The following is a 57,671-nucleotide window of genomic DNA, read 5'->3' on the forward strand; positions in this document are numbered from 1 at the left end:
ATTTACTACAGATGGTCCAATTATCTATTTTGAACGTATATTGAATCCAGGATTATTAACGTTGACAGTCGATGAGGAACGTTTGTCAACACATTATGTTCGCGACATGAAACCAGGAGTGTTTTCATTATCCTTTACGAATGATTTTACAAAGCGTTTAGGTAAACGTAACATAACTGTTCAAATTCATTGCGCACAGACAGGCTTTATATCCGAATTTAAATTTACGATTGAAGTTTTAAAGGAAGAAGCGAAGAAGCAAAAATCTAGTAATAAGCTTGGGTTACCTGAAATAATTGAAATTGGTCTCGATGATCGCTGGGATGGAGTAAGGGCGGAAACAGCTGCTCTATGGGATGGTGAACGTGTGGTTATTAATAAAGATAACAAGTATCTGCTAGCACACATTCGTAATTTATCAGAAGAAAGCGATATTAATTATGCAAAAGGCCTCTATCGCTATTCAATGTTATTTAGTGCCATTTCATCTAGAGCTTCATATCTAGAGGCACATCCCTCTGTTAATGAAACTGAATCAAATGACAAGTTTCTAAGTCTAGAAGAAACGGTGACTCAAGATACAAAGGCTGTTGCGCGTACCTTATTTGTAAATGAGAATTTAGCATTATCAATCCGTAAAGGCATGTAAACGAGCGGAAATGAAGAAAATTTCTAAAATCAAAGAAAATACAAAAAAGCCTAGTTCTTTGAACTAGGCTTTTTTCTTATATACACAAGCACCTCAATTGAGTAGTTATATGTAAAGCAAATTAGCCAGAAGATACTTACTTTATATTTAATTAATTTTATTCAGGACATCTACTATAGATAGGCCCACAGCTTTAGCTAGGTTTACAGGAACAGCATTACCAATTTGTTTATAAGCATTGGACATGGAACAATCAAAAGTCCATGTGTCCGGAAAACTCTGAATTCTAGCATACTCGCTAACAGTAAAAGGTCTCGTTTCATCAGGATGACATCTTTCAGTTTGCTTTTGTGCAGGTGAACAGGTTAATGTAAGTGATGGTTCATCCCATGAAAGTCTTCTGGCCATGCCAGTTCTTCCTCCTCCTGAGTAGTAACTTTTACCCATATAATCTTTGGCGATTTCTTGATCAATATCTCTCCAATATCCACCAGCAGGTACAAGATCTAAAACCTTCTTTTTAGATTCAGGATATTTAGCGCCAGCTGATTCTGGAACATTTTTTAAGATATCTCTTAACGTCAGTGTATATCCATATGGGTTTGGTAGTTGATAGGAAAGATCGTGCATTTTGGCAAGGTCATTTCTAATTCCGACAATTACAATTCTTTCTCTCTTTTGAGCTACATCATAATCTAGAGCTTTTAAAACTTTCCATTGAACTTTGTAGCCGATATCTGAGAAAACTTTTATCATAGTTGCTAAAGTTCTGCCATTATCATGATTAACAAGGCCTTTAACGTTCTCAGCTAAAAACATTTTGGGTAACATTTGCTCAAGAACTTTAGCATAGTAATAAAACATTGTTCCTCTTGCATCAGATAAACCCATCTTTTTGCCCGCATAACTAAATGTTTGGCAAGGAAATCCGCCTGATAACAAATCAACTTCACCGATGGGGGCATCAATAAAGTTTCTAATGCCCATCTCAGCTACCTCGATAATGTCTTTCTCAATTACATTCCAGTTTGGTCTATTAAACCTGAGGGTTTGACAAGCATACTTATCTAATTCAACTAAGCCTAATGTGTCAAAACCTGCCTCTTCAAGACCAAGAGCTAATCCACCTGCTCCAGCAAAAAGCTCAACAGCAGTATATTGTTTATTAGGTACTACATCCCTAATATCAACAAACTTATTACCCTCAAAGTCAGAAACATTTATAGATTCTTCGTCTTGTGAATGTTCTACTATATTTTCAATATCCTCTAAATCCATTGAATATTGTTCGTAATCTAATATTTCTTCTAGTTTAATATCTAGCACAGAACATAATTTAAGAACATTAGACTTAATAGGATTAAATTTTGAGGAGAGTAGCATAGATAGTTGGTTTTTACTTATCTCCAATTTATCAGCTAATTCTTGTTGGGTAGAAATGTCATTATTTTTCATATGCTCTCGTACTTTTTCTTTACTTATTGTATACATATCTTAACCCTCCCCGAAAGTTAAAGTATTTATTTAACTTGATAGGGTTATTGTAAATTAAATTGTACATTGGAGTCAACCAGCATTTACCTTAGAATTGAAGGGTAACAGGAGAATTAGGGTTGTATGAAAATACAAAGTTATTCTCACATCTTGTTATAACGTTTTATGATTTGTATCAAGGTATGTAGACTTAGTGAAGCTTAAGAAATATTTTAAAGCATTACTATACATTCTATTTCCTCGTAAATCTTTCTCCGAAAATTCTGGGACAGCTAAATATTTTATAGTTAAAGACTCTAGCAAGATGGGATCGTCAATATAATATAAACTTTTATTAACTAAATCATATTTCATTAAACCCTTGGAAATTGTACTAATCGCACTAGAGTATTTCCCTGTAGTACTTATAGAAAGATTAGTGTTTTTTAAAAGCCAATTAGTAAAATCAATTTTTTTTTGCATAATAACATCCTCTGTTTCAATTTTTAATTAGTAAATCTTGAGTGAAAAAATTAAGTGGATTTATTCAAATCATCACTTGAAATATATTTTTTTAGTACTAATAAGTCATCTTGAATAAAAAATTCGATGGAACTATTATTGTTAATACAAAGTAATGATCTTATTTCTAATGGCAAATTAATCCTTCCTACTACATCAACTTTTCTTGTTATAATTTTGTTATTAGATTCAGTGGATTTTTTAATCGTTTTTTTCTGAAATAGAATAATAATCACTCCCTAAAGTTATTATACATTTACAATAGGCAGGTGGCTGTCATAAATGTATAATTTTCCATAATATTAGAAGGGAGTTCTCAAAATGATCTATACAACATGTATTAAAGATATAACAAAAGATCAATTGAATGGATTTTTTGTTGGGTGGCCAAATCCGCCATCGTCTGAAGTCCATCTTAAATTACTGAAAAAAAGCTCACATGTGGTATTGGCAATTTATGAGAAATCCAATCAAGTCATCGGGTTCATCACAGCGAACAGTGATGATGTATTGTCTGCTTATATACCGTTTTTGGAAGTTTTGCCAGCTTATCAAGGACAAGGTATTGGTAAACAACTTGTCAAAGAAATGTTTAACGTATTGAGTGATATTTATATGATTGATCTGATGTGTGATGAAGACTTGATGGGATACTATGAAAAATTAGGAATGCAACAAGCACACGGAATGATACGAAGAAATTATTCAAAACAATCTGGTTTGTAAGGGGAGAACCTAATGGAGTTCGATACGTTGAAGTGGGTGCTATTAGGCATTTGCGCATTGTTGTTTGCGATTAAGTTCTATGTAAAACGAGAGTCACTTCTTTGGGGCCTGATTTTTTATGTAGGTGTGTTTGCATCAATGTCCTATTATGTATATTTCAATGACTGGGGACAGGGGTGGAAGATTGGGTTTTTGTTAATCGCATCATTTGTTTTCTGGCAACTTCTATTTAAAGAAATTGCTCAGTTCCGTCGTTTACGAACAGTCCGAACCCAAAAATGAATGAAGCAGGAATCGGCCGAAATTGCATCTTCGGCCGATTATTTTATTTAAAGAGAGTGTCGAGTCTTTAGTTACCCAAACGAACAACTACGTTAACTTTTAACCCCCATGTCCAGGACACATGGGGGTTTGTGATGTGTTTTAAAAAATAATTAGAAAATTGCAACATTTTTCCTGTCCATCGCGTCATAAATACTATAGAGATAGGGGGTAGTCGAAGATGAGGAAGAGGATTTTATTCATACTACTTTCCAGCTTGTTGGTTTTATTAGCTGCGTGTAGCGGGGGCGAGGAGAAAGCTGAAAGTTCCGAGGACAAAGCGCTTGCACCGCAGTCAGATTCCAATGAAGTAGCTACGGAAGAGTCTGAGGAATTAGCTAACAATTCAAGTTCAGGTGAAGCCAAGAAAACAGCACCTACTGTTGCAGTGGAAAGAATGATCATTCATAAGGCGATATTAAGTGTGAACGTCAAAGAATTGGATAAAGCACAAAGTAATATTCAGAAGAAAGTCGAGCAATATGGTGGATACATCGTGGAGTCTAACGTCTACCAAGAAGACGAACAAACGAGCGGCGGCAAAATGATTGTAAGGGTCCCAGAAGAGTACTTTGAAAAGTTTCTATTAGAAGCTGAAGGAGAAGCGGCAAAAGTGTTGGAACGCAATGTGACGGGTCAGGATGTCACAGAGCAATACGTGGACCTCGAATCACGAGTGAAATCAAAACGAGCGGTTGAAGAACGCTTACTGGATTTCATGAGCAAAGCACAAAAAACCGAAGACTTGCTGAAAATTTCTGCAGATTTAGCACAAGTTCAAGAAGAGATTGAAGTGATGGTCGGTAAGATGAAGTATCTTGAAAACCAGACGTCGTTCTCGACGATTGAAATCACAATGTATGAAAAGCGTGTGGTTGTTCCTGAGATAGATAGCAAAGAGTTAAATACATGGGAAAAAACAAAAAAACAATTCGAGACAAGCATGAATTCCTTACTTTCGGCATTCTCTGCATTGATTGTATTCTTCGTTGGTAACTTACCAGTTCTCGTTATTTTGACAGCCATTGGATTATTKGTCTATTTCGTCATTAAAAGAAGGCTTCGGAATGAACAGAAAAAGGTCTGAAGGTAAGGGGAGTAGTTCATGAGGAATAAGATTCTTGTGACAATGATGTTAGGTGTCGTTTTTAGTTTGATCAGCTTGTCCATCGTTCCGACAACCAGCTACGCATGTTCATGTGCTCAGCCTCCATCAGTAGAAGATGAGTTGGAACGCTCACAAGCCGTTTTTTCAGGTAAAGTACTTGAAGTGAAAGAACAAAAAAACTTTAAGGGGTATGTGAAGAAAAGAGTATTAATTGAGGTAGCAGAAACCTGGAAAGGTGTATCGGAGTCTCAAGTAATTATTACCACCGGAAGTGGTGGGGGTGATTGCGGCTATGAATTCCAGGTGGGTCAGGAATATTTAGTGTATGCGACTGAGTCTACGATGTATGGAGATAAAGCAGAGCTCGTAACAGTCATCTGTGATCGAACAACAGGGTTAAGTGCTGCACAGGAAGACTTGACCGTTCTCGGAGAAGGAAAAGAACCGACTGAACAAGTGGATTTAGTTGCAGAACAAGCGGGAATTGCCGAATCGAATGCAATGATTGCTGTTATTATTGCTGTCGGCATTGTTCTTTTAAGTTTCATCGTTTGGAAGAGGTTTAAGAAACGGTAATTCAACAAGAACCTCGTGAAAATCATACGCATATTAAAATGAACTTGGAAATTTTTCTATGCTTTATTTTTGATATAACACAGATGAAAAAAAGGGTTTTTGACCACAACTGTCAAAAACTCTTTTCCTTTTTCAACTGTATATCTTTTAACAGCGAGATGATTGCCTTGTTTTGTTCAACCTGCACGTCCGTATTGTTTTTGATGAGTCTAATCCATCGGACGACAAGGGCTCCAATGACAAGTAGGAATCCATACATAACCAACCACTCCAAATTATCCATTAGTCTACCTCCATCACTTAATTATGCAATCCCTAAAAATTGTTCCCAAAAAGACCGGAAGTCATTATTCATATTGGTTCACCTCGTTTTATCTTTGTCTAGTGGTTGGTCACTTTTGTCCATTCGTCTTCAATGGCCGCCATGATTTTATACGCACCAGACGACTTATTTGAACAAACCACAACAATGCGGGAATCATCCGGGTAATATGCCGAGTGAAAACTTACGCCTGGGTCATAGCCCATAACATGATACTTGGATACGATCTCGTCTTTTTTATTAATCCAAATCCCATAACCATAGTAGCTGCCTTCTTTTACTTGAACATGTGCCGTAAGCAGGTGATCAGTCATTTCCTTGCTAAGAATTTGATGATTCATAAGAGATTCCCAGAGAAGAGCCATATCGGTAACGGTGACATAGGCGCCGCCATCCGACCCACCTTTTGCAGGCAGTGAGTACATATTGGTTTTCCACGTTCCATCAGAATGATCGATGTATCCCCATGCCGTTCTCTCAGGTAGGGAGTCAAAAGAAAAGTAGCCCGAATCGACCATCTCAGCTTTTTTGAAAATGTATTCTTCCACATAGTCAGTGAAGGGAAATCCACTTGCCTGTTCCACAATCAACCCTAGCAAAATATAGCCGGAGTTATTGTAACTGAAACTCTCACCTGGTGGATTTTTCATCGGTTCATTTTGGAAAAGAGGAAGGAAATCCTTCAAGGTCCTGATATGGTACATTGGCGTTTTGATCCACAACTCCTCAAAATCATCCATGACTTCTTCGTCAAAATAATCAGGAACGCCCGATGTGTGGGTAAGCAAGTGATGGACAGTGACGTTGTCATCAAAATGAGGAAACTTTACATCCAGACAGTCTTTCAATTTGGAGTCGAAGGAAAGTTTTTTCTCCTCCACGAGTTTGCAGATGGCGATCGCGGTGAAGAGTTTGCATCCTGAAGCAATTCCATACCTGGTTCCAGACTGATTGTTTATTGCTTCTGCCCGATTGGCATATCCAAAGCTACGATCAATAAGAGCATTCTCGCTTTCTTTTACCAAAACGGTTCCAGAAAAATCATTTTCGCTTTGAAGGGAAACAATTCGATCCATAATCGTGTTTTTCATGTGAGATTCCTCCATTTCTTTAACTACCATTTACATTAAATTATTGCTAGTCTGCCACTCCTTAATCGCAAGGGAGCAAACAAGAATTAAGAGAGCCACCGATCTATATTTACCATGTTTCGTAAAAGTGAATGATGTATCTACTATTTATTATTCGCCAACCACCTAGTCTCTTCCTTTTTCTTTATAAGAAACTAACTAAAACGAGGGATTTCGAGGAATGGAAATGAATAGGTATGTATAGATGGGCAAGAAAAATGAAATGAGGAAACGCAATGTTGGAACAAGAGGGACCTGCATTTGTTATGTTTTCGACGGCACATCAGATCGTAATTGTGGGATTGGTTCTATTAATTGTTTTGTTATTTGCTTTCAAAAATAGATGGACGCTTCAACCTCGCAAAGCGCAACAAATAGAACGTCTTTTTGCCCTGTCCTTACTGGGCATGGATATCGCGTATTATATTTGGCTCTTTCAAACCGGAAGATGGAACTGGAGTAGTTCGTTGCCACTCGAATTGTGTAGCATCAGTTTAGCGTTGACCATGGTTCTGTTGTGGACCGGGAATAAGCATGTCTATGATTTTGTTTTCTATGCAGGAATAGGCGGTGCACTTCAAGCAATTTCAACACCAGTATTGGATTTAAGCTTCCCGCATTTCAGGTACTTCCACTTCTTTTTCACGCATTCGGGAATTGTCCTTGTAGCGCTATATTTTACATGGGTGAAAGGGTGCCGCCCTACTTTTAAAGGAATCCTCAAAACGATGCTCGCATTGAACGTATTGCTGCCAATCGTGTTTGTCATCAATGTTTTAGTTAACGGAAACTATATGTTTTTACGGACAAAACCACTGAACGGCAGTCTGCTTGATTACCTGGGACCATATCCATGGTACATCGTATCTCTTGAATTGGTGGCTTTCTTCATTTTCGTATGTTTATGGTTGGTTTTCAGAAAAAGGCGTTCAGGATAGGGGGAACTATTATTAAAAGCAAAAGAACAGGGACGCAATCGTCACGTGGTCAAGAATGGTGAGCGATCATCAGTTTATGCATAAGCCGAATCTCCTCGATATTGTTGAGGAGATTTTTTTATGTTCAATTGTAGATGAAAACAGCTGAATCCTCCTCTACGAAACTTATGTTCGCCATCATCTTTACCCCGCTCCAATATCATTGACTTTGCATAGTTTACCCCCTAAACTACTATTATTGGTTTAGGGGGTAAACTATTATGGATGAAAGAATAAAAGAAGCGGTATCACTCTTTGAAGAGGTACTCATATATGGGACTGAACGCGTCATTCGAAGTGTGGATGACCCAATATGGAAAGAATATTCACCTGAACAAATTCAAGTATTGAAACTGATTTACAAAGAAGGGGAAATAACATCAAGTCGACTCGCCATTTTGCAAGGCGTACATAAAAGCGCCATATCCAATCGTATAAAAAAACTGATGGAAAAAGAGTTGATTGACACAAAGCCTTCAGGAGATAAGCGAGAGAAGATTCTTGTGCTGACGAGTTTAGGGGAAGATGTCATCAATGAATCAGACCGAGTATTGCATGAATATATTGGAAAATTGATGTCCAATCAAGTGGATGATCGGGAAATTGACCAATTTTTAGTGACGTTCCGCAAGTTAAGAGAAATTTTGAAAATGAATGGAGTCTGACGAATGAAAACGATATTAAAATGGAAATGGCCAATCACCATCGGTTTACTCGCCATCACGATTCTCTTATTTATCATCGCCCCAAATTTGACGAAACAAGCGGAAGAAGCGGGCTCAATCCAGCTGTCTGGAGAGGCGTCGTCACAAAAAGCCGCCAAAATGTTGGCGGATGCAGGCGAAAGTGACCAAACGATTTCCGTTGTTGTGGAACTTGATAAAGCACTGAGGGATGTTGACCGTGAACAATTGGGCAATATGGCGAAGAAAATCTCAGCACTTTCAGAAACGGTGACCAGTGTCTTAAATCCCGTTGAAAGTGAAGAGCTCGAGAGTCAACTCGTTTCGGAAGATAAAAAAACAGTACTTATTCCCATTACAGTGGATGGGTCTGATGAAGAAGTTAATGAGGTTGCACAAGAAATTCGCGATTCGATCATTCCTTCAGACATGACAGCTTACGTGACAGGCGAAGCCATCATCAACAATGATGTTAATAAAAGTGCGCAAGAAGGCTTAAAGCGGACAGAGCTTATTACAGTTGTGTTGATTTTTGGTTTGTTGCTTGCTGTTTTCCGTTCGATTGTCACGCCATTCATTCCTTTGGTGGCAGTGGGTCTTACGTATTTATTGAGCCAATCACTTGTGGCATTTTTCATCGATTGGTTTGGTTTCCCGGTTTCTAACTATACCCAGATTTTCTTGGTGGCGATATTGTTCGGGATTGGAACGGACTACTGTATTTTACTGCTGAGCCGTTACAAGGAAGAATTATCTGCAGGTCACTCGGTAGAAGAAGCCATTGTAAACACCTACAAAACTGCCGGCCGTACGTTACTGATCAGTGGTCTTGCTGTATTTATTGGGTTCTTCGCGATAGGTTTTGCGGATTTCCCAATATTTAAATCGGCCGTTGCCGTTGCGGTAGGGATAGCGGTTCTATTGCTCGTATTGTTTACGATTGTGCCAGTGTTTATGTTGGTATTGAAAGAAAAACTATTCTGGCCTTCGAAAAAATCGGCAGCGCACCACGACAGCGGCTTATGGGGATGGATGAGCAAGCTTTCCGTCAATCGCCCGGTTCTATCTATGCTGGTTGTCGCAATTATTACGGTTCCTTTGTTGCTGACATACGATAACTCCTTGTCATTTAACACAGTGGATGAAATCGGCAGTAACTATGAATCGGTTAAAGGCTTACGCGCCATAGAAAATGGCTTTGGCAAAGGGGACTCGTTGCCAGTTCAAGTCATTATTGAATCGGATGAGAAGCTAGCAAACGAAGAAATGATTCCGTATGTGGAGAGTTTAAGTCAACGCTTTGAACAAATCGAAGGTGTTGAGAAGATTAGAACAGTCACCCGACCTACTGGGGAAATGATCGAAGACTTATATGTCGATCATCAACTTGGTTTGATGGCGGATGGATTAACGGAAGCTCGCGAAGGACTCACTGAAATTGGAGCGGGTCTTGAGCAAATTCAAAGCGGATTGGCTGGAGCTGGCAATAGTGGTGGACTTGGAGAAGTTGCGGCAGGACTTGGTCAGCTAAACGACCAGTTGGCACTGACAACACAAGGGTTACAACAGACCGGTAATGTGCAACAAACAGTCGGTGCTTTGACGGCCATCAGTGGTCAACTTGGTCAAATTCAGCAAGGCCTTGCCGGAGCAAGTGGCGGCGGTAAAGGATTATCTAAGGTAACTGAGGGGCTTGCAGCTTCCAATAAGGGTCTAACACAAATTGCAGACGGACTTACGGAAGTCAGCGACATGATGAAGGCGATGAGTGAAAGTGATAGTGTGCGTGATACTGGACTGTATATTCCTGCAGGTACACTTGAAAGTGAAGAATTTTCTCAAGTATTGGACAGATATACATTCGCTGATGGCAAAGGGATAAAAATGGAAGTAGTCCTTTCGGATGACCCATATTCTCCTGAAGCCATTAAAACTGTGCAACGCTTGAAAGACGCAGTGGCATCAGAAGTAAAAGGAACACCGTTTGAAGATGCAAGCATTGCTTTTGGTGGTATATCGAGCGTAAATAGTGATTTAGCGGATATCTCTTCAAGCGATTTTTCAAGCACTGTCATGATTATGTTGATTAGTTTGTTTGTCGTCTTGACGATCTTATTCCGTTCCATGATCATGCCATTGTTCATGATCGGTTCGTTATTGCTGACGTACTTTACGTCAATTGCCATTGCTGAACTGATTTTCGAGAATCTACTTGGATATGACGGCATCAGCTGGGCTGTTCCATTCTTCGGTTTCGTCATGCTGATTGCACTTGGAGTCGATTATTCCATTTTCCTTCTCGACCGGTTCCGAGAAGAGGCGGAAAGTGGTTTGTCTGTTCGAGAAGCTATGCGTATTTCGATGGCCAAAATGGGAACGGTCATCATCACGGCAGCCATTATATTAGCAGGTACATTTGGTGCCATGATGCCTTCAGGGGTTCTGAGCCTGATGCAAATCGCGTCCATCGTGGTTATTGGATTATTGCTGTACGGTTTGATTGTCTTGCCATTACTCATACCGGCCATTACCGTATCGTTTGATCGTGGTGTATGGTGGCCGTTCGGCATTAAAAAGAAAAAATAGCTGTAAGAAAAGCCCTTCGAATTATTCTCGAAGGGCTTTTTGATTTACTATGACATTGTTTATCGTACATTTGCGCGAGCCGCATGTTCCGCATGAGCCAACAAGTATGAAAACCAAATACTTGTGTGTCTCACGCTTCAAAAGTGCTGCTCCTGCGGTTACTCGTCGCAAAGAATCGGTCCAAATCAAAACCTTTGGCCCGCTTCTTTCCTGCGGAATAACGGGCAGGCAAGAACCCGCAACGAGGACAAAGGAGCGAAGGCTAAGAACGCCACCTCGTGTGGCAACGCCTTCGTGACCAACATCCTGTTGGCCCGAGCCGATTCATTTCTCTATTTAAAAGAGAATAAATTTACAACCCAATCGGCAATTGAAAGAGCAGGAAATTGCCTGTCCATTGTTGACTTTCAATGAATACTTTTTCATTGCCCTTTTCAAACAAATAGCTGGAGCCGTTCTGTTCGACAAATTCCCATCCATTCTTTTTCATTCGCTGCTTGAGGGAATTAAGTGCCACATCGAGGGAATCATCCGTTACAAGCCAAACAAAGCCGTCTTGCTGTGCCACTTTAGAAAGCGGCAATTCCGATGAGACAGCAAGTTTTGCGACTTCCTGCTTGGTTTTATTAGAAAATGGAAGCTCGGGATAATGAAATTTAGTTGACAGAGCAGCATATACCGCAAGAAGGAACAGTATGACAAACAGAAGTATCCACTTTTTCATCTCAAAACCCATCCCATCCATCACGAAATTAATAGTTACTTATTAGACTCTAAAACCCACTCAAAAGTTCCAACATTTCACTAAATTACCAAACAAATTAACTGAAACTTCATCTTTGGAATTTCGTATAGTAGCTAAGGGAGTGATGGGCTATGTGGTCAACGTTTCAACAAAGACAATCGGAGCTAAAACTATTAATCAATGAACAAGAACGCTTGCAAAAGAAATTAGCTTCTCTTCAAACGGAAATCCTGGAACACACACACAAACGAAATGAACTCGAAAGTAAGCTGACAAAAGAACAACGGGATGTCGCAAAATTGGATGAGTTTTCATTTTCCAACGTGATGAGAAAGTGGAAAGGGACGCAGGAAGATGTCCGTGATCAAGAAATGGCTGAAGCAGCTTCAATAGAATTGAAGTGGAACGAAGCGGTGAAGGTGGTTCGAGACCTGGAAGTAGAATCAGCTATCATTCGTCAAGCATTAGCAGATGTACAGTTCCAAGACCTTCATGCGAACTGGCAACAGTTAATGATTGAAAAAGAGCGATGGTTGCGAGTCAATTCCCCGCAAGATAAAGCGGTGATGGAAGAACTGTATGACCGCAAAACAGTTGTCCAAACGATGCTTCGTGAAATCGAAGAAGCACGGGATGCAGGAAGTAGAGCAAATGTACTTTTATCCAAAGCAATTAGTCAGCTCGAATCTGCCCGCAACTATTCAACATGGGATACGTTTTTGGGTGGCGGAATGATTGTGACTGCGATGAAGCATAGTGCAATCGATGACTCAGAAGATATGATTCATAAAGCACAAATGGCTCTCCATCGCTTCAGAACGGAAGTCAAAGATGTGCAGGCACTTGAAGCCAATTCTTTTATCGTGGAACGCGGAGAGTTTATCAAAATGGCCGATTACTTTTTTGATGATATTTTCAGTGAGTGGACCATTCATTCACGAATATCCAGATCTCAAGGGAACTTGCAAAATACGGTAAAAGAAATCATGAAAGTCATGAACTCATTAGCCGGCAAAAAGCATGTATTGGATGCTGAACTGGTTGACATTGAAGAGAGAAGAAAACAATTAATCGAAGCGTAAGGAAGGTATTTTGACTATTGTCACGAAAGATACTTAAGAGGAAAGAAATCTTAAGGAGGAAAATTATGTATCATACAATTGATGAGTTTTTAACTGAATGGACTTACGAGAGTGACTCTACCCAACAAATACTGGACTTGTTTAACGATGATTCGTTAGGAACAAGAGTCAAAGAAGGAGAGCGTTCGTTAGGTTTCCTTGCTTGGCATACGATCGTTTCTATCAATGAAATGATGTCACGTGTCGGACTGAAGTTTGAAGCACCACATCACGATGCACCAATGCCGGAATCAGCAGCAGAAATTGCTGCTGGATACAAACAGGCGAACATGGCATTCAAAGAAGCCATTCGTTCACAATGGACGGATGCCAATCTTTCTGAAGAACACGACATGTATGGAGAAATGTGGACGAATGCTACTACACTGAACGTTATCGTTAAGCACCAAATCCACCACCGCGGCCAAATGACAATGTTGATGCGCCTGGCAGGACTGCCGATGATCGGAGTGTATGGTCCATCCCGTGAAGAATGGACATCCTATGGGGGCGACGTTCCAAAATAAGGTAAACAAAAGCAACTTCGAAAATGGAGTTGCTTTTTTGTATGCGAAAATCGATGTTCGCCTCATCTATTGAATGACTTTCCAACCTAACGTGGTCATAACCACTTGGCATGCCATATACCTAAAGTAAGTCAATTTTGGGAGATGGAATTATGGTGGTTTGGATTGATGTAAATGTAAGTAAACGCCAACTGAAACTTTACGATGCCAGTAGATTGCTGAAAACATATCCGATAGCAGTCGGGAAAATGTTAACACCTACACCAAGAGGAAATTATATTGTTGTGAACAAAGAGTATGACCCAGGTGGCCCATATGGGGTGTTATGGATGGGTTTATCTAAACCACATTACGGAATACACGGCACAAATAATCCCTCGTCCATTGGCAAGAAAGTTTCGCACGGGTGTATTCGGATGTATAACGATGACGTAACGGAGCTCTCATCCTTCGTGCCAATCGGAACAAATGTCTATATACATGCTTGAAGAAGAACAAAAAAAGCCCTCACAAGGGGCTTTTTTGATGTCTATATATGATTGATGGAAATTAAACGGGTACGTTTGCTTCTTTCTTAAAGACAGTTATTTTTCCGTTATCCGTAGAAAGTTGAACCGTATTCGTGCCACTTCCGAAAGTCGTGCGGGAATTCTTCTCCCCAAACACATCAATTTTTCCATGGTCAACCCTTGCACGAATCGAAACATCTGTCGGATTATTTTCAGTCGCAACCGATATGCTGCCATTGTCCGTTTCCAAATCAATCATGCGGTCAAGGCTCGTTGTTAAAAGTGAAATCTGTCCGTTATCCGTTCTTCCGGTAATATTTCCGTTCACATATTCCATGATGATTCGTCCGTTATCTGTTTCTGTGTGAACCTGTTCGGCATCTACATTCCGCATTTCAATTCTGCCATTGTCCGTCTCGGTAGTTAGTTTGTCGACTTGAACGTTATCGATTGCTATACGGCCATTATCTGTTTCAACGTCCAGAACCATTGCTGCAATTTCTTTTATTTCAATGCTTCCATTGTCAGAAGTTGCTTTCACTGTTTTTCCAAGAACTTTTATCGCTACAATGCCTCCATTATCTGTCTTCATGGAAATAGCTGTATATAGTTTTTTGGGGAGAGCCACATTGACCTTTACGCCTTTGAAGATCTGAAGAAATCCAAAGAATACAAATTTAGGGGCTTTTAGGTCAATCGATAATGTGTCTCCAATGACGTCTGCTGTTAATGCTAATTTTTCATGCGGGTTTACTAGCTCAATAGTGGTGACATCTGAATCAGATGGATATACATGTAAAGAGCCAATTTTGATGTTCATGGCAACTTTTGTGAAGTTATCATTCGTTATAAGAATCTTTTTCGCGTCTGTATTTGTATCAATTTTCTCGGGCACATAATTGGCAAGAAGCTCTTCAGCAATTTCTTTTGGAGAGCCAAGGGACGCGGCAATTTCGCTATCAGATTTACCATCTACACGTCCATCCGTAAAATACTCTTTAATATCCTGGAAAATATCGTTTCTTTCATCGGAAGGAAGTTTAGTCAAAGCCATTTCAAGTTCATTTAGAAATTGTTGTTCCGTCATCTTTTACACTCTCCTCAATTAAAGTATTCACGCCGTTTGTGAAGCTTTTCCATTCATTTAACTGTTCCTGTAAATATGTTCTGCCTAAATCGGTCAGTTTGTAATATTTACGGGAAGGACCTTCTGTAGACTCTTGTAAATAAGTAGTGAAATAACCTTCCTTGGTCAGACGTCGCAATAACGGATATACAGATCCCTCGGAAATTGAGATTTGGTCCGAGATTTTTTGTACAAGTTCATACCCATATCGATCTTTTTGATCCAATAACACAAGGACGCAAAGATTAAGTACGCCTTTCTTGAATTGAATATTCACCTTAAACCCCCTCCTTCCACTACTAGACAATATGCAGTACTGTTAAGAACAATATATCATGCAGTATTATTCTATGCAAGGTACTGAAAAATAATTATTTTTTTGTGAAAGGGTCTTTGAGATTTTTCAAAAGTTCTTGCTTATGAAGAGAGCAGACATGACAATGTACGTATATTCTTTACCTGTACCTAAAGTGTTTATGGGCACTTTTTATAGATGTTTGTGCGAATGATAAGTAATGGAAGAAGGGGGTTTCTTTATGCATGTATACGTTCTGACGAAGGACTCACTAGAAGCACAAGGAATAAAATGGATGATTTCTTCGCAGTTGCGAGATGTTTTTGTGGAATTGGGGGACTCAGTCACTACTCTACAAAAAGATATGGTTTCCAGGGAATTTGATATTTATATTATTGATATGGACTTATGGTCTGCCTCGGAAGAAAGTATCCTGCCTTCAGGAGCGAGGTGGCTAGGGGTATCCTCAGATCGAACGTTTCAAACTGCATACCGTGCACTTAAACATAAAGCGGAAGATTTATTGTTCCGTCCTTTCCAGCCCGAACATCTGATTAAGCATATCCAGCAAACGCGTTTTCGTGTGCGCAACGAAAAGAAAGGGATTCCTCAACTGGATGCATATCAAGAATCGAATTTTACATATGAAGATTTATTGTTGGCGAAAACGTACCCAAGGACTTCTGTACTCTTAAGTGCAATTGTTCCTGCGAGCCGGGAAGAGGGAACGCAATTGGTGAAATCGCTGGAAGAGTTCGCATTCCCCTCGCATTTTGAACTATTTCCGTTTACTGATTTTATTGTTGTTGTACACCGACTACCTGAACTTGAAAGCATGCAGGAAGCCTATCTGGCGTTTTATGCGTCTTGGAAACGCCAATCCAATACACTATTGTCCATTTACTTATACGAATCACCTGGCGACCAAGATATTCGTTCACTTTATCAAAAAATGCGTCGCTTCCAAGAACGTGTTTTTTATGATGGCTATGATATTTTATCCGTTGAAGCTGAAGATTTATCGTGGTGTGAAATGGATCCGTTTTTGTCTCCCATAGAGCAACGCATGTGGATTGAAATGCTAGGAAAACAGGACGTTAAAGCAATTCGTCAATGGTTGGAGCAAGATTTTCTAACCCTTGAAGCACCTTACCCGGATCCTGAAATGGTGCGAATCCGTTTGACTAGTGTTCTTGCGCAAATCAGAAGATATATGTCGGCCAATTCGATTCAAAATCCCCCCCTTGAAAAACAGTACCATCAACTATTTCAAGACATCATCCGCGAGCCGGTTATGTATCACATCATTCAAAGCTTTGGTGACTTCACAGCGGATTTGATGAAAGTAACAAGTTTAGTGGAATCAGGGACGTCTAATTTCTCAGATAGAGTAAGAATGATGATGGAATCAAATTATTGGGATTCGAATTGGAACTTGGCGGCTTGTGCAGATGCTTTGCAAATGAATAAAAGCACATTAAGTCGAAGGTTTTCGAAAAGTACAGGCAAGAATTTCAGGGAAACGCTACAAGAAATTCGCCTTGGAGAAGCAAAACGATTATTAAAAGAAACAAACGCAACTTTAGAAGAAGTATCGAGATTGGCGGGTTTCACACATCAATCTTATTTCAATGCGAAGTTCAGAGCATCAACTGGGAAAACCCCAACCCAGTATCGATTTAATTGGGGAAGATGAATCGAGTTTTTCGATTATAAATTAGTTTCTCTGGTTATATCATTAGTTGTCTATTTGGAGAAAAAAGTATTTTACAAGGCCGATTATCCAATCGGTCTTTTTTGTATGTAAAAATGATTGAAACGGGAATAAATTATAAAAATCTTTTCAAATCAAAGAAATAATTCAATAAAACATAAATAATAAACTAAATTATAAATAAATTATCAGAACTTTCACGATACAATGAAACTATTAATAAGGGGGCGAATGAAAATGAAAGCGAATACAACTGAACGAGTTATCCAATATAGAGGAACAGAATTGAACACGAAAGGCTGGCAACAAGAAGCCGCACTTCGTATGTTAAACAACAATTTACACCCAGACGTGGCAGAGCATCCTGAAGATTTAGTGGTATACGGAGGAATCGGTAAAGCTGCGCGTAACTGGGAAAGTTACGACGCTATTGTGCGCTCATTAAAAGAGTTGGAGAACGATGAAACCTTGCTGGTTCAATCCGGAAAACCGGTAGCGATTTTCAAAACTCATACAGATGCACCACGTGTGTTGATTGCCAATTCGAATATTGTGCCAGCGTACGCAAACTGGGAAACGTTCCATGAGCTAGATAAAAAAGGCTTGATGATGTACGGCCAAATGACAGCAGGTAGCTGGATTTATATCGGATCACAAGGGATTGTCCAAGGAACATATGAAACATTTGCTGAACTGGCAAAACAACATTTCGGAGAATCTTTGAAAGGTACCATTACATTGACAGCTGGTCTTGGTGGAATGGGCGGTGCTCAACCATTAGCAGTAACAATGGCTGGCGGAGTTTGTATCGGTATTGAAGTAGACGAGACGCGTATCGATCGACGTATTGAAACGCGCTATACTGACGTAAAAACAGATTCGTTGGATGAAGCAATCCGTTTAGCGGAAGAGGCAAAAGCGGAAGGAAAAGCGTTATCGATTGGGTTGCTTGGCAATGCCGCAGACGTCTTACCGGAAATGATCGCACGTGGCTTTATTCCGGATGTGTTAACGGATCAAACTTCTGCACATGATCCATTGAACGGCTATATCCCATCAAAAATGTCATTGGAAGAAGCAGCGAAGCTCCGTTCAGAAAACCCGACGGAGTACGTCAAGCTTTCTAAAGCATCGATGGCGAAGCATGTTTCTTCAATGGTAGAGATGATGGACAAAGGCGCCATTACATTTGATTACGGCAACAACATCCGTCAAGTGGCAAAAGATGAAGGGGTTGAACGTGCGTTTGACTTCCCAGGATTCGTTCCAGCTTACATTCGACCACAGTTCTGTGAAGGTAAAGGGCCATTCCGTTGGGTAGCACTTTCTGGTGACCCGGAAGATATCCGCAAAACAGACGAAGTGATTTTACGCGAATTTAGCTACAACAAGCATTTATGTAACTGGATTAAAATGGCTCAGGAGAAAATTCAGTTCCAAGGCCTTCCTTCACGCATTTGTTGGTTGGGATACGGCGAACGTGCACGTTTCGGGAAAATCATTAACGATATGGTAGCAAGCGGCGAATTGAGTGCGCCAATCGTTATCGGACGTGACCATTTGGACTCAGGATCAGTAGCTTCACCGAATCGTGAAACCGAAGCAATGAAAGACGGCTCGGACGTTGTTGCGGATTGGCCGATTTTGAACGCGATGGTCAATGCAGTGGGCGGCGCGACATGGGTATCCGTTCACCATGGCGGTGGTGTAGGCATGGGCTATTCCATTCATGCCGGAATGGTCATTTTAGCGGACGGTACAAAAGAAGCAGAAGTTCGTCTGGAACGTGTATTAACAACTGATCCAGGAATGGGTATCGTCCGTCACGTCGATGCAGGCTATGATTTGGCGATTGAGACTGCGCGTGAAAAAGGCGTCAACATTCCGATGCTAAAGGGGTCTGAAGCATGATTCCGGTTTGGATAAAAAATGCAGCACAACTTGTAACGGTAGCCGGTGAAAACGGCCCCCGAGTTCGAGAAGGAATGTCTGACCTCGGGTTGATCGCAGATGGCAGTGTGTGGATGGAAAATGGAAAAGTAGTGGCGGTGGGCACGACGTCTGAGCTTGAAGCTTTATATGGCACACGTGCCCATGAAGCGGATATTATCGATGCAACAGGGCGTTTGGTGACACCGGGTCTGGTCGATCCGCATACGCACATATCATATGGAGGAAGCCGCGAACGTGAATTCGAAATGCGTCTCGAAGGTGCAACGTACATGGAAATCATGAATGCTGGTGGCGGTATTCATGCGACAACACGTATGACACGAGATGCGTCAGAAGACGAACTGGTGGAACAAACAACGCGCCGCCTAGACTCGTTCCTTGAGCATGGCGTGACAACCGTGGAAGGCAAAAGTGGCTATGGACTAGATTTGGAAACGGAATTGAAACAACTGAGAGTGATGAAACGATTGAATGAAAGTCATCCGATTGACTTGGTTCCAACGTTTATGGGCGCTCATGCAGTCCCTCAGGAATATAAAGGACAAGAAGACGAGTACATCGATCTTTTGGTAAATGACATGTTGCCGAAAGTTGCGGAAGAAAAATTAGCTGTTTTTAACGATGTTTTTTGTGAAGTCGGAGTATTCACACCGGAACAGTCCGAACGAATTTTAGAAGCAGGCAAAAAACTCGGCTTGATTCCCAAAATTCATGCTGATGAAATTGAGTCTTACGGTGGCGCGGAACTGGCTGCCAAAGTTGGTGCAATTTCAGCGGAACATCTATTGAAAGCATCTGATGAAGGTGTGCGTTTAATGGCTGAAGCAGGCGTCATTGCCTGTCTTTTGCCAGCGACCGCTCTGTATTTACGTGAAGAAGCAGCAAAAGGCCGTGCGATGATTGATGCAGGTGTAGCCGTAGCCATCTCAACAGACTGCAATCCTGGTTCGTCACCAACGACTTCGATGCCTTTGGTCATGAATTTGGCCTGCATCTCTATGCGTCTAACTCCTGCAGAAGCATTGGTTGCCGCAACGATGAACGCTGCGTGTGCCATTGGCATGCAAGAGAATGTCGGTTCATTGGAAGCGGGCAAACAAGCGGATGTCGTAATGTGGAATGTATCCAATTACCAGGAGCTGCAATATCTTTTCGGCGTGAATCACGTTGGTTCGGTGTGGAAAAAAGGTGTACAGGTGGTGGGTTAAATGAAACATTTACAACTGCCTGAATGGTCATGGCGCGATGCTTCCGGAGATTTCGTACATCAGTGGGTAAAACCGCTTGCTGAACAGTCTCCGGACATGGTGATTTATGGCGCGCCCATTTCCCGCTCTTCAATCAGTGTTTCCGGCGCTTCCTTATATCCAATGGAATTCCGCAAATTGTGGAAAGGGTTCTCCACGTATAACTTAGATGAGGACTTGGATTTATCTAGCTACATCGTTCGTGATGCGGGAGATGTCGTTATGCATACGACCGATATTTTAATGTCACATGAACGCATTGAAGACACTACATATGAATTAGTCCGCACATTTGAACAATCAACTACATGTTTAATTGGTGGCGATCATTCTGTAACTGCATGTGCGGTAAGAGGTCTTAAGAAGGCCTACCCAGACGAGCGGATTGGCATTTTACAACTAGATACACATTTAGATGTGCGCGACCCGGCCGATTTGGGACCTGCAAATGGTACACCCATTCGTCAACTGATTGATGGGGGCACTGTCTACGGGGAAGATGTCGTCAATATTGGTCTTCACGGGTACTTCAACGCAGCACCATTGGTGGCTTATGCGAAGGAACACGGTATTCGAATGATTACTTTACGTAAAGCACGTGAGCTAGGGGTGGCTCAGTGCGTCGAAGAACAATTAAAGGAATTAGCACAACGAGTGGACCGTGTTTATGTAACTGTCGATATGGATGTGTTGGACATTGCAGTCGCACCGGGTGTTCCCGCTTCTACACCAGGAGGCATGACGGCGGAAGAGTTATTCCAAAGTTTAGTGCGGATCGGCCAACAGGATGCGGTTCGACATATCGATTTTGTCTGTCTGGATCCAACACGAGATGTACCGACAAGTGCCACGGTCAAAACAGGAGTGTATGCATGGTTGGAATTTATCACGGGGAGAGTTCTATCACAAAGGGGGATTTAATATGCAACAAGTGGGAGAACGTTCAAAAATACGTTCAAGTACGGGAATGTGGAAGTTTTTTGTATACAGTTTTATTGGTGCGTTCATGTTTTTCGTGCCGGTCACAATTGGTGAAAAAAATTCAATCATGCTTGACCACATCGTGTCATGGATTCAAGCAAATGCAACTGGGGTTTTACCATATTACTCATTAATACTTATTCTAGCTGGTGCATTATACCCGTTTTACTCGGGGACTTGGAAAAAATCGACCGTCAACATGGTGTTTTCATTCTTTAAAATCATAGGTTTAGTCGTTGGGATTATGATTGTTTTTGGATTTGGTCCGGCGTGGTTATTTGCTCCTGATATGGGACCATTCTTGTTCGATAAATTAGTCATTTCCGTAGGTTTATTAGTCCCAATCGGGGCGGTATTTTTAGCATTATTAGTAGGTTATGGATTACTTGAATTTATTGGGGTTCTCATGCAACCGATTATGCGACCAATTTGGCGAACACCAGGTCGATCTGCAATTGATGCAGTAGCTTCTTTCGTTGGTTCATATTCATTGGGCTTGCTAATAACGAATCGTGTTTATAAAGAAGGGAAATACACAGCACGAGAAGCAGCAATTATTGCAACGGGCTTCTCGACTGTATCTGCTACGTTCATGGTTATCGTTGCGAAAACACTTGGCTTAATGGATATGTGGAATTTGTACTTTTGGGTAACACTAATCGTCACGTTCATCGTGACGGCAATTACAACTCGCATCTGGCCGCTGAATCGTATTAAAGACGATTATTATGAAGGCAGTGTGCCACAGCCAGAGGTGAAACCTGAAGGAAGTCGCTTGACAGCCGCTTGGAATGAAGCGCAGGAAACCGTTAAACAATCACCTAGTTTACTTGCGAACATATGGGAGAACTTGCGAGACGGTTTATTAATGGCTATGGCGATTTTACCATCAATTTTATCAATTGGATTACTTGGTTTAGTGTTAGCAGAATTCACGCCGATATTTGACTGGATCGGTTACATCTTCTATCCGTTCACCTACATTTTGCAGCTTCCTGAACCGATGCTAGTCGCAAAAGCAAGTGCACTTGGAATAGCTGAAATGTTCCTACCTGCATTGCTGGTTGTGAAATCGGGGATGATTGTAAAATTCGTAATTGCGGTTGTATCTATATCGTCCATCATTTTCTTCTCTGCAGTTGTTCCTTGCATCGTGGCAACAGAAATTCCGATTTCAATACCGAAATTAATCGTTATCTGGGTTCAACGTGTCATTCTGACTTTAATCATTGTTACGCCGATTGCTTTCATGCTGTTTTAATAGAAGTGCCATCCTTGCATAAAAGGATGGTACTTTTTTGTGTAACAGGAGCGTAGCGGAAATAAAAACCATTAATCATGTCTCTAAAAGTAACTAGGATGTGAGACGTGTTTGAGCGATAATCTTGCTCGTTTGATTGATAAATTTTCACAAACTCAAAGTAGGCGGTGAAATCGTCACACTATCCAAGTATACTAGTCAATAAGATTAATAATATCTGAATATTCTTGCTATAATTTTCACTTAAGAAATAGCTTTTTATTTTAGAAAAAACGGAACGAAAGCATATGAATTGCACACTTCCTATCTCCCCTTATATAATAAAGTCAAAGTTAGTCAAAGTCAGGTACATGGTGCATCCTATTGGGATGCCCACGTGAAATATAGCCACTAACCTTAATCGCACTCAGAGTTAATTGATCAGGAGGTGATTGCATGCGGAATATATCAGATATTATTGAAGGGTATTTAAAGAAAGTTATCGAATTAGATGAAAAAGGGCATGTTGAGATAAAGCGCAGTGAGATTGCGGAGCAGTTTCAATGTGTGCCTTCACAAATTAATTATGTGATTAATACGCGCTTCACCGCTGACCGTGGTTACCTCGTTGAAAGTAAGCGGGGGGGCGGGGGGTATATTCGAATAGTTCGGGTACGCGCTCATACGAAGGCTGATTTAATTGAAACCATTCTGGCAAGTTTAGAGCGTGGAGCTTCTCAAACGATGACGGAAGATATTATCTTTCGTTTAATCGATGAGAATGTAGTGACGAAGCGTGAGGCGAAAATGATGCTCGCGGCACTCGATCGTACAACCCTCAATACCCCATTGCCGCATCGAGATGAATTGCGTTCACGCATATTGCAAGCGATGCTTATGACATTCAAGTATGAACAGTTAAAGTGAGGCGAGCGCGAGATGATTTGTGAGAATTGTAAACATCGTCCGGCAAAAGTTACCGTGACGCAAATACAAAATGGAGAACAGGTGCAACGACATTATTGTGAGGTCTGCGCAAAAAATTTCCATCCGTTTCATTTGGATTTTCAGCAGGATCCACTTTCGCTACATCAGTTATTGTCCAATTGGTTTGGCGTCCCGGAAAGCAAACAAGTGCAACAAAAACCTCAACCAGAAGCTAAGACATGCAGTTCATGTGGATGGACATTCCGACAGTTTTTAAACCAAGGGAAGTTTGGGTGTGCACATTGTTATGAAAGTTTTCACGAACAATTACCGGACGTCTTCAAAAAATTGCACAACGGCAATGTGAAACATGTGGGAAAAGCGCCAGGTACATTTGGCCAAACACTGCAATTAAAAAAACAAATTGAAGCAATTCGCACGTCCATGCGCACGGCGATTGAGATTGAAAATTTTGAAGAGGCGGCACGACTTCGGGATGAAGCTCGCTCGTTAGAGGAACAGCTGAAAAGCGGAGGTGAAAACCGCGATGTCCATTGAACGTTTTCTAAATAATTCCGTTACAAGTTGGATGGCCGGCGAGGGAGAGCATGCAGATATCGTGATGAGCACGAGAATCCGGCTCGCCCGAAATTTAACAGGTTACCGATTTCCACTTTCTTTTACGGAAAATGAAGCGCTGCAAGTAGATCAAGCGATTTCTTCAGTTTTACTTGATGCAGAAGCGGAACTTGAGTCGACCTTTTCGTATATAGATATAAAAGAGCTATCTGCGCTCAATCGGCAAGTGCTGGTTGAAAAGCATTTAATCAGTCCGAAATTGGCTCACTCGGAAATAGCAGGGTCCGTTTTATTATCAGATGATGAAGCGGTCAGTGTGATGGTCAATGAAGAAGATCATATTCGCATACAATGTATTTTCCCGGGAATGCAGTTAAACGAAGCATGGCGTCAGGCAAACCATATAGATGACGTCCTTGAAAAAGAACTGCCCTATGCATTTGATGAACAGTTTGGCTATTTAACGAGTTGTCCGACGAATACGGGCACTGGCCTACGGGCATCGGTGATGATGCATTTACCAGCACTCACGATGACAAAGCAAATGGATCGTATTGTAACGGCGATTACACGTCTCGGGATGGTCGTACGCGGCATCTACGGAGAAGGTAGTGAAGCCCTCGGCAATGTGTATCAAGTATCAAATCAAACAACTCTCGGGAAATCAGAAGAAGATATCTTAACTGATTTGCAAAGCATCACTGAACAAATTATTCAAAAAGAACGTGAAGCAAGAGCGGCTCTCTTACATACGAGACCGAATGTATTGGAAGATCGTCTGTATCGTTCACTTGGTGTTTTGACGTATGCACGGCTTTTAACAACAGAAGAAGCGGGACGCTGTTTATCAGACGTGCGTCTTGGCATCGATCTAGGTTTGATTAAAGGTGTCGATGTTTCAATTTTGAATGAATGCATGGTTTTCATGCAACCAGGTTTTTTACAGAAGTATGCAGATACGTCCCTGCAACCCGAAGAACGCGATGTGTTTCGGGCAAAGTTGTTTAGGGAACGGTTGCAAGTAGACAATAATTTAGACAATGAAGGAGAGGAACCTCATGATGTTTAATCGATTTACACAACGCGCACAAAAAGTACTCCAATTAGCTCAAGAAGAAGCCATTCGTATGAAGCACGAGTCAATTGGTACTGAACATATATTATTAGGCTTAATTCGAGAGGGTGGCGGAATTGCTGCAAAAGCAATGGAAGCAATCGAAGTCAGCCCGCAAATGATTGAAGAAGGCATTGAAGAACTGGTAGGAATGGGAACTGGTGACGTAGGTCCAATCGTTCATTACACACCACGTGCGAAGAAAGTCATTGAGTTATCAGTAGACGAATCGCGTAAACTGGGCCATTCATACATCGGCACAGAGCATTTATTGCTGGCATTGATTCGCGAAGGTGAAGGTGTAGCGGCTCGTGTGCTTAACAATTCAGGTGTCAGCTTGAATAAAGCACGTCAACAAGTGCTGCAATTACTGGGTAGCAACGATCATGTTCAAGCGAACAGCGGAAACAATCCTGCTGCGAGCACACCAACGCTTGATAGCTTGGCTCGTGATTTAACACAAATTGCACGCGAAGGAAGCTTGGATCCAGTCATTGGACGTAGCAAAGAAATCACGCGTGTCATTGAAGTGCTATCACGTCGTACGAAAAACAACCCTGTTCTTATTGGGGAACCGGGTGTCGGTAAAACAGCCATCGCTGAAGGTTTGGCACAACAAATCGTGCAAAATGAAGTACCGGAAATTCTGCGTGACAAACGCGTCATGACATTGGATATGGGTACAGTTGTTGCGGGTACAAAATACCGTGGTGAGTTTGAAGATCGCTTGAAAAAAGTGATGGATGAAATTCGCCAAGCGGGTAACGTCATTCTATTTATCGATGAGCTCCACACATTGATTGGTGCCGGTGGTGCAGAAGGCGCTATTGATGCTTCAAATATCTTGAAACCGTCACTTGCTCGTGGCGAACTTCAATGTATTGGTGCAACAACGCTTGATGAATACCGTAAATATATTGAAAAAGATGCTGCTTTGGAGCGTCGTTTCCAACCGATTCAAGTGGATGAACCTTCAGTTGAAGAGTCTATTCAAATCATCAAAGGACTTCGTGATCGTTATGAAGCCCATCACCGTGTGAAAATTACGGATGCAGCGATTACTGCAGCAGCTAAAATGTCAGACCGTTACATTTCAGACCGTTTCTTACCGGACAAAGCAATTGATTTAATTGATGAAGCCGGTTCGAAAGTGCGTTTGCGTTCATACACGACACCGCCGAATTTGAAAGAACTGGAAACTCGTTTAGAAGCAATCCGTTCGGAGAAAAACGCGGCTGTTCAAAGCCAGGAGTTTGAAAAAGCAGCATCATTCCGTGATACGGAACAAAAGCTGAAAGAAGAACTCGAAAGCACGAAGAAGTCTTGGAAAGAAGAACAAGGCAGAGCCGAATCTGAAGTAACTGTGGAAGATATCGCGGCAGTTGTTTCCATGTGGACGGGAATTCCGGTTTCAAAACTGGCACAAACCGAGTCTGAGAAATTATTGAAATTAGAAGATACATTGCACCAACGTGTTATCGGTCAAGCGGAAGCAGTTACAGCGATTTCTCGCGCAGTACGCCGAGCACGCGCTGGATTGAAAGATCCAAAACGTCCAATTGGTTCATTCATTTTCCTTGGGCCAACTGGTGTCGGTAAAACAGAACTTGCCCGTGCACTTGCAGAGAGCATGTTTGGCGACGAAGATGCAATGATTCGCGTCGACATGTCCGAGTACATGGAAAAACACTCGACTTCTCGACTTGTCGGTTCACCTCCTGGTTACGTTGGATTTGAAGATGGCGGTCAATTGACAGAAAAAGTTCGTCGCAAACCGTATTCTGTTATTCTTTTAGATGAAATCGAGAAAGCACATCCAGATGTCTTCAATATCTTGTTGCAAGTGTTGGAAGATGGTCGCCTAACTGATTCTAAAGGACGCACAGTCGACTTCCGAAACACGGTTGTTATTATGACATCCAACGTCGGCGCGGAAGCGTTGAAGAAAAACAAATACGTCGGCTTCAATTTGCAAGACGGCGAACAGAAATACAAAGACATGAAAGGCAAAATGCTCGAAGAGTTGAAAAAAGCCTTCCGTCCTGAATTCTTAAACCGTGTCGATGAAATGATTGTGTTCCATTCTTTAGAAAAAGAACACTTGAAAGAAATCGTGACATTAATGACTGCTCAATTAACGAAACGCTTGAAAGAGCAGGAAATTGAGCTTGTGTTAACAGAAGCGGCTCAAGAAAAAATCACAAAAGAAGGGTACGACCCAGAGTACGGTGCACGTCCGCTCCGTCGTGCACTTCAAAAACACGTGGAAGATCGCTTGTCTGAAGAACTATTAAAAGGTACGGTGTTGACAGGAAACAATATTGTGTTCGATGTTGAAAACGATGAATTTATCGTTCGTACAAAAGAAGCAGTAACAGAATAAAACTATTGGAGCATTCCGGCGAGGCTGTTCGGAATGCTCTTTTTTACATAATGCTCTATGTAAACGATGTTGTTGATAGTAGTAAAGGAATCTGCGAAAGTAGGAGGTACTATGGCTAAACGTAAAACAAAATTCTTGTGTAAYTCATGTGGCTATGAATCTGCTAAATGGATGGGACGCTGCCCTGGTTGTGGCGCATGGAACACCATGGTGGAAGAAGTGGAAGTGGTCGTAAAAGGACCCCGCCGCACGTTCCAGCATTCTGAAAAAATCGCACAAAAAGCGACCCCGATTACAGCTGTTGAAACGGTTGATGAACCACGCGTAGATACGGATCTTGCTGAATTGAACCGTGTACTTGGAGGCGGAATTGTACCTGGGTCACTTATTTTGATTGGTGGAGACCCCGGTATCGGTAAATCCACACTGTTGCTGCAAGTTTCCTCATTACTGGCGAACAAAGGGCAACGCGTATTGTATATGTCTGGGGAAGAGTCCATCCGACAAACGAAACTTCGTGCAGAACGTTTGGGTGTGGCATCTTCTGAGCTCTATATTTATTCAGAAACCAACTTGGAACTAGTGAATGAGGCAATCGATCAAGTCGAACCAAAGTTTGTCGTAATTGACTCCATTCAAACAGTTCACCATCCTGAAGTTACGTCTGCCCCAGGTAGCGTTTCACAAGTGCGGGAATGTACAGCGGAATTGATGCGCATTGCCAAAACGAAAAACATTGCGATTTTCCTTGTGGGTCATGTAACGAAGGAAGGTCAGATTGCCGGACCGCGTTTACTTGAACATATGGTGGATACAGTTCTGTACTTCGAAGGCGAACGTCACCATACGTATCGCATTTTGCGTTCACAGAAAAACCGTTTTGGTTCAACCAACGAGATTGCTATTTTTGAAATGTTACAAGGTGGATTAAAAGAAGTATTGAACCCTTCTGAATTGTTCTTGCAAGAACGTTCACAAGGAGCGGCAGGTTCAACCGTTGTCGCTTCTATGGAAGGGACACGACCGATTCTGGTTGAAATTCAGGCTTTGATTACGCCGACGAGTTTCAACTATCCGAAGCGTATGGCAAGCGGGATTGATCAAAACCGGATTTCTTTACTGATGGCCGTATTAGAGAAACGGGTCGGAATGCTACTGCAAACGCAAGATGCCTACATTAAAGTAGCCGGTGGCGTGAAGCTAGACGAGCCAGCCATCGATTTGGCTGTCTTGACGACCATCGTTTCCAGTTTCCGTGATGTCGCGGCGAGTGCACATGACTGCTTTATTGGAGAAGTGGGGTTAACAGGTGAAGTGCGTCGTGTGTCCCGAGTGGAACAACGCGTGCAGGAAGCGGCGAAACTTGGATTCAAGCGTGCAATTATTCCAGCGTCGAATCTTGGCGGCTGGGACTATCCGAAAGGTATTCAAGTGGTTGGCGTTGAAACCGTAAATCAGGCATTAAAAGAAGCTTTCCCGAACGCTTAGGCGTTTTGGGAAAGCTTTTTCTCTAGTATCTCGAAGGAGGAGATTCCGCTGGGAGAATCTAGGTGGAACCGATCCGTTCGGATTAAAACCTTTGCCACGCCGATTAACTTCCCTACACCATAAATTCCAGGTGACTGACGCTTGTCATAAGAAACTTTACGATTGCCTTCTTCGTCAAGTAGGTGTTTCCGTTTGAAAACGTGTATAATCAAAAACAGGAGGTGGGCTAGTGTTAAAGTGGATTATTCGAATTACATTTATCTTGATTGGTGGAACGCTCGGGTTACTTTTTTTACCGCAATTATACGATCTTATACATTTATCTTCTAACCCGTGGCTGAACAATCCGTATGTGTCTGTGCTAATAGGAGCCATTCTTTTGTTTGTACTTGCTTTACTGTTAACCGACTATTTGATCGAGTTTTTAAGTTGGATGGAAGATCGATTGCTGAAAGCGCCAATCGGTGATTTGTTGTTTGGTACACTCGGTCTGATTATTGGGCTTAGTGTCGCATTTCTTTTGAATTTTGCGGTGGATTCTATACAGCTTCCTGTCATTGATGCGGTACTTCCCATATTGCTGACCATCACTTTAGGATATCTTGGTTTCCAGGTAGGCTTCAAGAAGCGCGATGAAATTGTTCAAATGTTTGCTGCTAACAAAACGGTTGTACAAAAGAAAAAGTTCGATGAAAACAACCCTCAGGCATTGCAACAAGCATCATATAAATTACTCGATACAAGTGTCATTATCGATGGTCGGATTTCTGATATTTCTGCAACGGGTTTCCTTGAAGGGGTGCTTGTCGTACCTCAGTTTGTATTGACTGAACTTCAGCATATTGCCGATTCTTCGGATACATTGAAACGTACACGAGGTCGACGTGGTCTTGATATCTTGAAACAACTTCAGTCCGAGCGAGCTTCAGCTGTTTTGATTACAGAAGAAGATTTTGATGATGTGGCAGAAGTTGATTTGAAACTGATGCGTCTTGCGAAGAAAATGGACGGCATGGTAGTGACCAATGATTTCAACTTGAATAAAGTGTGTGAATTGCATCAAGTGCCTGTTCTGAATATCAATGATCTTGCGAATGCGGTCAAACCAGTCGTGATTCCCGGTGAAGAAATGCATATCGTGGTCATCAAAGATGGCAAAGAACAAAATCAAGGTGTAGCATATCTAGACGACGGAACGATGATCGTCGTGGAAGATGGCAAGTCGTATATCGGCCAAGCAATTAACGTCATTGTTACAAGTGTTCTTCAAACTTCGGCTGGGCGAATGATTTTTGCTAAAACGAAATAAACAATTACACCTAAAATAAGAGGCTGCCCTTTCTGTCAACAACACCAGACAGCTAAGGCGGCCTCCTTTTCCATCAAGAAAGAGGAGAATACTTGAAATGAAATATATCGTTGTATTACCGGCTGCGGGTAGCGGGAAACGGATGAAGGCTGGCCGTAATAAATTATTTCTTACATTGCGCGATAAGCCAATTCTCATCCATACACTTGAGGTCTTTGAACAAGATACAAATTGCGTTGGGATCTGGCTCGCAGTGAAGCCTGAAGAGCGTGTGACGATTCAGGAGATGTTGAACGAGCATAACATTGCGAAAGTGAAAGGGATGCCTGAAGGTGGCGAGGAACGTCAATACAGTGTGTATGCCTGCATCCAAGCAGCTGAGCATGAGGCTGACTTGATTCTCGTGCACGATGCGGCAAGGCCTTTCATCGAACCAGCCGTGATTTCCCAAATGGTTCAAAAAGCTCGTGAGACCGGTGCTGCCATCGCTGGTGTGAAAGCGAAAGACACCATGAAACGTGTACGCAATCACATTATTGAAGAAACGGTGGACCGTGATCAATTGTGGATGATCCAGACTCCACAAGCTTTCCGTAAGGACATTTTGATGAAGGCACAACAGCAAGCAGAACAAGATGGGTTTCTCGGGACAGATGAATCCATGTTAGTCGAACGACTGAATATCCCTGTGTACGTGGTAGAGAGTACGTATGATAATGTAAAAATGACGACACAAGAAGATTTATTGATAGGCGAAGCCATCTTACAAAAACGACAGCAGGAGGAAAACTAAATGTTTCGAGTTGGACAAGGGTTTGATGTACATGAATTTGCAGAGAATAGACCGCTTATTTTAGGTGGCGTGACGATTCCATACGAAAAAGGTTTAATCGGGCATTCAGATGCCGATGTTTTATTACATACAGTAACGGATGCGGCACTGGGCGCAATTGGTGAAGGGGATATTGGACGTCATTTTCCCGATACGGACCCTGAATTTAAAGATGCAGATTCCGCAAAATTACTTGCATACATTTGGAACATCGTTGAAGAAAAAGGCTATAAATTAGGCAATGTGGATTGCACGATTATTGCACAGGCACCAAAGATGGCACCTTACATTAATCAAATGCGTGACCGCATCGCACAACTGCTAAATGCCGAACCATCGCAAGTGAATGTCAAAGCGACAACAACCGAAAAGCTGGGCTTTACAGGACGTGGAGAAGGCATCGCGGCACAGGCGACGATATTACTCATTCAAAAATAAGTATGACCTGTGTTAAACTGGACAAAGTTTAGCACGTATTCGAGGAGGACACAGACATGACACAAGAAGTTCGCGTACGCTACGCACCAAGCCCAACAGGAAATTTACATATTGGTGGAGCCMGCACTGCCTTATTCAACTATTTATTTGCACGCCATCACGGCGGTAAATTCATTGTTCGTATTGAAGATACGGATATTGAACGTAACATTGAAGGTGGCGAATTATCGCAACTGGAAAACTTGAAATGGCTTGGCATGGAATATGATGAGTCTGTTGATATCGGTGGACCATATGCTCCTTACCGTCAAATGGAACGTTTGGACATTTACCAAAAGCATGCAGAAGAAATGCTTGAAAATGGTCATGCGTATAAATGTTTCTGCACAACGGAAGAGTTGGAAGTTGAGCGTGAAGAGCAAAAAGCAAAAGGTGTCGCTGCACCAATGTACAAAGGTACATGCCGTAACTTAACGAAAGAACAAGTGGCAGAAAAAGAGGCGGTAGGTCTTGCACATACCATTCGCATGCGTGTACCTGCAGATGTAACGTATACATTTGAAGACTTGGTGCGCGGTTCGGTTTCATTTGAATCGAAAGATGTTGGTGACTGGGTGCTTGTTAAAGCAAATGGTATTCCGACTTATAACTATGCAGTTGTTTTGGATGATTATTTCATGAAGATTTCTCACGTATTCCGTGGGGAAGAACATTTATCAAATACACCAAAACAAATGATGGTATTTGACGCATTTGGTTGGAAAGCGCCTGAATACGGTCATATGACATTAATCATCAACGAAAGCCGTAAAAAACTTTCAAAACGTGACGAATCGATTATTCAATTCGTTGCTCAGTATAAAGATCTTGGTTATATCCCAGAAGCAATGTTCAATTTCTTTGCACTTCTTGGCTGGTCTCCTGAAGGGGAAGAAGAAATCTTCACGAAAGAAGAATTTATTCGCCAATTTGACGTCAATCGTTTATCTAAATCGCCATCGATGTTCGATAAGCAAAAACTAACGTGGATGAATAATCAATATGTGAAGCAACTGTCACTTGAAGAAGTAGTTGAACTTGCATTGCCTCATTTACAAAAAGCTGGTCGCTTGCCTGAAACATTGACAGAAGAAGAAAAACAATGGGCAACGGGCGTGATCGCGCTTTACCATGAACAAATGAGTTTCGGTGCTGAAATTACTGAGCTAACTGACCTATTCTTTAAGGATGAACTTGCATATGATGAAGAAGCTACTGCTGTTTTAGCTGGCGAACAAGTGCCGGAAGTTATGGCATCTTTCAAAACGCAACTTGAGCAACTGGAAGTGTTTGAAGCAGATGCTGTCAAAGCAGCAATCAAAGCCGTGCAAAAAGAAACGGGACATAAAGGCAAGAACTTGTTCATGCCAATCCGTGTTGTGACGACTGGTCAAACACACGGTCCGGAATTGCCTAACGCAATCGCGTTAATCGGCAAAGAAAAGGTACTTGCACGTGTGGAGAAATTCGCAAAACAATAAGTTTGACTTTCATGCATGATGGTGTGAAAATGAAGCTATCTTTAACCAAAACATCAAAACGCTTTGATGAGGAGAAGTACATAAGGCACGCTCTTTAGAGAGGACCACCACCGGCTGAAAGTGGTCTGAGCTTTGGCACTATGGAAATGCACCTCTGAGCGCTCAGCTGAACCATTTAGTAAGCGAGCCGTACCGTCTACGTTACAAGACGCCAAGTGGGAAGGACCGCAAAACATCCTTCCAATCAGAGTGGAACCGCGCTATTACAGCGTCTCTGTCAGTCAATGACAGGGGCGCTTTTTATTTTGGTCAAAAAACTGTGAGGTTGTCTCGTAAAGTAAACTTGGAGATGAGACCCGTTTGAGTGATAAATCATTCCGTTTGATCGACAGACATGCCAGTTTGAGCGTTAAATTATTCACAAGCCAAATATAGGGCTACCGATCGAATCAAAATCAAACAAAACATTTAACAAAAACTAACACAGGAGGAACGATGATGTTCAGTCGAATGAAAGAAGATGTTGAAGTCGTCTTCGAGCAAGATCCAGCTGCCAGACGTGTGCTGGAAGTTGTGCTGACGTATGCCGGGTTACATGCGGTTTGGGCACACCGTGTCGCACATGCGCTCTTTAAGCGGAAATTCTTTTTCCTAGCGAGAGTCGTATCGCAAGTGAGTCGATTTTTCACCGGAATTGAAATCCATCCGGGTGCCAAAATTGGTCGCCGCTTTTTCATAGACCACGGAATGGGTGTAGTCATAGGGGAAACGTGTGAAATTGGCAATAATGTAACGATCTTCCAAGGAGTGACACTTGGTGGTACAGGTAAAGAACGAGGGAAACGACATCCCACGTTACACGATAATGTATTGGTAGCAACAGGAGCAAAAGTACTTGGGTCGATTACGATCGGTGAAAACAGTAAAGTCGGTGCAGGCTCGGTTGTATTGAAAAATGTTCCGCCAAATTCAACGGTTGTAGGTATTCCTGGTACAGTCGTCGTACAAGATGGAATCAAAGTGAAACGTGACTTGGATCACCAGGACTTGCCGGATCCAGTAGCGGATAAATGCAATATGTTAGAAGAAAAAATTGCCGTCTTGCGCGAACAAGTCGCGCTTGTCAGTGAACAATTCGAAAAGGAGCGAAACGTTAAATGAGCATTCATATTTACAACACATTGACGCGTCAAAAAGAACCATTTGTGCCGCTTGAAGAAGGCAAGGTGAAAATGTACGTATGTGGACCGACAGTATATAACTACATCCACATCGGGAACTCCCGTCCGGTAATCGTCTACGATACCGTACGTCGCTACTTGAAGTACCGTGGATATGAAGTGAATTTCGTTTCTAACTTTACGGATGTTGACGATAAAATCATCAAAACGGCAAATGAACTGGGTGAAGAAGTATCCGAATTAACCGAACGTTTTATCGCCGCTTATTTTGAAGATGTGGTTGCACTTGGTTGCCAGAAAGCGGATGCTCACCCACGTGTCACGGAACATATGGACTCTATCATCGAATTCATCGAAGTCTTAATCGAAAAAGGCTATGCTTACGAGTCGCAAGGTGACGTTTATTACCGCACACGCAAGTTTGAAGGGTACGGCAAATTGTCCCAACAATCGGTTGATGATTTAAAAATCGGCGCACGCATTGAAGCGGGCGAAAAGAAAGAAGATGCACTTGATTTTGCATTGTGGAAAGATGCGAAGCCGGGTGAAATTTTCTGGAAGAGTCCTTGGGGCAATGGTCGTCCGGGATGGCATATTGAATGTTCCGTTATGGCTCGTGAAATTTTGGGAGACACGATTGACATTCACGCAGGTGGACAGGATTTGACATTCCCGCATCATGAAAACGAAATTGCACAGTCTGAAGCATATACAGGTAAGCAATTTGCGCGCTACTGGATGCATAATGGATATATCAATATTGACAACGAAAAAATGTCGAAGTCCCTTGGTAACTTTGTATTGGTGAACGACATTCGTAAACAAATCGATCCTCAAGTGTTGAGATTCTTTATGTTGTCGGTTCATTACCGTCACCCAATCAATTTCTCGCAAGAGCTTGTGGAAAATGCGGAAAATGGGCTGGCGCGCATTCGAACATCATATTCGAATTTGGCGCATCGTCTTGAAGCATCTCCTGAACTAGGGGATCACAAGGATATCTGGTTAAACAAAATCGAAGAAGTCCGCACCCAATTTGTTACGGCAATGGACGATGATTTCAATACGGCCAACGGAATTGCTGCCTTGTTTGAACTGGCGAGTCTGGCTAATGTATATCTAATTGAAAAACATACGGAAGCGGTTGTTCTTACTGCATTCATGAAAGCATTGAAAGAACTTTCACTTGTTTTGGGTATTGAAGTGGAAGTAAAAACAGAAGTACTGGATGAAGAAATTGACGCTCTTATTGCGGAGAGAATCCAGGCGCGTAAAGATAAAGATTTCGCTCGTGCAGATGCCATCCGGGATCAATTGAAAGAAATGAATATTTTATTGGAAGATACGGCGCAAGGCATCCGTTGGAAACGCGGATGAACAAAGAATATTCACTTCGTCCGGCAGATGTAAAACAATTGAATTCACTGGCCCTTGCGTATATGGGGGATGCCGTCCTGGAGCAAGCGATTCGTGAACATTTGATTCGTTCAGGACGGGTTAGACCCAATACACTGCATAAAGAAGGAACTAAATATGTTTCGGCGAAAGCCCAGGCATCCGTGGTGCGTGTGCTACTCCAAGAAAAGTTTTTGACGGAAGATGAAGAAGCGGTGCTAAGACGCGGGCGTAATGCCAAGTCTGGCACCATTCCAAAAAATACAGACGTACAAACGTACAAATATAGTACGGCGTTTGAAGCGGTTCTCGGAAGTTTGTACCTATCCGGCAACTTCGAACGCGTGAAGGAAATAATTGAAAAAGCTATTACCACTATAGAAGAACCGAAAGGAGAATCGATATCGTGACTGAACTTGACAATGAAATCGTATCAGGGAAAAATCCAGTGCTGGAGGCCCTTCGCTCCGGGCGAGATATGAACAAAGTATGGGTAGCGGAAGGTGTCAAGAAAGCGGGAATCGCCGAGTTGTTACAACTTGCGAAAGAATCCGGCATCATCGTCCAGTTTGTGCCAAAAAACAAAGTGGACCAATTGACGGACGGAGCCAATCACCAAGGGGTAGCAGCTTCGGTAGCGGCTTACCGTTATGCAGAAATTGATGAGCTTTTCGAACGTGCTGCTTCACGCAATGAAGATCCATTCTTTTTGATTTTGGATGAGTTGGAAGATCCACATAACCTGGGTTCGATTTTGCGAACAGCTGATGCGACTGGCGTGCATGGTGTCATTATTCCGAAGCGTCGTGCAGTTGGACTAACTGCAGTCGTGGCGAAAACATCTACAGGGGCAATTGAGCATGTGCCGGTAGCACGCGTTGGCAATCTAGCACAAACCGTTGAAGATTTGAAAAAGCGTGGCGTGTGGATTGCGGGAACGGATGCCAAGGGCTCGGCTGATTACCGTCGCATGGATGCGAAATTACCATTGGCAATCATTATAGGCAGTGAAGGAAAAGGAATGAGTCGCTTGCTGAAAGAGAAGTGCGACTTCCTCTACAACATGCCGATGGTTGGGCATGTAACGTCGTTAAATGCATCTGTAGCAGCTGCTATCCTGATGTACGAAGTATTGCGGAACCGCCTGCCGGTTAATTGAGATGGACATTTTACTCGTCGATGGCTATAACATTATCGGCGCATGGAAAGAATTGCGTGCATTAAAAACAGACAAGCTCATTGATGCCAGAGACAGGCTGATTGAAATGATGGCGGAATACAAAGCTTATTCAGGTTGGCGAGTCATTGTAGTGTTTGATGCACATCTCGTACCTGGGATTGAAAAAAAGAAGAAACAATATGATGTCGAAGTTATTTTCACCAGGGAAAACGAAACTGCGGATGAACGTATTGAAAAATTAACATCACAATTAATGACAAGACGTGATCAAGTGCATGTAGCTACATCTGATTTGACGGAACAATGGGTGATTTTCGCACAAGGCGCACTAAGAAAGTCTGCACGAGAACTTGAAATTGAAATGGAGTTAGTTCAGGAGAATATCACGAAGAAGGTGAAGGCTATCCAGGAGCAGCGCCCGTTTTCCAAAATCCAGCTAAGTAATGAAGTGGCAGAAATTTTTGAAAAATGGCGCAGAGGGATGAAATGAGTCGTTGACGCTCGATTTCCACATCCTGTATACTAGGGTCAAACTAAGCAGACGGCCGAGGTGATACTGTTGATTAAGAGTGACTATGTACACGTGAAGCTGCACCAATTTGAAGACTTACTAGATGACGAGCTTGTGGAATTGGTCCACACTGGCGATTCTGATGCGCTTGACTTTTTAATCACCAAATATCGATCTTTTGTGCGTATGAAAGCCAGGTCTTACTTTCTAATCGGGGCTGATAAAGAAGATATCATTCAAGAAGGAATGATTGGACTTTACAAAGCGATTCGTGATTTCAGAGGGGACAAGCTCTCATCGTTTCGAGCATTCGCAGAACTTTGTATTACACGTCAAATTATAACTGCTATCAAAACAGCTACACGTCAAAAGCATATCCCACTCAATTCATATGTGTCATTGGACAAGCCGATTTTTGATGAAGAATCAGACCGCACACTAATGGATGTGATTTCGGGTTCTGCTATTGATGATCCCGAAGAACTGATGATTCACCGTGAAGATTTTGATTACATGGAAGAAAAAATGAGTGAAATTCTGAGTGAATTGGAGAGGCAAGTACTTGCCTTGTATTTGGATGGACAGTCTTACCATGAAATTTCAGAAGAATTAAATCGTCATGTAAAATCCATAGACAACGCATTACAGCGTGTGAAGCGGAAACTTGAAAGGCACATTGAAATTGGTGGCGTTCATTGAAATCTTCACCTGGGCGTTTGTTGACAGTCTAAACCGTAGGTGATAGTCTTTAAAAAGACAAATGCTGACTTAAAAGGTGATAAAATGGCTAATAAAGTCGTCTTAAGCTGTGTGCAATGTGGTTCGCGAAACTATACAGTTCCTGCTTCAAAAGAAGGATCGAGTGAGCGTCTGGAACTGAAAAAGTATTGCTCCCATTGCAAAGCGCATACGGTTCATAAGCAAACGTTGTAAATATAGACATAGATAATTTTTACTCGGAGGGTTAAATCAGAATGACTAATATCAGTGGTTTCTTTGGTAATGTTGTCTCGGAAATGAGAAAAGTTAGTTGGCCTAAACGTAAGGAAATGACTCGTTATACAGTCATTGTACTTTCAACGGTCGTAATTATGGCAGTATTTTTCGCAGTCGTTGACTTAGGAATTTCACAAGCGTTTCGCTGGTTCCTTAAACTGTAATTTGATAACAGATAGCACTTGTGGAGAATAGCCCGTCAGAAACTTAGAACGGGTTTTTTCATTTGTCTAAGAAATGGAGGGACGGACGAACAGTCCTGCTACTTATGGAAAAGAATTGGTATGTTGTTCACACGTATTCTGGATATGAGAACAAAGTAAAAGCAAATCTTGAAAAACGTGTTGAAACGATGGGTATGTCCGATCTGATCTTCCGCGTCATTATCCCGGAAGAGCAAGAAACGGATTTTAAAGATGGTAAAAAACGTACAGTTATGCGTAAAACATTCCCAGGGTATGTTTTAGTTGAACTTGTGATGACAGACGATTCTTGGTATGTCGTGCGAAATACGCCAGGCGTTACTGGATTTATCGGTTCTTCAGGTGGTGGAGCAAAACCGACACCATTATTGCCGGAAGAAGTAGAATTCATCCTGAAACAAATGGGCATGACAGAGCGCAAAATTGAAGCGCAATACACGGTTGGGGAAATGGTTGAAGTTCTTGAAGGACCATTTGCACACTTCCAAGGTAAAGTGGAAGAGATTGATGATGCAAAAGGTAAGTTGAAAGTTTCTGTTGATATGTTTGGACGCGAAACGAAAATGGAACTTGACTACGACCAAGTTATTAAAATGTAATTAGAAAAGTGAAAACGCCACTCGATGCGAAAGCTAGCTTTCGCTAGATTAGGGGAAGGAAGGCTAAATTCCCGACATCGTGTCGGAACGCCTTCATGACCCGCATCCTGTGGCCCTAAGCTTAGGTGTGAGCTGGCGCTTGCAACTAGACATTAGCAATCTTGAATGGAAAAAAAGCATTTAAAATCTAGTTCATAGAACCTTTTTCCAAAAGCTACTTGCTTAAGTTTTGGAAAAATGGTATTATTTCAAAGGTCAGACTGAAATAGTGTAGTCTGCGAAAATTTTAGCTTATGCTCAGCTAGTAGCTGACAGACAGATATTGAGTGGGAGGGGCAACCCAATTACCACATCACGGACTTAAGGAGGTGTGTCTCGTGGCTAAAAAAGTTGTTAAGGTAGTAAAATTACAAATTCCTGCTGGTAAAGCAAATCCAGCACCGCCGGTTGGTCCAGCATTGGGTCAAGCAGGTGTTAATATCATGGGATTCTGTAAAGAATTCAACGCACGTACGGCAGATCAAGCTGGACTAATTATCCCTGTTGAAATTTCTGTATTTGAAGACCGTTCATTTACATTCATTACAAAAACTCCACCTGCAGCAGTATTACTTAAAGTGGCGGCTGGTATCCAGTCAGGTTCTGGTGAACCAAACCGCAAAAAAGTTGCTACGGTGAAGCGTGATAAAGTTCGCGAAATCGCTGAACAAAAAATGCCAGACCTAAACGCAGCATCAGTTGAAGCAGCTATGTTGATGGTTGAAGGTACTGCGCGCAGCATGGGTATCGTCATCGAAGACTAATCCCTGCACTTGATGATGCATTAGTTTTTGGGGGGTTGCGGATGTCTATAAGACACGCAACCCTTATTCGTGGGAGGTTTATTCCGCTAAAACCACAATCAAGGAGGACATTTTACAATGGCTAAAAAAGGTAAAAAGTTGCAAGATGCAGCGAAATTGGTAGACCGTACTAAATTGTACGCAGCTCAAGAGGCAATCGAACTTGCTAAAAAAACGAGCACTGTTAACTTTGACGCAACAGTTGAAGTGGCATTCAAATTAGGAATCGACACACGTAAAAATGACCAACAAATCCGTGGAGCAGTAGTACTTCCAAACGGAACTGGTAAAACTCAACGTGTATTAGTTTTCGCTAAAGGCGAAAAATTAAAAGAAGCAGAAGCTGCTGGCGCTGACTTTGTTGGCGATACAGAGTTCATTAACAAAATCCAACAAGGATGGTTTGACTTCGATGTAATCGTAGCTACTCCTGACATGATGGGTGAAGTTGGTAAATTAGGTCGCGTTTTAGGACCAAAAGGCTTAATGCCAAACCCTAAAACTGGTACTGTAACATTCGACGTAACTAAAGCGATCGAAGAAATCAAGGCTGGTAAAGTTGAGTACCGTGCTGACAAAGCTGGTATTATCCATGCACCAATCGGTAAAGTTTCTTTCGACGACAACAAGTTAGTTGAAAACTTCTTGGCAGTATTTGATGTAGTTCAAAAAGCTAAGCCTGCGGCAGCTAAAGGAACTTACATGAAATCAGTTAACGTTACAACTACAATGGGTCCATCTGTAAAAGTGGATTCTTCTAGCGTAAAAGTTAACAAATAAGGTTGACAGTTTAAAGTCTATCTGTTAAGATGACTTTTGTTGTAAATAAATTATTTGTACCGTAGACAGTAGGGGCGACTTGTCGCATAATGATCCTACCGAGGACATGCATTCAGATTCTTTTTAAGATGACGTTTCAGCCCCTGTGTCTATATAGATCCAGGGGCTTTTCTTTTGGCGGTATAAATGACTCATTCTATTAGGAGGTGTCCAGATGAGCAGAGCAATCGAAGCTAAAAAAGTTCGTGTTGAAGAAATTACTGAAAAGTTCCAAACAGCAGCAACTGCAGTAGTAGTTGACTACCGTGGCTTGAGTGTTTCTCAAGTAACTGAACTTCGTAAACAACTTCGTGAAGCTGGCGTTGAATTCAAAGTGTATAAAAACACAATGACTCGCCGTGCAGTTGAAGTTGCTGGTCTTGAAGGCTTGAATGAAAGTCTTACAGGTCCAAACGCAATTGCGTTTTCAACAGAAGACGTAGTAGCGCCAGCGAAAATCCTTAACGATTTCGCTAAAAAGAACGAGAACCTTGAAATCAAAGCTGGTGTGATCGAAGGTGCAATCGCAACTGCTGAAGATATTAAAGCACTTGCAGAACTTCCTTCTCGCGAAGGTTTGTTGTCAATGCTACTCAGCGTTCTACAAGCTCCAATGCGCAACTTCGCGCTTGCAACAAAAGCTGTTGCAGAACAAAAAGAAGAGCAAGGCGCGTAATTCGTTACACGGCTTAGCTGTTTAAAACCGGGTATAACCCAAACAAAAAAATATTCCTATTAGGAGGAACATACAATGAACAACACTCAAATCCTTGAAGCAATCAAAGGTATGACAGTTCTTGAATTAAACGACTTAGTAAAAGCAATCGAAGAAGAATTCGGCGTTACAGCTGCTGCACCAATGGCTATGGCTGCTGGTGGCGGTGCTGCTGCTGAAGAAGAAAAAACTGAATTTGATGTAATCCTTAACTCTGCAGGAGATCAAAAAATCAAAGTAATCAAAGTGGTTCGTGAAATCACTGGATTAGGTCTTAAAGAAGCTAAAGAAGTTGTAGATAACGCTCCTAAAGCTCTTAAAGAAGGCGTAACTAAAGAAGAATCAGAAGAAATCAAAGCTAAACTTGAAGAAGTTGGCGCTTCAGTAGAAGTTAAATAATTTCTTTTAATAAGTAATGGAAAGCTCGTCAGTTAACGGCGGGCTTTTTCTTCATTTCATCAACAGGTTGGAGGGTGCCCGAATGGCTGATCATTATTATTCAAAAAAACCTCAAACTGAAAGTAAGCCTAAGTCATGGAGTTTTACACTGCGTGGTGAGCTGTTTCATTTTGAAACGGATACGGGTGTTTTCAGTAAAAGCGAAGTAGATTTTGGGTCCCGTGTTTTAATTGATGCGTTTGTAATGCCTGCGACTGAAGGACCTGTGCTTGATGTAGGGTGTGGGTATGGACCAATTGGTTTATCCATCGCTAAAACTGAGGCAGATCGTACAATTCACATGGTGGACATCAACGAACGTGCAGTGCAACTTTCGCGTAAAAATGCGGAGGGTAACGGGGTACAAAATGTACGAATCTATGAAAGTGACGGGTTAACCGACGTTACGGAAACTGACTTTGCTGCAATATTAACAAACCCGCCGATCCGTGCTGGAAAACAAACGATTTTTCGTTTTTATTTAGATGCCTATGCGAAATTGCGTGTGGGTGGAGAGTTGTGGGTTGTCATTCAGAAGAAACAAGGAGCTCCGTCAACTTTCGATCGATTAGAAGAAATTTTCGGTCAAGTTGAAGTGATCGATAAGGTAAGAGGTTACTGGATCATTAAGGCTGAGAAAGTCAAATGATTATTGACTTGACAAAATCGCTATGATATTATAATAAAATGCAAAAATATTATTTTGCGGTCGTATGCCCTTTTGTATAAAGGTGTTTTGCGAGTGGGTATACTTACCAAGAATAAATTTAGTTAACCGAAAATGAGCTCTTATAGAACTCGTTTTCTTTTTGTCTTTTCGACATCATACACTAAATATGGTGTGCCGAAAAGTCCTAATATTGCTTTATTGAGGGGTGAATGAGTTGGCAGGTCAACTAGTTCAGTACGGACAACACCGCCAGCGCAGAAGTTTTGCGCGTATTAATGAGGTGCTGGAACTTCCGAATTTAATCGAAATTCAAACAGCATCTTATGAATGGTTCCTGGAAGAAGGTTTGCGTGAAATGTTCCGAGACATTTCTCCGATTGCAGACTTCACAGGTAATCTTTCACTGGAATTCATCGATTATACATTAGGTGAACCTAAGTATCCGGTCGATGAATCAAAAGAACGTGACGTAACTTACGCTGCACCACTTCGCGTAAAAGTACGTTTGCACAACAAAGAAACAGATGAAGTGAAAGAACAAGATGTGTTTATGGGTGATTTCCCACTCATGACAGAAACAGGTACTTTCGTCATCAACGGTGCTGAGCGCGTAATCGTATCTCAGTTAGTCCGTTCACCAAGTGTTTACTTCCATGATAAGACAGATAAAAACGGTAAAAAAGGTTTCGGTGCAACGGTTATTCCTAACCGTGGCGCATGGTTGGAATACGAAATCGATGCGAAGGACGTAGTATATGTACGTATCGATCGCACACGTAAATTACCAGTAACGGTACTTCTGCGTGCACTTGGCTTTGGTTCTGATCAAGAAATTATCGACCTTATCGGCGATAACGAATACCTTCGTAATACTTTAGAAAAAGATAACACGGAGAGCACAGATAAAGCGTTGCTTGAAATTTATGAGCGTCTTCGTCCAGGCGAGCCGCCAACAGTTGAAAGTGCGAAGAGCCTGTTGTACTCACGTTTCTTCGATCCAAAACGCTATGACTTAGCGAATGTTGGTCGTTACAAAATGAACAAAAAACTGCACATTAAAAACCGTCTATTCAACCAGACAGTAGCTGAAACGCTAGTTGATCCAGAAACTGGTGAAATTTTAGCGGAACAAGGTGCAGTGATTGACCGTCGTTTACTTGATCGTTTAATCCCACATCTTGAGAATGGAATCGGATTCCGCACAATTTCTCAAGTAGGTGGCGTATTAGAAGGCGATATCACGTTACAATCAATCAAAATTTACGCTCCAAACAATGAAGCGCAACAAGAAATTAATGTCATCAGCAATGCTTATATTGAAGATGCGATAAAAAACATCACACCTGCTGATATTATTTCTTCTGTTAGTTACTTCTTCGGCCTACTTTACAACATTGGAAACACGGATGACATTGATCATCTAGGTAACCGTCGTTTACGTTCAGTAGGGGAACTATTACAAAATCAATTCCGTATTGGTCTTTCCCGTATGGAACGTGTGGTACGTGAGCGTATGTCAATTAACGACACACAATCTATAGTGCCACAACAATTGATTAATATCCGTCCGGTTATTGCATCAATTAAAGAGTTCTTTGGTAGTTCTCAGTTGTCTCAATTCATGGATCAAACAAATCCACTTGCTGAATTGACGCACAAACGCCGTCTATCGGCATTAGGACCCGGTGGTTTAACGCGTGAACGTGCTGGTTTTGAAGTACGTGACGTTCATTACTCCCACTACGGTCGTATGTGTCCGATTGAAACGCCTGAGGGACCAAACATTGGGTTGATCAACTCACTTTCAAGTTTCGCGAAAGTGAACAAATTCGGATTTATTGAAACACCTTACCGTCGCGTAGATCCTGAGACAGGCCTTGTGACAACTCGCATCGATTATTTAACAGCAGATGAAGAAGACAACTACGTAGTAGCGCAAGCTAATGCCCGTCTTTCTGACAATGGTGAATTTGTCGACGAAGAAGTTGTTGGTCGTTTCCGCGGAGATAACACGGTATTCAAACGTTCATCAATCGATTATATGGATGTATCGCCTAAACAAGTTGTTTCTGCAGCGACAGCGTGTATCCCGTTCTTAGAGAACGATGACTCCAACCGTGCCCTTATGGGTGCGAACATGCAACGTCAAGCGGTTCCATTGTTAAATCCTGAAGCTCCTTTTGTAGGAACAGGGATGGAACATGTGAATGCGCGTGACTCGGGTGCTGCGGTCATCGCTAAGTTTGACGGAATCGTTGAACATGTAGAAGCGAAAGAAATTCGAGTTCGTCGCATTGAAGAAATCGACGGCAAAGAAGTTAAAGGCGATTTAACAAAATATAAATTACAAAAATTCATTCGTTCTAACCAAGGGACGAGTTATAACCAACGCCCAATCGTTAAAGTTGGCGATCGCGTGAAACCACTTGATATTCTTGCTGATGGTCCTTCTATGGAGCGCGGTGAGATGGCACTTGGACGTAACGTGCTTGTTGCTTTCATGACATGGGACGGTTTCAACTATGAAGATGCTGTTATCATGAGTGAACGTCTTGTAAAAGACGATGTGTACACTTCTGTGCATATCGAAGAATACGAGTCAGAATCCCGTGATACTAAGCTCGGACCTGAAGAAATCACACGTGATATTCCAAACGTGGGTGAAGAAGCGCTTCGTAACTTAGATGACCGCGGAATCATTCGTGTCGGTGCGGAAGTTCGCGACGGCGATATCTTAGTAGGTAAAGTAACACCTAAAGGGGTTACTGAGTTAACGGCTGAAGAACGTTTATTACATGCAATCTTCGGTGAAAAAGCACGTGAAGTCCGTGATACTTCTCTACGTGTACCTCATGGTGCAGGCGGAATTATCCTGGATGTTAAAGTGTTTAACCGCGAAGATGGCGACGAGCTTCCACCAGGTGTGAACCAACTCGTTCGTGCATACATCGTTCAAAAACGTAAAATCTCTGTTGGGGATAAAATGGCTGGACGTCATGGTAACAAAGGTGTTATCTCGCGTATCCTTCCAGAAGAAGACATGCCTTTCCTTCCAGATGGCACACCAGTTGATATCATGCTTAACCCTCTAGGGGTTCCATCTCGTATGAACATCGGTCAAGTATTGGAGCTTCACTTAGGTATGGCTTCCCGTACTCTTGGCATTCATATGGCTTCACCAGTATTTGATGGTGCCAATGAAGCTGACGTTTGGGATACGATGGAAGAAGCAGGTATGAACCGTGACGGTAAAACAACATTGTATGATGGTCGCTCAGGTGAGCCATTCGACAACCGCGTTTCTGTCGGGATTATGTATATGATTAAGTTAGCCCACATGGTTGACGATAAATTACATGCACGTTCTACTGGACCTTACTCTCTTGTTACGCAACAACCGCTTGGTGGTAAAGCACAATTCGGTGGACAACGTTTCGGTGAGATGGAGGTTTGGGCACTTGAGGCATACGGTGCCGCTTACACACTTCAAGAAATCTTGACAGTGAAGTCCGATGATGTGGTAGGTCGTGTGAAAACATACGAAGCCATCGTTAAAGGTGAAAGCGTTCCGGAACCAGGTGTTCCAGAATCATTCAAAGTATTAATTAAAGAACTTCAAAGTTTAGGTATGGACGTTAAGATGATGACAATCAACGACCAAGAAATTGAATTGCGTGATTTGGATGAGGAAGACGATCTTCAACCAGCTGATGCACTCAACATCCTGCCAATGACGGACGAAGTGCCAGTCGGCTCAGCCGAATAAGGCAATATATATAAATTAGTTTTAAGAAATAAGGGCAGGCCATCATACCTGCCCGCATTTCCATTTCCATAAAAGTTATCCGCCTGAGCTAAGTGGATAAAGTCTTTAAAAGACCCAGACTAAGGGAGGTAGGCTCCTTGATAGACGTTAATAATTTTGAGTACATGAAGATTGGTTTAGCATCTCCTGACAAGATTCGTTCTTGGTCATACGGTGAAGTGAAGAAGCCTGAAACGATTAACTACCGCACACTTAAACCTGAAAAAGATGGTTTGTTCTGTGAACGTATTTTCGGACCAACAAAGGACTGGGAATGTCATTGCGGTAAGTATAAGCGTGTTCGTTATAAAGGTGTCGTTTGTGATCGTTGTGGCGTTGAAGTTACACGTTCAAAAGTGCGCCGTGAGCGCATGGGTCACATTGAATTAGCAGCTCCAGTATCACATATTTGGTATTTCAAAGGGATTCCAAGTCGTATGGGACTTATCCTGGATATGTCTCCACGTTCTTTGGAAGAAGTGATTTACTTTGCTTCTTACGTAGTTGTAGACCCAGCGAATACACCACTTGAGCGCAAACAACTATTGTCTGAGAAAGAATACCGTGCATACCGTGAAAAATACGGTACGAAATTCTATGCTGCAATGGGTGCTGAGGCGATCAAACGTCTTCTTCAAGAACTTGATCTTGAAAAAGAAACAGAAATGCTGAAGGAAGAGCTTAAAACTGCAGCTGGTCAACGACGTACGCGTGCAATTAAGCGTCTTGAAGTAGTTGAATCATTCCGTAACTCTGGGAACAAACCAGACTGGATGATTTTAGACGTACTTCCGGTAATTCCACCAGAATTACGCCCGATGGTTCAATTAGATGGTGGCCGTTTTGCCACTTCTGATTTAAATGACTTGTATCGTCGTGTTATCAACCGTAACAACCGTCTAAAACGTTTATTAGACCTTGGTGCACCTAGCATCATCGTTCAGAACGAAAAACGTATGTTACAAGAGGCTGTTGATGCGTTGATTGATAATGGTCGTCGTGGCCGTCCAGTTACTGGACCAGGTAACCGTCCATTGAAATCACTTTCACATATGTTGAAAGGGAAACAAGGTCGTTTCCGTCAAAACTTACTTGGTAAACGTGTTGACTACTCTGGTCGTTCGGTTATCGTTGTAGGTCCAAACTTGAAAATGTATCAATGTGGTCTTCCAAAAGAAATGGCGATTGAATTATTCAAGCCGTTTGTGATGAAAGAACTTGTTGAGCGTGGCTTAGCTCACAACATTAAGAGTGCAAAACGTAAAATTGAGCGTATGCATTCAGAAGTTTGGGATGTATTAGAAGACGTCATTAAGGAGCATCCGGTTTTACTAAACCGCGCACCGACGCTTCACCGTCTTGGAATTCAAGCTTTCGAACCAACTCTAGTAGAAGGTCGCGCAATTCGTCTTCACCCTCTAGTATGTACAGCTTATAACGCTGACTTCGATGGTGACCAAATGGCGGTTCACGTTCCTTTATCAGCAGAAGCGCAAGCTGAAGCTCGCTTATTGATGTTGGCTGCACAAAACATTTTGAACCCGAAAGATGGAAAACCAGTTGTTACACCATCTCAAGATATGGTATTAGGTAACTACTACCTAACACTTGAGCGTAAAGGTGCAACAGGCGAAGGTTCTACATTCTACGGTCCAAATGAAGTGTTGATTGCTTATCAAAACGGACATGCGCATTTGCATACACGTATTGCAATCGCTGCAGGTTCATTGAACAACCAAACATTCACTGAAGAACAAAACAAAATGTTGTTATTGACGACAGTGGGTAAAGTAATTTTCAATGAAATTTTACCTGAAACATTCCCGTACATTAACGAACCAACGGATTTCAACCTTCAAGTTGAAACACCGTCTAAATACTTTGTTCCAACAACTACTGATGTGCGTACACACATTGATGAAATGGAACTTGTGTCACCATTCAAGAAGAAAATTCTTGGAAACATCATCGCTGAAGTATTCAAACGTTTCCATATTACTGAAACGTCGAAAATGCTTGACCGTATGAAGAATCTTGGTTTCAAATACTCAACTAAAGCTGGTATTACAATCGGTATCTCAGATATCGTGGTACTTCCAGACAAAGGTAAAGTATTAGAAGAAGCTCAAGACAAAGTAGATAAAGTCCTGAAGCAATTCCGTCGTGGATTAATTACAGAAGAAGAGCGCTATGATCGTGTTATTTCTTACTGGAGTGCTGCGAAGGACGTTATTCAGGAAAAACTAATGAAATCATTAGACAACTTGAACCCAATCTTCATGATGAGTGACTCTGGAGCGCGTGGTAACGCATCCAACTTTACTCAACTTGCAGGTATGCGTGGTTTGATGGCCAATCCGGCCGGTCGTATTATCGAGCTTCCGATTAAATCATCATTCCGTGAAGGTTTAACGGTACTTGAATACTTCATCTCTACGCATGGTGCTCGTAAAGGTCTTGCGGATACAGCTCTTAAAACGGCTGACTCAGGTTACTTAACACGTCGTTTGGTTGACGTTGCTCAAGATGTTATTGTTCGTGAAGATGATTGCGGAACGGACCGTGGCTTATTGATCGGCGCATTAATGGACGGAACAGAGGTAATCGAAGGGTTCGACGAGCGTATTGTCGGTCGTCATACACGTAAAACTATTTTCCATCCAGAAACGAAAAAAGTTATTCTGGAGAAAGATGCATTGATTACAGAAGACGTAGCTCGAGTTATTTTGGATGCTGGATTCGAAGAATTAACTATTCGTTCTGCATTCACATGTAACACGAAACACGGCGTATGTAAAAAATGTTACGGAATCAACTTGGCAACTGGTGAAAACGTTGAGGTTGGAGAAGCAGTTGGTATCATTGCTGCCCAATCAATCGGTGAGCCAGGTACTCAGTTAACGATGCGTACGTTCCATACAGGTGGGGTAGCTGGAGACGATATTACACAAGGTCTTCCACGTATCCAGGAGATTTTCGAATCTCGTAATCCTAAAGGTCAAGCGGTCATTACTGAAATTACAGGTGTTATCTCTGCAATTGATGAAATCCGTGAAGGTCAAAAAGAAATTACAGTTCAAGGTGATGTTGAAACACGTAAATACCTAGCTCCTTATAATGGTCGTTTGAAAGTTCAACTGAATGATGCCATTAAACGCGGTGAAGTATTGACTGAAGGTTCGATTGATCCGAAAGAATTGTTGAAAGTTAAAGACGTTTCAACTGTACAAGAGTACTTGTTGAAAGAAGTTCAAAAAGTATACCGTATGCAAGGGGTAGAAATCGGAGACAAACATATCGAAGTAATGGTTCGCCAAATGCTTCGTAAAGTGCGCGTCATCGAGGCGGGTGAAACGGAACTGTTACCAGGTTCGTTACTCGACATTCACCAATTTGCGGATGCGAATAAAGAGGCAGTGTTAAATGGTAAACTACCTGCAACATGTCGCCCAGTTATTCTCGGTATTACAAAAGCTTCACTTGAAACAGAATCGTTCTTATCAGCTGCGTCATTCCAAGAAACTACGCGTGTGTTAACAGACGCGGCGATCAAAGGAAAACGCGACGAATTGCTTGGCCTGAAAGAAAATGTTATTATCGGTAAACTCGTTCCGGCGGGTACTGGTATGCAACGTTACCGTCAGATCAAGATTGTTGATGAGAAGAAAAACGAAGCTGCAGTAGCAGTGAGCGCAGAATAATTTCATCCTGTTCCGGGGGTTTGTATAAGCAGCCCCCCGGAATTTTAATGACAACCGATAAGTGTTGCGGTCTTTCCGCTTTTCTTGTGAAATGGGTTGACAGAAAAATTAATGGATGATAATATATTTAAGGTTGATAGTTGAAGGTCTGGGTCTTTGGAGGATATGCTAAATGTCTTATGAAAAAGTAAATCAGGCGATGAAAACCGTCATCGGTACTAAGCAAACAGTAAAAGCAATCCATGGTGGCCATGTAGTAGAAATTCTCGTGGCTCGTGATGCAGACAACCGGATCACCCAACCAGCTATTCTATTAGCGGAAGAAAAAGGTGTGAAGATTGACTTTGTAGAGTCTAAAATAGAACTCGGTAAAGCCTGCGGACTTCAAGTGGGTGCAGCAGTTGTTGCAATTACTGTGTAACAGTTTTTGTGTATGAAAACACAAAGACTTTGTTTTTTACCCAAAAATGAACCACCTGGATGTGTGGTATTACAACGATAACAAGAAGGGAGGAATAATCGATGCCTACAATTAACCAATTGGTACGTAAGCCTCGTAAATCCAAAACAGTCAAATCTGGCTCACCAGCATTGAACAAAGGGTATAACAGCTCTAAAAAAACGTTAACAAACGTTAGTTCACCGCAAAAACGTGGGGTTTGTACTCGTGTTGGTACAATGACACCAAAAAAACCAAACTCAGCGCTTCGTAAATATGCGCGTGTACGTTTAACTAACCTAATTGAGGTTACTGCGTACATCCCGGGTGAAGGTCATAACCTTCAAGAACATAGTGTTGTTCTAATCCGTGGAGGACGAGTTAAAGATTTACCGGGTGTTCGTTACCATATCGTACGTGGTGCTCTTGATACTGCCGGTGTAAACGGTCGTATGCAAAGCCGCTCACTATACGGTACTAAACGCCCTAAAGTTAAAAAAAGCTAATTAAAAATAAAACTATAGATCTCATCGAAAGGAGGAAAACACATGCCTCGTAAAGGTCCTGTTTCCAAACGTGACGTGTTACCAGATCCAATTTATAATTCAAAACTTGTAACTCGTTTAATCAATAAAATGATGGTAGATGGTAAAAGAGGTACTTCTCAAAAAATTCTTTATGGAGCGTTTGAACTTGTTCAAGAACGTTCAGGTAAAGATCCTTTGGAAGTATTTGATGCAGCATTAGCTAACATCATGCCAGTACTTGAAGTTAAAGCTCGCCGTGTTGGTGGTTCTAACTATCAGGTGCCAATCGAAGTTCGTCCAGAACGCCGTTCTACATTAGGTCTTCGCTACMTAGTTAACTATTCTCGTCTTCGTGGGGAGAAAACTATGGAAGAGCGTTTAGCTAATGAAATTCTTGACGCTTCTAACAACACAGGTGCTTCTGTGAAGAAACGTGAAGATATGCACAAAATGGCGGAAGCGAACAAAGCATTCGCTCATTACCGCTGGTAGGATTTTTCATCCACTAATCATTCTAATTTGAGATGGAAGGAGAAATACAAAATGGCTAGAGAATTCTCCTTAGAGAATACACGTAACATCGGTATCATGGCCCATATTGATGCTGGTAAAACAACTACTACAGAGCGTATTCTTTATTACACTGGTAAAATCCATAAAATTGGTGAAACGCACGAAGGTGCATCACAAATGGACTGGATGGAGCAAGAGCAAGAGCGTGGAATCACGATCACTTCTGCTGCAACAACAGCTGCATGGAAAGGCCACCGCGTAAACATCATCGATACTCCAGGTCACGTAGACTTCACTGTTGAAGTTGAACGTTCACTTCGCGTACTTGATGGTGCTGTAACGGTTCTTGATGCACAATCTGGTGTTGAACCACAAACTGAAACAGTATGGCGCCAAGCTACAACATACGGCGTACCACGTATTGTTTTCATTAACAAAATGGATAAATTGGGTGCAGACTTCTTGTATTCTGTAGGAACTCTACACGAGCGTCTTCAAGCGAACGCGCATCCAGTACAACTTCCAATTGGTACAGAAGAAGATTTCAGTGCAATTATCGACCTTATTGAAATGAATGCTACTTTCTACGGTAACGAAGATGGTACTGCAATTACAGAAGGCGAAATTCCTGAATCACATAAAGCTCAAGCTGCAGAATATCGTGAGAAATTAATCGAAGCGGTAGCTAGCGTTGACGAAAATCTTATGGAGAAATACCTAGAAGGTGAAGAAATCTCAAATGCAGAGTTGAAAGCGGCTATCCGTAAAGCAACAATCGCAGTTGAATTCTACCCAGTTATTTGTGGTTCAGCATTCAAACACAAAGGTGTTCGAAAAATGCTTGACGCAGTAGTTGATTATCTTCCAGCTCCAACAGACGTACCAGCAATAAAAGGTATCTTACCTGATTCTGATGAAGAAGTTGTTCGTGAATCTAACGACTCACAACCATTCTCTGCATTAGCATTCAAAGTAATGACTGACCCTTATGTTGGTAAATTAACATTCTTCCGTGTGTACTCTGGTGTTCTTGAATCAGGTTCATACGTACAAAACTCTACAAAAGGTAAACGTGAGCGCGTAGGTCGTATCTTACAAATGCACGCGAATAGCCGTGAAGAGATTTCTAAAGTTTTTTCTGGTGATATCGCTGCTGCTGTTGGTCTTAAAGACACTACAACAGGTGATACTCTATGTGACGAGAAAAACCAAGTTATTCTTGAATCAATGGAATTCCCAGAGCCAGTTATCTCTTTATCTGTAGAACCGAAGTCAAAAGCTGACCAAGATAAAATGGGTCAAGCTTTACAAAAACTTCAAGAAGAGGATCCTACTTTCCGTGCTCATACTGACACAGAAACTGGACAAACAATCATCTCTGGTATGGGTGAACTTCACCTTGATATCTTAGTTGACCGTATGCGCCGTGAATTTAAAGTAGAAGCTAACGTTGGTGCTCCAATGGTATCTTACCGTGAGACATTCCGTGAGTCTGCTCAAGTTGAAGGTAAATTCGTTCGTCAATCAGGTGGTCGTGGTCAATTCGGACACGTTTGGATTGAATTCTCTCCAAACGAAGAAGGAAAAGGCTTTGAATTCGTAAATGGCGTTGTCGGTGGTGTTGTACCACGTGAATACATCCCAGCTGTTGAAGCAGGTCTTCGTGACTCTTTAAACAATGGTGTACTAGCTGGATATCCACTTATCGACATTAAGGCTCGTCTATTTGATGGTTCTTACCATGATGTCGATTCAAATGAAATGGCGTTCAAAATTGCTGCTTCTATGGCATTGAAAAACGCAATTTCAAAATGTAAACCAGTTCTTCTTGAGCCAATGATGAAAGTGGAAGTAGTAATTCCTGAAGAATACTTAGGAGATATTATGGGTAACATCACTTCTCGCCGTGGTCGCGTAGAAGGTATGGACGCTCGTGGTAATTCACAAGTTGTTCGTTCAATGGTTCCACTTGCAGAAATGTTTGGTTATGCGACAACACTTCGTTCTGCAACTCAAGGTCGTGGAGTATTCTCTATGACTTTCGATCACTACGAAGAAGTACCAAAATCAATTTCAGAAGAAATTATCAAAAAAAATAAAGGTTAATCATTGAAGTTTGATTTTTAATCTTGTATAACTATTTTGTAAGCTATGAATGGTGATGGATCTAGACCATCATCATTCATAACAAAAACTAATCATATAATTTTGAGGAGGACATCCCTAATGGCAAAAGCTAAATTCGATCGTTCTAAAACACATGCTAACATTGGTACAATCGGTCACGTTGACCATGGTAAAACAACTTTAACAGCTGCAATCGCAACAGTTCTTGCAAAACGTTCTGGTGGTACTGCAATGAGCTATGCACAAATCGATAACGCTCCTGAAGAAAAAGAGCGTGGAATCACAATCAACACTTCTCACGTTGAGTATGAAACTGCAGCTCGTCACTATGCACACGTTGACTGCCCAGGACATGCCGATTATGTTAAAAACATGATCACTGGTGCTGCACAAATGGACGGCGGGATCCTAGTAGTATCTGCTGCTGACGGCCCAATGCCACAAACTCGTGAGCACATCCTTCTTTCACGTCAAGTTGGTGTTCCTTACCTAGTAGTCTTCATGAACAAATGTGACATGGTAGACGACGAAGAGTTACTTGAATTAGTAGAAATGGAAGTTCGTGATCTTCTTTCTGAATATGACTTCCCTGGCGACGACATTCCAGTAATCAAAGGTTCTGCTCTTAAAGCTCTTGAAGGTGAAGAATCTTGGGAAGAGAAAATCGTTGAATTAATGGACGCTGTTGACTCTTATATCCCAACTCCAGAACGTCAAACTGACAAACCATTCATGATGCCTGTTGAGGATGTATTCTCAATCACAGGTCGTGGTACAGTTGCTACTGGTCGTGTTGAGCGTGGACAAGTTAAAGTTGGAGACGTTGTTGACATCATCGGTATCGTTGAAGAGCCGAAATCAACTACAGTAACTGGCGTTGAAATGTTCCGTAAACTTCTTGACTATGCAGAAGCTGGTGACAACATCGGTGCTCTTCTTCGTGGAGTAGCTCGTGAAGATATCCAACGTGGACAAGTATTGGCTAAACCAGGTTCAATCACTCCACATACTGAATTCAAAGCAGAAGTTTATGTTTTATCAAAAGAAGAAGGTGGACGTCACACTCCATTCTTCACTAACTACCGTCCTCAGTTCTACTTCCGTACAACTGACGTAACTGGTATCTGTAACTTACCTGAAGGCGTTGAAATGGTTATGCCTGGAGACAACATCGAAATGACTGTTGCTCTTATCGCTCCAATCGCGCTTGAAGAAGGTACTAAGTTCTCTATCCGTGAGGGTGGACGTACTGTTGGTGCTGGCGTAGTTGCTACTATCACTAAATAATTTAACCTTTTCATAAACCTTGCCGGGACGCTGGCAAGGTTTTTTTCTGTTTAAGCAATGTTAATTAAAGATGCTGATCTTGAATAAGGAACAATGTGCATTTGCACCTTAGATGGTACAAGCGAAATGTATGATAAATAGCTATCGTTTAACAAGCTCATAATAAAAGAGGGAATGCTTCTACCATTCAGCGGACGAAGCAAGTGTAGCGATGCAATGTACTTACATGTTTCGATGCTAGCGTACCGATACAGAAACAGTGCTTTTTCATAGATTCTCTAAAGCGCAAACACTGAATTTAGCTATTTCTATAGAAAGCTAATTAACTAAGGTAATAAATAATTAATAAAGAACGAAAGTCTGCATTGCGACTAGCAAGCCGCAAGAGTGTGAAGTGTGAGTCTCACGTGCACGCCGAATATGTGGTAAGTGCAAATGTACGGTAAACAATAATATCGTTTAAATTAGCCTCGGTTTAGGTACCCCTTCTATTAACCTCTAATCCACTACCAATATTATTATTGGAATGATTCTCCACATCTTGTATTGTTGACTTTTTCAACACAACTTGATATTCTTTAATCTGTTGTTCTACTACACTAGTGAACTAAAGTGCAAAGGAGATAATATAGATGAATGCTGTATTAATCGCTGTAGGAGTCATGCTGCTATTAAGCTTGTTGAGAGTTAACGTTGTGTTTGCATTACTTGTAGGGGCCGTTTCGGGTGGGCTGGCAGGTGGTTTAACCATGACAGATACAATCACTGCTTTTACAGACGGACTAGGCGGAGGGGCTTCCATTGCGTTGAGCTATGCATTGCTCGGTGGGTTTGCCGTCGCTATTTCTAAAACAGGGATTCCAGAGCTTCTTGTTGCAAGCATACTAAAACTAATTAAAAAAGACGGAGAAACAGAAAAGACCGCTTTGGCTAAAACGCTCATTATTTTGACGTTACTATTAATGGCTGTATTCTCCCAGAATTTAATCCCTATTCATATTGCTTTTATTCCATTACTTGTACCTCCCATTTTGAATGTAATGAATTTGCTTAAACTTGATCGTCGGCTGATTGCGTCTGTTCTGACATTTGGTTTAACGGCACCTTATATTTTATTGCCGTATGGCTTCGGATTTATCTTCCATGAGATCATCGCAACGCAAATGGAAGCTGCGGGTCTTGCAATCGATATGAAAGATATCCCGTATGCCATGTTAATTCCAACAGGAGGATTGGTCGTCGGACTGTTGGTTGCCATCTTCTTTTCTTACAGAAGACCAAGAGAGTATGTACAAGATATTACTATAGAAGCTTCAGAAGCGATTCTAGTTAGCAAAAAAGATATTGTCTTTACAATTGTTGCGTTAGTTGCTGCTCTCGTTGCTCAAATACAAACCGAGTCAATGATTATTGGAGCTCTTGCTGGGATTCTGACGCTGTACGTTGCTGGAGTTCTAAAATGGAAGGAAGCCGATAACTTATTAACTGAAGGTATGCGCATGATGGCATTCATCGGTTTCGTCATGATTGCTGCAAATGGATTTGCTTCTGTTATTCAAGCAACTGGAGACATTGAATCATTGGTAGGCAGTGCTTCTTCATTATTAGAAGGAAACAAAGCGCTCGCAGCAATGCTCATGCTTGTCATTGGATTATTAATCACGATGGGAATTGGTTCTTCATTCGCGACGATACCGATTATCGCAGCAATCTTCGTGCCGCTTGCTGTAGAGTTCGGATTCAGCACGCTCGCCATTATTTCTTTGATTGGCACAGCTGGTGCACTTGGAGATGCTGGATCGCCAGCGTCAGATAGTACGCTGGGACCAACTGCTGGATTAAATGTAGACGGCCAACACAATCACATTTGGGATACGTGCGTACCGACGTTTATCCATTACAATATTCCGCTACTGGTTTTCGGTTGGATTGCGATTATGGTTCTTTAATGGAAGAACTTAATGTTCGGACAATTACTCAAGCTATTGAAAGAAAAAAGGATTCATCATACAATAGGAAAGCGATAAAAAGAATTTCGTGAAACCACTTGCGTTATTCTTTTTCTTTATGTATAATATTGAAGTTGGTCTTTATCTGACTGCGATGATGCGAGAGGTTACCGACACACCCGGCCGCTTTGCCATGGCGGGATGTTGGAAAATTTTCGTTGAGAATGTCTAGTAAATAGGCGAAAAGGAGGGAAAATTATGGCAAAACAAAAAATTCGTATCCGTTTGAAAGCGTATGATCATCGAATTCTTGATCAGTCTGCTGAAAAAATTGTGGAAACTGCGAAACGTTCAGGTGCAAGTGTATCAGGTCCGATTCCACTTCCAACTGAGAAGTCTGTGTACACAATTCTTCGTGCGGTTCACAAGTACAAAGATTCTCGTGAACAATTCGAAATGCGTACGCATAAACGTCTGATCGATATCGTTAACCCAACACCACAAACTGTTGATGCGTTAATGAAGCTTGACTTACCATCTGGCGTTGATATTGAAATCAAACTTTAATGGTAAACAACAAATAGAACTAAACACAATTACTGTAGGAGGTGTGACAAATGACCAAAGGAATCTTAGGTAGAAAAATCGGTATG

General features: G+C 41.8%; 56 protein-coding genes and 2 other annotated features (1 of these 58 running past the window's edge). Of the genes, 49 read left to right on the forward strand and 7 right to left on the reverse strand.

The features are described from left to right. Nucleotides 1-649, forward strand: a 649-nt coding sequence (locus AC1DSL_RS02245) for a hypothetical protein (RefSeq protein ID WP_477531033.1), incomplete at its 5' end; no start/stop codon positions are given. A 147-nt stretch (nt 650-796) separates the two neighbouring features. Here the strand turns inward: AC1DSL_RS02245 and AC1DSL_RS02250 are convergent. Both AC1DSL_RS02250 and AC1DSL_RS02255 read right to left on the reverse strand, forming a co-directional pair. Next, entirely contained in the window at nt 797-2,140 is a 1,344-nt protein-coding gene (locus AC1DSL_RS02250) for a DNA cytosine methyltransferase (protein WP_477531034.1), read from the reverse strand. A gap of 156 nt (nt 2,141-2,296) precedes the next feature. After that, a complete protein-coding gene (locus AC1DSL_RS02255; RefSeq protein WP_477531035.1) occupies nt 2,297-2,605 on the reverse strand; it encodes a hypothetical protein in 309 nt (102 codons plus the stop codon). Between the two features lie 360 nt (nt 2,606-2,965). On the opposite strand from AC1DSL_RS02255, the gene AC1DSL_RS02260 reads away from it, so the two are divergent. From AC1DSL_RS02260 to AC1DSL_RS02275, 4 genes are all read left to right on the forward strand, one after another. Then, a complete protein-coding gene (locus tag AC1DSL_RS02260) occupies nt 2,966-3,370 on the forward strand; it encodes a GNAT family N-acetyltransferase (protein WP_477531036.1) in 405 nt (134 codons plus the stop codon). Nucleotides 3,371-3,382: 12 nt separating this feature from the next. Next, nucleotides 3,383-3,652, forward strand: coding sequence for a hypothetical protein (locus AC1DSL_RS02265; protein ID WP_477531037.1), 270 nt, complete (start codon nt 3,383-3,385; stop codon nt 3,650-3,652). A 220-nt stretch (nt 3,653-3,872) separates the two neighbouring features. Beyond that, a complete protein-coding gene (locus tag AC1DSL_RS02270; protein ID WP_477531038.1) occupies nt 3,873-4,778 on the forward strand; it encodes a DUF4349 domain-containing protein in 906 nt (301 codons plus the stop codon). Between the two features lie 18 nt (nt 4,779-4,796). Beyond that, nucleotides 4,797-5,375 (forward strand): hypothetical protein, encoded by a 579-nt coding sequence (locus AC1DSL_RS02275; protein ID WP_477531039.1) that lies wholly within the window; start codon nt 4,797-4,799, stop codon nt 5,373-5,375. A gap of 112 nt (nt 5,376-5,487) precedes the next feature. Here AC1DSL_RS02275 and AC1DSL_RS02280 read toward each other — a convergent pair whose 3' ends face one another. Together AC1DSL_RS02280 and AC1DSL_RS02285 are read right to left on the reverse strand one after the other, a co-directional pair. Continuing rightward, a complete protein-coding gene (locus AC1DSL_RS02280) occupies nt 5,488-5,658 on the reverse strand; it encodes a hypothetical protein (RefSeq protein ID WP_016429834.1) in 171 nt (56 codons plus the stop codon). Between the two features lie 98 nt (nt 5,659-5,756). Then, nucleotides 5,757-6,788 (reverse strand): serine hydrolase domain-containing protein, encoded by a 1,032-nt coding sequence (locus AC1DSL_RS02285; RefSeq protein ID WP_477531040.1) that lies wholly within the window; start codon nt 6,786-6,788, stop codon nt 5,757-5,759. A 275-nt stretch (nt 6,789-7,063) separates the two neighbouring features. Here AC1DSL_RS02285 and AC1DSL_RS02290 point away from each other — a divergent pair, with 275 nt between their 5' ends. The 3 genes from AC1DSL_RS02290 (at nt 7,064) to AC1DSL_RS02300 (ending at nt 11,073) form a co-directional block, all read left to right on the forward strand. Continuing rightward, entirely contained in the window at nt 7,064-7,765 is a 702-nt protein-coding gene (locus AC1DSL_RS02290; protein ID WP_477531041.1) for a YwaF family protein, read from the forward strand. A gap of 260 nt (nt 7,766-8,025) precedes the next feature. Next, on the forward strand, nt 8,026-8,469 hold the full coding sequence (locus tag AC1DSL_RS02295; RefSeq protein WP_477531042.1) for a MarR family winged helix-turn-helix transcriptional regulator: 444 nt from the start codon (nt 8,026-8,028) through the stop codon (nt 8,467-8,469). 3 nt (nt 8,470-8,472) lie between these two features. Then, entirely contained in the window at nt 8,473-11,073 is a 2,601-nt protein-coding gene (locus AC1DSL_RS02300; RefSeq protein WP_477531043.1) for an MMPL family transporter, read from the forward strand. 352 nt (nt 11,074-11,425) lie between these two features. Here the strand turns inward: AC1DSL_RS02300 and AC1DSL_RS02305 are convergent, their stop codons facing one another. Then, nucleotides 11,426-11,797 carry a hypothetical protein gene (locus AC1DSL_RS02305; protein WP_342542680.1) on the reverse strand — a complete coding sequence of 124 codons (372 nt, stop codon included), beginning with the start codon at nt 11,795-11,797 and terminating at the stop codon, nt 11,426-11,428. A 152-nt stretch (nt 11,798-11,949) separates the two neighbouring features. Here AC1DSL_RS02305 and AC1DSL_RS02310 point away from each other — a divergent pair, with 152 nt between their 5' ends. The 3 genes from AC1DSL_RS02310 (at nt 11,950) to AC1DSL_RS02320 (ending at nt 13,954) form a co-directional block, all read left to right on the forward strand. Next, nucleotides 11,950-12,900 (forward strand): hypothetical protein, encoded by a 951-nt coding sequence (locus tag AC1DSL_RS02310; RefSeq protein ID WP_477531044.1) that lies wholly within the window; start codon nt 11,950-11,952, stop codon nt 12,898-12,900. 65 nt (nt 12,901-12,965) lie between these two features. Next, nucleotides 12,966-13,466 carry a DinB family protein gene (locus AC1DSL_RS02315; protein ID WP_477531045.1) on the forward strand — a complete coding sequence of 167 codons (501 nt, stop codon included), beginning with the start codon at nt 12,966-12,968 and terminating at the stop codon, nt 13,464-13,466. Between the two features lie 152 nt (nt 13,467-13,618). Continuing rightward, nucleotides 13,619-13,954 (forward strand): L,D-transpeptidase, encoded by a 336-nt coding sequence (locus tag AC1DSL_RS02320; protein ID WP_016429843.1) that lies wholly within the window; start codon nt 13,619-13,621, stop codon nt 13,952-13,954. A gap of 61 nt (nt 13,955-14,015) precedes the next feature. Here AC1DSL_RS02320 and AC1DSL_RS02325 read toward each other — a convergent pair whose 3' ends face one another. Both AC1DSL_RS02325 and AC1DSL_RS02330 read right to left on the reverse strand, forming a co-directional pair. Continuing rightward, entirely contained in the window at nt 14,016-15,062 is a 1,047-nt protein-coding gene (locus AC1DSL_RS02325; protein WP_477531046.1) for a DUF4097 family beta strand repeat-containing protein, read from the reverse strand. Then, nucleotides 15,037-15,378: a PadR family transcriptional regulator gene (locus tag AC1DSL_RS02330; protein WP_342542685.1), complete on the reverse strand. Its 342-nt coding sequence runs from the start codon at nt 15,376-15,378 to the stop codon at nt 15,037-15,039. The genes AC1DSL_RS02325 and AC1DSL_RS02330 overlap by 26 nt, the downstream gene beginning before the upstream one ends. A gap of 1,420 nt (nt 15,379-16,798) precedes the next feature. On the opposite strand from AC1DSL_RS02330, the gene AC1DSL_RS02335 reads away from it, so the two are divergent. The 38 genes from AC1DSL_RS02335 to rplC form a co-directional block, all read left to right on the forward strand. Further along, the gene (locus AC1DSL_RS02335; RefSeq protein ID WP_369758251.1) at nt 16,799-17,092 is read left to right on the forward strand and encodes a helix-turn-helix domain-containing protein; all 294 of its coding nucleotides are present in this window, start codon (nt 16,799-16,801) and stop codon (nt 17,090-17,092) included. A gap of 255 nt (nt 17,093-17,347) precedes the next feature. Beyond that, nucleotides 17,348-19,021, forward strand: coding sequence for a urocanate hydratase (gene hutU / locus AC1DSL_RS02340; protein WP_016429847.1), 1,674 nt, complete (start codon nt 17,348-17,350; stop codon nt 19,019-19,021). Further along, nucleotides 19,018-20,271 carry an imidazolonepropionase gene (gene hutI / locus AC1DSL_RS02345; protein ID WP_477531047.1) on the forward strand — a complete coding sequence of 418 codons (1,254 nt, stop codon included), beginning with the start codon at nt 19,018-19,020 and terminating at the stop codon, nt 20,269-20,271. The genes hutU and hutI overlap by 4 nt, the downstream gene beginning before the upstream one ends. Next, nucleotides 20,272-21,231 carry an agmatinase family protein gene (locus tag AC1DSL_RS02350; RefSeq protein ID WP_477531048.1) on the forward strand — a complete coding sequence of 320 codons (960 nt, stop codon included), beginning with the start codon at nt 20,272-20,274 and terminating at the stop codon, nt 21,229-21,231. Between the two features lies 1 nt (nt 21,232). Further along, a complete protein-coding gene (locus AC1DSL_RS02355) occupies nt 21,233-22,552 on the forward strand; it encodes a YjiH family protein (protein WP_477531049.1) in 1,320 nt (439 codons plus the stop codon). 435 nt (nt 22,553-22,987) lie between these two features. After that, nucleotides 22,988-23,458 carry a CtsR family transcriptional regulator gene (locus AC1DSL_RS02360; RefSeq protein WP_016429852.1) on the forward strand — a complete coding sequence of 157 codons (471 nt, stop codon included), beginning with the start codon at nt 22,988-22,990 and terminating at the stop codon, nt 23,456-23,458. A 12-nt stretch (nt 23,459-23,470) separates the two neighbouring features. Beyond that, the gene (locus AC1DSL_RS02365; RefSeq protein WP_477531050.1) at nt 23,471-24,016 is read left to right on the forward strand and encodes a UvrB/UvrC motif-containing protein; all 546 of its coding nucleotides are present in this window, start codon (nt 23,471-23,473) and stop codon (nt 24,014-24,016) included. After that, nucleotides 24,006-25,106, forward strand: a complete 1,101-nt coding sequence (locus tag AC1DSL_RS02370) for a protein arginine kinase (protein ID WP_016429854.1) — start codon at nt 24,006-24,008, stop codon at nt 25,104-25,106. Before AC1DSL_RS02365 ends, AC1DSL_RS02370 begins: the two co-directional genes overlap by 11 nt. Next, the gene (gene clpC, locus AC1DSL_RS02375; RefSeq protein WP_016429855.1) at nt 25,096-27,534 is read left to right on the forward strand and encodes an ATP-dependent protease ATP-binding subunit ClpC; all 2,439 of its coding nucleotides are present in this window, start codon (nt 25,096-25,098) and stop codon (nt 27,532-27,534) included. Before AC1DSL_RS02370 ends, clpC begins: the two co-directional genes overlap by 11 nt. 111 nt (nt 27,535-27,645) lie before the next feature. Beyond that, a complete protein-coding gene (radA, locus tag AC1DSL_RS02380; protein ID WP_016429856.1) occupies nt 27,646-29,022 on the forward strand; it encodes a DNA repair protein RadA in 1,377 nt (458 codons plus the stop codon). Between the two features lie 229 nt (nt 29,023-29,251). After that, complete coding sequence (locus AC1DSL_RS02385) at nt 29,252-30,331, forward strand: PIN/TRAM domain-containing protein (protein ID WP_477531051.1); 1,080 nt, start codon at nt 29,252-29,254, stop codon at nt 30,329-30,331. Nucleotides 30,332-30,428: 97 nt separating this feature from the next. Beyond that, a complete protein-coding gene (ispD, locus tag AC1DSL_RS02390; protein ID WP_477531052.1) occupies nt 30,429-31,124 on the forward strand; it encodes a 2-C-methyl-D-erythritol 4-phosphate cytidylyltransferase in 696 nt (231 codons plus the stop codon). Then, nucleotides 31,125-31,601 (forward strand): 2-C-methyl-D-erythritol 2,4-cyclodiphosphate synthase, encoded by a 477-nt coding sequence (gene ispF / locus AC1DSL_RS02395; RefSeq protein WP_477531053.1) that lies wholly within the window; start codon nt 31,125-31,127, stop codon nt 31,599-31,601. A gap of 56 nt (nt 31,602-31,657) precedes the next feature. Beyond that, nucleotides 31,658-33,121 (forward strand): glutamate--tRNA ligase, encoded by a 1,464-nt coding sequence (gene gltX, locus AC1DSL_RS02400; protein WP_477531054.1) that lies wholly within the window; start codon nt 31,658-31,660, stop codon nt 33,119-33,121. A 54-nt stretch (nt 33,122-33,175) separates the two neighbouring features. Further along, nucleotides 33,176-33,400, forward strand: a binding site (T-box leader). Nucleotides 33,401-33,619: 219 nt separating this feature from the next. Further along, nucleotides 33,620-34,282 (forward strand): serine O-acetyltransferase, encoded by a 663-nt coding sequence (gene cysE / locus AC1DSL_RS02405; RefSeq protein WP_477531071.1) that lies wholly within the window; start codon nt 33,620-33,622, stop codon nt 34,280-34,282. Further along, complete coding sequence (cysS, locus tag AC1DSL_RS02410) at nt 34,279-35,679, forward strand: cysteine--tRNA ligase (RefSeq protein WP_342542691.1); 1,401 nt, start codon at nt 34,279-34,281, stop codon at nt 35,677-35,679. Before cysE ends, cysS begins: the two co-directional genes overlap by 4 nt. Continuing rightward, on the forward strand, nt 35,676-36,107 hold the full coding sequence (locus tag AC1DSL_RS02415; RefSeq protein ID WP_016429863.1) for a Mini-ribonuclease 3: 432 nt from the start codon (nt 35,676-35,678) through the stop codon (nt 36,105-36,107). The genes cysS and AC1DSL_RS02415 overlap by 4 nt, the downstream gene beginning before the upstream one ends. Further along, nucleotides 36,104-36,856, forward strand: a complete 753-nt coding sequence (gene rlmB, locus AC1DSL_RS02420) for a 23S rRNA (guanosine(2251)-2'-O)-methyltransferase RlmB (protein WP_477531055.1) — start codon at nt 36,104-36,106, stop codon at nt 36,854-36,856. Before AC1DSL_RS02415 ends, rlmB begins: the two co-directional genes overlap by 4 nt. A 1-nt stretch (nt 36,857) precedes the next feature. Next, a complete protein-coding gene (locus tag AC1DSL_RS02425) occupies nt 36,858-37,367 on the forward strand; it encodes an NYN domain-containing protein (protein ID WP_016429865.1) in 510 nt (169 codons plus the stop codon). 69 nt (nt 37,368-37,436) lie between these two features. Then, nucleotides 37,437-38,087, forward strand: coding sequence for an RNA polymerase sporulation sigma factor SigH (gene sigH, locus AC1DSL_RS02430; protein ID WP_016429866.1), 651 nt, complete (start codon nt 37,437-37,439; stop codon nt 38,085-38,087). A gap of 84 nt (nt 38,088-38,171) precedes the next feature. Next, nucleotides 38,172-38,321, forward strand: a complete 150-nt coding sequence (gene rpmG, locus AC1DSL_RS02435) for a 50S ribosomal protein L33 (protein ID WP_081637847.1) — start codon at nt 38,172-38,174, stop codon at nt 38,319-38,321. Between the two features lie 41 nt (nt 38,322-38,362). After that, a complete protein-coding gene (secE, locus tag AC1DSL_RS02440; RefSeq protein WP_016429867.1) occupies nt 38,363-38,548 on the forward strand; it encodes a preprotein translocase subunit SecE in 186 nt (61 codons plus the stop codon). A gap of 104 nt (nt 38,549-38,652) precedes the next feature. Further along, nucleotides 38,653-39,186, forward strand: coding sequence for a transcription termination/antitermination protein NusG (gene nusG, locus AC1DSL_RS02445; protein WP_016429868.1), 534 nt, complete (start codon nt 38,653-38,655; stop codon nt 39,184-39,186). A gap of 377 nt (nt 39,187-39,563) precedes the next feature. Beyond that, on the forward strand, nt 39,564-39,989 hold the full coding sequence (rplK, locus tag AC1DSL_RS02450; RefSeq protein WP_016429869.1) for a 50S ribosomal protein L11: 426 nt from the start codon (nt 39,564-39,566) through the stop codon (nt 39,987-39,989). Between the two features lie 117 nt (nt 39,990-40,106). Further along, entirely contained in the window at nt 40,107-40,808 is a 702-nt protein-coding gene (gene rplA / locus AC1DSL_RS02455) for a 50S ribosomal protein L1 (RefSeq protein ID WP_016429870.1), read from the forward strand. Between the two features lie 41 nt (nt 40,809-40,849). Then, nucleotides 40,850-40,989 (forward strand) — a sequence feature (ribosomal protein L10 leader region). A 33-nt stretch (nt 40,990-41,022) separates the two neighbouring features. Continuing rightward, nucleotides 41,023-41,523, forward strand: a complete 501-nt coding sequence (gene rplJ / locus AC1DSL_RS02460) for a 50S ribosomal protein L10 (protein WP_016429871.1) — start codon at nt 41,023-41,025, stop codon at nt 41,521-41,523. Between the two features lie 75 nt (nt 41,524-41,598). Then, the gene (rplL, locus tag AC1DSL_RS02465; RefSeq protein WP_016429872.1) at nt 41,599-41,961 is read left to right on the forward strand and encodes a 50S ribosomal protein L7/L12; all 363 of its coding nucleotides are present in this window, start codon (nt 41,599-41,601) and stop codon (nt 41,959-41,961) included. 82 nt (nt 41,962-42,043) lie between these two features. Continuing rightward, the gene (locus AC1DSL_RS02470) at nt 42,044-42,649 is read left to right on the forward strand and encodes a class I SAM-dependent methyltransferase (protein ID WP_016429873.1); all 606 of its coding nucleotides are present in this window, start codon (nt 42,044-42,046) and stop codon (nt 42,647-42,649) included. A gap of 235 nt (nt 42,650-42,884) precedes the next feature. Further along, a complete protein-coding gene (rpoB, locus tag AC1DSL_RS02475) occupies nt 42,885-46,436 on the forward strand; it encodes a DNA-directed RNA polymerase subunit beta (protein ID WP_016429874.1) in 3,552 nt (1,183 codons plus the stop codon). A gap of 137 nt (nt 46,437-46,573) precedes the next feature. After that, the gene (gene rpoC, locus AC1DSL_RS02480) at nt 46,574-50,176 is read left to right on the forward strand and encodes a DNA-directed RNA polymerase subunit beta' (RefSeq protein ID WP_016429875.1); all 3,603 of its coding nucleotides are present in this window, start codon (nt 46,574-46,576) and stop codon (nt 50,174-50,176) included. 172 nt (nt 50,177-50,348) lie between these two features. Continuing rightward, nucleotides 50,349-50,597, forward strand: coding sequence for a ribosomal L7Ae/L30e/S12e/Gadd45 family protein (locus AC1DSL_RS02485; RefSeq protein ID WP_016429876.1), 249 nt, complete (start codon nt 50,349-50,351; stop codon nt 50,595-50,597). A gap of 101 nt (nt 50,598-50,698) precedes the next feature. Further along, on the forward strand, nt 50,699-51,121 hold the full coding sequence (gene rpsL / locus AC1DSL_RS02490; protein ID WP_016429877.1) for a 30S ribosomal protein S12: 423 nt from the start codon (nt 50,699-50,701) through the stop codon (nt 51,119-51,121). Between the two features lie 42 nt (nt 51,122-51,163). Further along, on the forward strand, nt 51,164-51,634 hold the full coding sequence (gene rpsG / locus AC1DSL_RS02495; RefSeq protein WP_477531056.1) for a 30S ribosomal protein S7: 471 nt from the start codon (nt 51,164-51,166) through the stop codon (nt 51,632-51,634). 51 nt (nt 51,635-51,685) lie between these two features. Continuing rightward, nucleotides 51,686-53,761, forward strand: a complete 2,076-nt coding sequence (gene fusA, locus AC1DSL_RS02500) for an elongation factor G (RefSeq protein ID WP_016429879.1) — start codon at nt 51,686-51,688, stop codon at nt 53,759-53,761. Between the two features lie 120 nt (nt 53,762-53,881). Then, a complete protein-coding gene (gene tuf, locus AC1DSL_RS02505) occupies nt 53,882-55,069 on the forward strand; it encodes an elongation factor Tu (RefSeq protein WP_016429880.1) in 1,188 nt (395 codons plus the stop codon). Between the two features lie 632 nt (nt 55,070-55,701). Then, entirely contained in the window at nt 55,702-57,018 is a 1,317-nt protein-coding gene (locus AC1DSL_RS02510) for a Na+/H+ antiporter family protein (protein WP_477531057.1), read from the forward strand. 258 nt (nt 57,019-57,276) lie between these two features. Beyond that, entirely contained in the window at nt 57,277-57,585 is a 309-nt protein-coding gene (rpsJ, locus tag AC1DSL_RS02515) for a 30S ribosomal protein S10 (protein ID WP_004233624.1), read from the forward strand. A 50-nt stretch (nt 57,586-57,635) separates the two neighbouring features. After that, a protein-coding gene (rplC, locus tag AC1DSL_RS02520) for a 50S ribosomal protein L3 (RefSeq protein WP_269926748.1) crosses the window boundary here: on the forward strand, nt 57,636-57,671 show its 5' portion. It continues 594 nt past the right edge of the window; the window shows 36 of its 630 coding nt (coding positions 1-36); it begins with the start codon at nt 57,636-57,638; its stop codon lies off the right edge, out of view.

Source organism: Paenisporosarcina sp. P4_D4 (genome assembly GCF_056401835.1).

Coding starts and splice junctions, on each gene's coding strand:
- AC1DSL_RS02250 (WP_477531034.1), bottom strand. CDS start 2,140: ATGTATACAATAAGTAAAGAAAAAGTACGAGAGCATATGAAAAATAAT.
- AC1DSL_RS02255 (WP_477531035.1), bottom strand. CDS start 2,605: ATGCAAAAAAAAATTGATTTTACTAATTGGCTTTTAAAAAACACTAAT.
- AC1DSL_RS02260 (WP_477531036.1), top strand. CDS start 2,966: ATGATCTATACAACATGTATTAAAGATATAACAAAAGATCAATTGAAT.
- AC1DSL_RS02265 (WP_477531037.1), top strand. CDS start 3,383: ATGGAGTTCGATACGTTGAAGTGGGTGCTATTAGGCATTTGCGCATTG.
- AC1DSL_RS02275 (WP_477531039.1), top strand. CDS start 4,797: ATGAGGAATAAGATTCTTGTGACAATGATGTTAGGTGTCGTTTTTAGT.
- AC1DSL_RS02280 (WP_016429834.1), bottom strand. CDS start 5,658: ATGGATAATTTGGAGTGGTTGGTTATGTATGGATTCCTACTTGTCATT.
- AC1DSL_RS02285 (WP_477531040.1), bottom strand. CDS start 6,788: ATGAAAAACACGATTATGGATCGAATTGTTTCCCTTCAAAGCGAAAAT.
- AC1DSL_RS02290 (WP_477531041.1), top strand. CDS start 7,064: ATGTTGGAACAAGAGGGACCTGCATTTGTTATGTTTTCGACGGCACAT.
- AC1DSL_RS02295 (WP_477531042.1), top strand. CDS start 8,026: ATGGATGAAAGAATAAAAGAAGCGGTATCACTCTTTGAAGAGGTACTC.
- AC1DSL_RS02300 (WP_477531043.1), top strand. CDS start 8,473: ATGAAAACGATATTAAAATGGAAATGGCCAATCACCATCGGTTTACTC.
- AC1DSL_RS02305 (WP_342542680.1), bottom strand. CDS start 11,797: ATGAAAAAGTGGATACTTCTGTTTGTCATACTGTTCCTTCTTGCGGTA.
- AC1DSL_RS02310 (WP_477531044.1), top strand. CDS start 11,950: ATGTGGTCAACGTTTCAACAAAGACAATCGGAGCTAAAACTATTAATC.
- AC1DSL_RS02315 (WP_477531045.1), top strand. CDS start 12,966: ATGTATCATACAATTGATGAGTTTTTAACTGAATGGACTTACGAGAGT.
- AC1DSL_RS02320 (WP_016429843.1), top strand. CDS start 13,619: ATGGTGGTTTGGATTGATGTAAATGTAAGTAAACGCCAACTGAAACTT.
- AC1DSL_RS02325 (WP_477531046.1), bottom strand. CDS start 15,062: ATGACGGAACAACAATTTCTAAATGAACTTGAAATGGCTTTGACTAAA.
- AC1DSL_RS02335 (WP_369758251.1), top strand. CDS start 16,799: ATGGAATCAAATTATTGGGATTCGAATTGGAACTTGGCGGCTTGTGCA.
- hutU (WP_016429847.1), top strand. CDS start 17,348: ATGAAAGCGAATACAACTGAACGAGTTATCCAATATAGAGGAACAGAA.
- hutI (WP_477531047.1), top strand. CDS start 19,018: ATGATTCCGGTTTGGATAAAAAATGCAGCACAACTTGTAACGGTAGCC.
- AC1DSL_RS02350 (WP_477531048.1), top strand. CDS start 20,272: ATGAAACATTTACAACTGCCTGAATGGTCATGGCGCGATGCTTCCGGA.
- AC1DSL_RS02355 (WP_477531049.1), top strand. CDS start 21,233: ATGCAACAAGTGGGAGAACGTTCAAAAATACGTTCAAGTACGGGAATG.
- AC1DSL_RS02360 (WP_016429852.1), top strand. CDS start 22,988: ATGCGGAATATATCAGATATTATTGAAGGGTATTTAAAGAAAGTTATC.
- AC1DSL_RS02365 (WP_477531050.1), top strand. CDS start 23,471: ATGATTTGTGAGAATTGTAAACATCGTCCGGCAAAAGTTACCGTGACG.
- AC1DSL_RS02370 (WP_016429854.1), top strand. CDS start 24,006: ATGTCCATTGAACGTTTTCTAAATAATTCCGTTACAAGTTGGATGGCC.
- clpC (WP_016429855.1), top strand. CDS start 25,096: ATGATGTTTAATCGATTTACACAACGCGCACAAAAAGTACTCCAATTA.
- ispD (WP_477531052.1), top strand. CDS start 30,429: ATGAAATATATCGTTGTATTACCGGCTGCGGGTAGCGGGAAACGGATG.
- ispF (WP_477531053.1), top strand. CDS start 31,125: ATGTTTCGAGTTGGACAAGGGTTTGATGTACATGAATTTGCAGAGAAT.
- cysE (WP_477531071.1), top strand. CDS start 33,620: ATGTTCAGTCGAATGAAAGAAGATGTTGAAGTCGTCTTCGAGCAAGAT.
- cysS (WP_342542691.1), top strand. CDS start 34,279: ATGAGCATTCATATTTACAACACATTGACGCGTCAAAAAGAACCATTT.
- AC1DSL_RS02415 (WP_016429863.1), top strand. CDS start 35,676: ATGAACAAAGAATATTCACTTCGTCCGGCAGATGTAAAACAATTGAAT.
- AC1DSL_RS02425 (WP_016429865.1), top strand. CDS start 36,858: ATGGACATTTTACTCGTCGATGGCTATAACATTATCGGCGCATGGAAA.
- rpmG (WP_081637847.1), top strand. CDS start 38,172: ATGGCTAATAAAGTCGTCTTAAGCTGTGTGCAATGTGGTTCGCGAAAC.
- secE (WP_016429867.1), top strand. CDS start 38,363: ATGACTAATATCAGTGGTTTCTTTGGTAATGTTGTCTCGGAAATGAGA.
- nusG (WP_016429868.1), top strand. CDS start 38,653: ATGGAAAAGAATTGGTATGTTGTTCACACGTATTCTGGATATGAGAAC.
- rplA (WP_016429870.1), top strand. CDS start 40,107: ATGGCTAAAAAAGGTAAAAAGTTGCAAGATGCAGCGAAATTGGTAGAC.
- rplJ (WP_016429871.1), top strand. CDS start 41,023: ATGAGCAGAGCAATCGAAGCTAAAAAAGTTCGTGTTGAAGAAATTACT.
- rplL (WP_016429872.1), top strand. CDS start 41,599: ATGAACAACACTCAAATCCTTGAAGCAATCAAAGGTATGACAGTTCTT.
- AC1DSL_RS02470 (WP_016429873.1), top strand. CDS start 42,044: ATGGCTGATCATTATTATTCAAAAAAACCTCAAACTGAAAGTAAGCCT.
- AC1DSL_RS02485 (WP_016429876.1), top strand. CDS start 50,349: ATGTCTTATGAAAAAGTAAATCAGGCGATGAAAACCGTCATCGGTACT.
- rpsL (WP_016429877.1), top strand. CDS start 50,699: ATGCCTACAATTAACCAATTGGTACGTAAGCCTCGTAAATCCAAAACA.
- fusA (WP_016429879.1), top strand. CDS start 51,686: ATGGCTAGAGAATTCTCCTTAGAGAATACACGTAACATCGGTATCATG.
- tuf (WP_016429880.1), top strand. CDS start 53,882: ATGGCAAAAGCTAAATTCGATCGTTCTAAAACACATGCTAACATTGGT.
- AC1DSL_RS02510 (WP_477531057.1), top strand. CDS start 55,702: ATGAATGCTGTATTAATCGCTGTAGGAGTCATGCTGCTATTAAGCTTG.
- rpsJ (WP_004233624.1), top strand. CDS start 57,277: ATGGCAAAACAAAAAATTCGTATCCGTTTGAAAGCGTATGATCATCGA.